Origin of the sequence: Marivita sp., from assembly GCF_020055635.1 — a bacterium.
GTDB lineage: Bacteria > Pseudomonadota > Alphaproteobacteria > Rhodobacterales > Rhodobacteraceae > Marivita.
Genome location: NZ_JAIPUT010000024.1, coordinates 1 through 52711, shown reverse-complemented (window position 1 = coordinate 52711; position 52711 = coordinate 1). Strand labels below are relative to the sequence as shown.

General features: G+C 63.6%; 66 protein-coding genes (1 of these 66 cut by a window edge). 29 read left to right on the top strand and 37 right to left on the bottom strand.

Annotation, left to right across the window (positions count from 1 at the left end):
* Positions 1-505 carry the 3' portion of an HTH-type transcriptional regulator BhcR gene (bhcR, locus tag LCF60_RS12850; RefSeq protein WP_292292248.1) on the top strand. 323 nt of this gene lie to the left of the window's left edge, so the window shows 505 of its 828 coding nt (coding positions 324-828); its start codon lies beyond the left edge, outside the window; its stop codon occupies positions 503-505.
* On the opposite strand, the gene metF is transcribed toward bhcR, so the two are convergent.
* A complete protein-coding gene (gene metF, locus LCF60_RS12845) occupies positions 502-1368 on the bottom strand; it encodes a methylenetetrahydrofolate reductase [NAD(P)H] (protein ID WP_292292246.1) in 867 nt (288 codons plus the stop codon). The genes bhcR and metF overlap by 4 nt on opposite strands.
* A gap of 105 nt (positions 1369-1473) precedes the next feature.
* Between metF and LCF60_RS12840 the strand changes: the two genes are divergently transcribed.
* On the top strand, positions 1474-2379 hold the full coding sequence (locus tag LCF60_RS12840; protein WP_292292245.1) for a LysR family transcriptional regulator: 906 nt from the start codon (positions 1474-1476) through the stop codon (positions 2377-2379).
* Positions 2380-2394: 15 nt separating this feature from the next.
* Here the strand turns inward: LCF60_RS12840 and LCF60_RS12835 are convergent, their stop codons facing one another.
* Positions 2395-2601, bottom strand: coding sequence for a cold-shock protein (locus LCF60_RS12835; RefSeq protein ID WP_292292243.1), 207 nt, complete (start codon positions 2599-2601; stop codon positions 2395-2397).
* A gap of 201 nt (positions 2602-2802) precedes the next feature.
* Between LCF60_RS12835 and LCF60_RS12830 the strand changes: the two genes are divergently transcribed.
* Positions 2803-3117: an ArsC/Spx/MgsR family protein gene (locus LCF60_RS12830; protein ID WP_292292241.1), complete on the top strand. Its 315-nt coding sequence runs from the start codon at positions 2803-2805 to the stop codon at positions 3115-3117.
* On the opposite strand, the gene LCF60_RS12825 is transcribed toward LCF60_RS12830, so the two are convergent.
* A complete protein-coding gene (locus LCF60_RS12825) occupies positions 3114-4859 on the bottom strand; it encodes an ABC transporter ATP-binding protein (RefSeq protein ID WP_292292240.1) in 1746 nt (581 codons plus the stop codon). The genes LCF60_RS12830 and LCF60_RS12825 overlap by 4 nt on opposite strands.
* On the bottom strand, positions 4856-5572 hold the full coding sequence (locus tag LCF60_RS12820; RefSeq protein WP_292292238.1) for a tyrosine-protein phosphatase: 717 nt from the start codon (positions 5570-5572) through the stop codon (positions 4856-4858). The genes LCF60_RS12825 and LCF60_RS12820 overlap by 4 nt, the downstream gene beginning before the upstream one ends.
* A gap of 146 nt (positions 5573-5718) precedes the next feature.
* On the opposite strand from LCF60_RS12820, the gene LCF60_RS12815 reads away from it, so the two are divergent.
* Positions 5719-6927, top strand: coding sequence for an aminotransferase class V-fold PLP-dependent enzyme (locus LCF60_RS12815; protein ID WP_292292259.1), 1209 nt, complete (start codon positions 5719-5721; stop codon positions 6925-6927).
* Here LCF60_RS12815 and LCF60_RS12810 read toward each other — a convergent pair.
* Positions 6916-7125, bottom strand: coding sequence for a histidinol phosphate aminotransferase (locus tag LCF60_RS12810; RefSeq protein WP_292292236.1), 210 nt, complete (start codon positions 7123-7125; stop codon positions 6916-6918). The two genes, LCF60_RS12815 and LCF60_RS12810, sit on opposite strands and share 12 nt — an antisense overlap.
* 117 nt (positions 7126-7242) lie before the next feature.
* Positions 7243-8349 carry a pyridoxal phosphate-dependent aminotransferase gene (locus LCF60_RS12805; protein WP_292292235.1) on the bottom strand — a complete coding sequence of 369 codons (1107 nt, stop codon included), beginning with the start codon at positions 8347-8349 and terminating at the stop codon, positions 7243-7245.
* Positions 8350-8670: 321 nt separating this feature from the next.
* Here LCF60_RS12805 and LCF60_RS12800 point away from each other — a divergent pair, with 321 nt between their 5' ends.
* The 3 genes from LCF60_RS12800 to LCF60_RS12790 all read left to right on the top strand — a co-directional run bounded on the left by LCF60_RS12800 (position 8671) and on the right by LCF60_RS12790 (position 11377).
* Positions 8671-9957 carry a lipoprotein-releasing ABC transporter permease subunit gene (locus LCF60_RS12800; protein WP_292292234.1) on the top strand — a complete coding sequence of 429 codons (1287 nt, stop codon included), beginning with the start codon at positions 8671-8673 and terminating at the stop codon, positions 9955-9957.
* The gene (locus tag LCF60_RS12795) at positions 9950-10633 is read left to right on the top strand and encodes an ABC transporter ATP-binding protein (RefSeq protein ID WP_292292233.1); all 684 of its coding nucleotides are present in this window, start codon (positions 9950-9952) and stop codon (positions 10631-10633) included. Before LCF60_RS12800 ends, LCF60_RS12795 begins: the two co-directional genes overlap by 8 nt.
* Before the next feature lie 105 nt (positions 10634-10738).
* Positions 10739-11377 carry a DUF3047 domain-containing protein gene (locus tag LCF60_RS12790; RefSeq protein ID WP_292292232.1) on the top strand — a complete coding sequence of 213 codons (639 nt, stop codon included), beginning with the start codon at positions 10739-10741 and terminating at the stop codon, positions 11375-11377.
* An 18-nt stretch (positions 11378-11395) separates the two neighbouring features.
* Here the strand turns inward: LCF60_RS12790 and LCF60_RS12785 are convergent, their stop codons facing one another.
* Positions 11396-11830, bottom strand: coding sequence for a DMT family transporter (locus LCF60_RS12785; protein WP_292292230.1), 435 nt, complete (start codon positions 11828-11830; stop codon positions 11396-11398).
* A gap of 160 nt (positions 11831-11990) precedes the next feature.
* Here LCF60_RS12785 and LCF60_RS12780 point away from each other — a divergent pair, with 160 nt between their 5' ends.
* On the top strand, positions 11991-12413 hold the full coding sequence (locus LCF60_RS12780; RefSeq protein WP_292292229.1) for a cytochrome c: 423 nt from the start codon (positions 11991-11993) through the stop codon (positions 12411-12413).
* 52 nt (positions 12414-12465) lie between these two features.
* Here the strand turns inward: LCF60_RS12780 and LCF60_RS12775 are convergent, their stop codons facing one another.
* From LCF60_RS12775 to LCF60_RS12760, 4 genes are read right to left on the bottom strand one after another with little or no spacing between them, the layout of a single operon-like run.
* Positions 12466-12660 carry a PLD nuclease N-terminal domain-containing protein gene (locus LCF60_RS12775; RefSeq protein ID WP_292292227.1) on the bottom strand — a complete coding sequence of 65 codons (195 nt, stop codon included), beginning with the start codon at positions 12658-12660 and terminating at the stop codon, positions 12466-12468.
* A 20-nt stretch (positions 12661-12680) separates the two neighbouring features.
* Complete coding sequence (locus tag LCF60_RS12770) at positions 12681-12893, bottom strand: DUF2945 domain-containing protein (protein ID WP_292292226.1); 213 nt, start codon at positions 12891-12893, stop codon at positions 12681-12683.
* Positions 12894-12895: 2 nt separating this feature from the next.
* Positions 12896-13159 carry a Rho termination factor gene (locus tag LCF60_RS12765; protein WP_292292224.1) on the bottom strand — a complete coding sequence of 88 codons (264 nt, stop codon included), beginning with the start codon at positions 13157-13159 and terminating at the stop codon, positions 12896-12898.
* 4 nt (positions 13160-13163) lie between these two features.
* Entirely contained in the window at positions 13164-13379 is a 216-nt protein-coding gene (locus LCF60_RS12760) for a hypothetical protein (RefSeq protein WP_292292222.1), read from the bottom strand.
* Here LCF60_RS12760 and LCF60_RS12755 point away from each other — a divergent pair.
* Positions 13378-14913: an MATE family efflux transporter gene (locus LCF60_RS12755; RefSeq protein ID WP_363318412.1), complete on the top strand. Its 1536-nt coding sequence runs from the start codon at positions 13378-13380 to the stop codon at positions 14911-14913. The genes LCF60_RS12760 and LCF60_RS12755 overlap by 2 nt on opposite strands.
* Here LCF60_RS12755 and LCF60_RS12750 read toward each other — a convergent pair.
* The 9 genes from LCF60_RS12750 to LCF60_RS12710 are packed head-to-tail and all read right to left on the bottom strand — an operon-like array spanning position 14910 to position 21754.
* A complete protein-coding gene (locus LCF60_RS12750; RefSeq protein ID WP_292292221.1) occupies positions 14910-15629 on the bottom strand; it encodes a gamma-glutamyl-gamma-aminobutyrate hydrolase family protein in 720 nt (239 codons plus the stop codon). The genes LCF60_RS12755 and LCF60_RS12750 overlap by 4 nt on opposite strands.
* Positions 15626-16597 (bottom strand): amidoligase family protein, encoded by a 972-nt coding sequence (locus LCF60_RS12745; RefSeq protein WP_292292220.1) that lies wholly within the window; start codon positions 16595-16597, stop codon positions 15626-15628. Before LCF60_RS12745 ends, LCF60_RS12750 begins: the two co-directional genes overlap by 4 nt.
* A gap of 1 nt (position 16598) precedes the next feature.
* On the bottom strand, positions 16599-17621 hold the full coding sequence (locus tag LCF60_RS12740) for an AI-2E family transporter (RefSeq protein ID WP_292292219.1): 1023 nt from the start codon (positions 17619-17621) through the stop codon (positions 16599-16601).
* Positions 17621-18394, bottom strand: coding sequence for a DUF3618 domain-containing protein (locus LCF60_RS12735; protein WP_292292218.1), 774 nt, complete (start codon positions 18392-18394; stop codon positions 17621-17623). Before LCF60_RS12735 ends, LCF60_RS12740 begins: the two co-directional genes overlap by 1 nt.
* Positions 18387-18788 carry a phage holin family protein gene (locus LCF60_RS12730; protein WP_292292217.1) on the bottom strand — a complete coding sequence of 134 codons (402 nt, stop codon included), beginning with the start codon at positions 18786-18788 and terminating at the stop codon, positions 18387-18389. The genes LCF60_RS12735 and LCF60_RS12730 overlap by 8 nt, the downstream gene beginning before the upstream one ends.
* A complete protein-coding gene (locus tag LCF60_RS12725; protein ID WP_292292216.1) occupies positions 18785-19237 on the bottom strand; it encodes a hypothetical protein in 453 nt (150 codons plus the stop codon). Before LCF60_RS12725 ends, LCF60_RS12730 begins: the two co-directional genes overlap by 4 nt.
* Positions 19238-19258: 21 nt before the next feature.
* Complete coding sequence (locus tag LCF60_RS12720) at positions 19259-19696, bottom strand: DUF2383 domain-containing protein (RefSeq protein WP_292292215.1); 438 nt, start codon at positions 19694-19696, stop codon at positions 19259-19261.
* A gap of 30 nt (positions 19697-19726) precedes the next feature.
* The gene (locus LCF60_RS12715; protein ID WP_292292214.1) at positions 19727-21055 is read right to left on the bottom strand and encodes an NAD(P)/FAD-dependent oxidoreductase; all 1329 of its coding nucleotides are present in this window, start codon (positions 21053-21055) and stop codon (positions 19727-19729) included.
* Positions 21056-21103: 48 nt separating this feature from the next.
* Positions 21104-21754, bottom strand: a complete 651-nt coding sequence (locus LCF60_RS12710) for a Crp/Fnr family transcriptional regulator (RefSeq protein ID WP_363318411.1) — start codon at positions 21752-21754, stop codon at positions 21104-21106.
* 156 nt (positions 21755-21910) lie between these two features.
* Here LCF60_RS12710 and LCF60_RS12705 point away from each other — a divergent pair, with 156 nt between their 5' ends.
* Complete coding sequence (locus LCF60_RS12705; protein WP_292292212.1) at positions 21911-22333, top strand: hypothetical protein; 423 nt, start codon at positions 21911-21913, stop codon at positions 22331-22333.
* Here LCF60_RS12705 and LCF60_RS12700 read toward each other — a convergent pair.
* Entirely contained in the window at positions 22275-22583 is a 309-nt protein-coding gene (locus tag LCF60_RS12700) for a hypothetical protein (RefSeq protein WP_292292210.1), read from the bottom strand. The two genes, LCF60_RS12705 and LCF60_RS12700, sit on opposite strands and share 59 nt — an antisense overlap.
* A gap of 117 nt (positions 22584-22700) precedes the next feature.
* On the opposite strand from LCF60_RS12700, the gene LCF60_RS12695 reads away from it, so the two are divergent.
* The gene (locus tag LCF60_RS12695; protein ID WP_292292209.1) at positions 22701-22862 is read left to right on the top strand and encodes a DUF1328 domain-containing protein; all 162 of its coding nucleotides are present in this window, start codon (positions 22701-22703) and stop codon (positions 22860-22862) included.
* A gap of 44 nt (positions 22863-22906) precedes the next feature.
* Here the strand turns inward: LCF60_RS12695 and LCF60_RS12690 are convergent, their stop codons facing one another.
* Complete coding sequence (locus LCF60_RS12690) at positions 22907-23719, bottom strand: response regulator (RefSeq protein ID WP_292292208.1); 813 nt, start codon at positions 23717-23719, stop codon at positions 22907-22909.
* A gap of 110 nt (positions 23720-23829) precedes the next feature.
* Between LCF60_RS12690 and LCF60_RS12685 the strand changes: the two genes are divergently transcribed.
* From LCF60_RS12685 to LCF60_RS12640, 10 genes are all read left to right on the top strand, one after another.
* Positions 23830-23997: a NepR family anti-sigma factor gene (locus LCF60_RS12685; protein ID WP_292292207.1), complete on the top strand. Its 168-nt coding sequence runs from the start codon at positions 23830-23832 to the stop codon at positions 23995-23997.
* Positions 23990-24547, top strand: a complete 558-nt coding sequence (locus tag LCF60_RS12680; protein ID WP_292292206.1) for an RNA polymerase sigma factor — start codon at positions 23990-23992, stop codon at positions 24545-24547. The genes LCF60_RS12685 and LCF60_RS12680 overlap by 8 nt, the downstream gene beginning before the upstream one ends.
* Positions 24548-24588: 41 nt before the next feature.
* Entirely contained in the window at positions 24589-26097 is a 1509-nt protein-coding gene (locus tag LCF60_RS12675) for a phospholipase D-like domain-containing protein (protein WP_292292205.1), read from the top strand.
* 58 nt (positions 26098-26155) lie between these two features.
* Positions 26156-27124, top strand: a complete 969-nt coding sequence (locus LCF60_RS12670) for a YihY/virulence factor BrkB family protein (RefSeq protein WP_292292204.1) — start codon at positions 26156-26158, stop codon at positions 27122-27124.
* A gap of 38 nt (positions 27125-27162) precedes the next feature.
* Positions 27163-27321: a YqaE/Pmp3 family membrane protein gene (locus tag LCF60_RS12665; RefSeq protein ID WP_292292203.1), complete on the top strand. Its 159-nt coding sequence runs from the start codon at positions 27163-27165 to the stop codon at positions 27319-27321.
* Entirely contained in the window at positions 27293-27691 is a 399-nt protein-coding gene (locus LCF60_RS12660) for a DUF4112 domain-containing protein (RefSeq protein ID WP_292292202.1), read from the top strand. Before LCF60_RS12665 ends, LCF60_RS12660 begins: the two co-directional genes overlap by 29 nt.
* Positions 27684-27896, top strand: coding sequence for a hypothetical protein (locus LCF60_RS12655; RefSeq protein WP_292292201.1), 213 nt, complete (start codon positions 27684-27686; stop codon positions 27894-27896). The genes LCF60_RS12660 and LCF60_RS12655 overlap by 8 nt, the downstream gene beginning before the upstream one ends.
* Positions 27883-28350 carry a host attachment family protein gene (locus LCF60_RS12650; protein ID WP_292292200.1) on the top strand — a complete coding sequence of 156 codons (468 nt, stop codon included), beginning with the start codon at positions 27883-27885 and terminating at the stop codon, positions 28348-28350. The genes LCF60_RS12655 and LCF60_RS12650 overlap by 14 nt, the downstream gene beginning before the upstream one ends.
* A gap of 62 nt (positions 28351-28412) precedes the next feature.
* On the top strand, positions 28413-28658 hold the full coding sequence (locus LCF60_RS12645) for a hypothetical protein (protein ID WP_292292199.1): 246 nt from the start codon (positions 28413-28415) through the stop codon (positions 28656-28658).
* Between the two features lie 21 nt (positions 28659-28679).
* On the top strand, positions 28680-28877 hold the full coding sequence (locus tag LCF60_RS12640; protein WP_292292198.1) for a CsbD family protein: 198 nt from the start codon (positions 28680-28682) through the stop codon (positions 28875-28877).
* Positions 28878-28974: 97 nt separating this feature from the next.
* Here LCF60_RS12640 and LCF60_RS12635 read toward each other — a convergent pair whose 3' ends face one another.
* The 9 genes from LCF60_RS12635 to LCF60_RS12595 form a co-directional block, all read right to left on the bottom strand.
* Positions 28975-29718 (bottom strand): SDR family oxidoreductase, encoded by a 744-nt coding sequence (locus tag LCF60_RS12635; protein WP_292292197.1) that lies wholly within the window; start codon positions 29716-29718, stop codon positions 28975-28977.
* A gap of 2 nt (positions 29719-29720) precedes the next feature.
* Positions 29721-30614: a 2-oxo acid dehydrogenase subunit E2 gene (locus LCF60_RS12630; RefSeq protein ID WP_292292196.1), complete on the bottom strand. Its 894-nt coding sequence runs from the start codon at positions 30612-30614 to the stop codon at positions 29721-29723.
* Between the two features lie 5 nt (positions 30615-30619).
* A complete protein-coding gene (locus LCF60_RS12625) occupies positions 30620-32050 on the bottom strand; it encodes an NAD-dependent succinate-semialdehyde dehydrogenase (RefSeq protein ID WP_292292195.1) in 1431 nt (476 codons plus the stop codon).
* Positions 32051-32065: 15 nt separating this feature from the next.
* Positions 32066-33385 (bottom strand): biotin/lipoyl-containing protein, encoded by a 1320-nt coding sequence (locus LCF60_RS12620; protein WP_292292194.1) that lies wholly within the window; start codon positions 33383-33385, stop codon positions 32066-32068.
* Positions 33375-34370, bottom strand: a complete 996-nt coding sequence (locus LCF60_RS12615; protein WP_292292193.1) for an alpha-ketoacid dehydrogenase subunit beta — start codon at positions 34368-34370, stop codon at positions 33375-33377. Before LCF60_RS12615 ends, LCF60_RS12620 begins: the two co-directional genes overlap by 11 nt.
* Positions 34371-34380: 10 nt before the next feature.
* Entirely contained in the window at positions 34381-35376 is a 996-nt protein-coding gene (locus LCF60_RS12610; protein WP_292292192.1) for a thiamine pyrophosphate-dependent dehydrogenase E1 component subunit alpha, read from the bottom strand.
* Positions 35377-35454: 78 nt separating this feature from the next.
* Positions 35455-36753, bottom strand: a complete 1299-nt coding sequence (locus LCF60_RS12605; RefSeq protein WP_292292191.1) for a Xaa-Pro peptidase family protein — start codon at positions 36751-36753, stop codon at positions 35455-35457.
* 84 nt (positions 36754-36837) lie between these two features.
* Positions 36838-37647, bottom strand: coding sequence for an SDR family oxidoreductase (locus LCF60_RS12600; RefSeq protein ID WP_292292190.1), 810 nt, complete (start codon positions 37645-37647; stop codon positions 36838-36840).
* Positions 37648-37665: 18 nt separating this feature from the next.
* The gene (locus tag LCF60_RS12595) at positions 37666-39414 is read right to left on the bottom strand and encodes an extracellular solute-binding protein (RefSeq protein WP_292292189.1); all 1749 of its coding nucleotides are present in this window, start codon (positions 39412-39414) and stop codon (positions 37666-37668) included.
* Positions 39415-39719: 305 nt separating this feature from the next.
* On the opposite strand from LCF60_RS12595, the gene LCF60_RS12590 reads away from it, so the two are divergent.
* From LCF60_RS12590 to LCF60_RS12560, 7 genes are all read left to right on the top strand, one after another.
* Complete coding sequence (locus tag LCF60_RS12590) at positions 39720-40682, top strand: sugar ABC transporter substrate-binding protein (RefSeq protein ID WP_292292188.1); 963 nt, start codon at positions 39720-39722, stop codon at positions 40680-40682.
* Between the two features lie 89 nt (positions 40683-40771).
* On the top strand, positions 40772-41560 hold the full coding sequence (locus LCF60_RS12585; protein WP_292292187.1) for an SDR family oxidoreductase: 789 nt from the start codon (positions 40772-40774) through the stop codon (positions 41558-41560).
* Positions 41561-41647: 87 nt separating this feature from the next.
* Positions 41648-42622 (top strand): ABC transporter permease, encoded by a 975-nt coding sequence (locus LCF60_RS12580; protein ID WP_292292186.1) that lies wholly within the window; start codon positions 41648-41650, stop codon positions 42620-42622.
* 9 nt (positions 42623-42631) lie between these two features.
* On the top strand, positions 42632-43633 hold the full coding sequence (locus tag LCF60_RS12575; RefSeq protein WP_292292184.1) for an ABC transporter permease: 1002 nt from the start codon (positions 42632-42634) through the stop codon (positions 43631-43633).
* Entirely contained in the window at positions 43630-45144 is a 1515-nt protein-coding gene (locus LCF60_RS12570; protein WP_292292182.1) for a sugar ABC transporter ATP-binding protein, read from the top strand. The genes LCF60_RS12575 and LCF60_RS12570 overlap by 4 nt, the downstream gene beginning before the upstream one ends.
* Positions 45145-45147: 3 nt before the next feature.
* Positions 45148-46014, top strand: a complete 867-nt coding sequence (locus LCF60_RS12565; RefSeq protein ID WP_292292181.1) for an NAD(P)-dependent oxidoreductase — start codon at positions 45148-45150, stop codon at positions 46012-46014.
* Positions 46011-46715 carry a ThuA domain-containing protein gene (locus LCF60_RS12560; RefSeq protein ID WP_292292179.1) on the top strand — a complete coding sequence of 235 codons (705 nt, stop codon included), beginning with the start codon at positions 46011-46013 and terminating at the stop codon, positions 46713-46715. The genes LCF60_RS12565 and LCF60_RS12560 overlap by 4 nt, the downstream gene beginning before the upstream one ends.
* A 46-nt stretch (positions 46716-46761) precedes the next feature.
* Here the strand turns inward: LCF60_RS12560 and LCF60_RS12555 are convergent, their stop codons facing one another.
* Together LCF60_RS12555 and LCF60_RS12550 are read right to left on the bottom strand one after the other, a co-directional pair.
* Positions 46762-47766 (bottom strand): aldo/keto reductase, encoded by a 1005-nt coding sequence (locus LCF60_RS12555; RefSeq protein ID WP_292292177.1) that lies wholly within the window; start codon positions 47764-47766, stop codon positions 46762-46764.
* The gene (locus LCF60_RS12550; RefSeq protein ID WP_292292176.1) at positions 47766-47921 is read right to left on the bottom strand and encodes a hypothetical protein; all 156 of its coding nucleotides are present in this window, start codon (positions 47919-47921) and stop codon (positions 47766-47768) included. The genes LCF60_RS12555 and LCF60_RS12550 overlap by 1 nt, the downstream gene beginning before the upstream one ends.
* Positions 47922-48219: 298 nt before the next feature.
* Here LCF60_RS12550 and LCF60_RS12545 point away from each other — a divergent pair, with 298 nt between their 5' ends.
* Positions 48220-48675, top strand: coding sequence for a papain-like cysteine protease family protein (locus LCF60_RS12545; protein WP_292292175.1), 456 nt, complete (start codon positions 48220-48222; stop codon positions 48673-48675).
* 42 nt (positions 48676-48717) lie between these two features.
* Here the strand turns inward: LCF60_RS12545 and LCF60_RS12540 are convergent, their stop codons facing one another.
* The 4 genes from LCF60_RS12540 to LCF60_RS12525 all read right to left on the bottom strand — a co-directional run.
* Positions 48718-50826, bottom strand: coding sequence for a molybdopterin cofactor-binding domain-containing protein (locus LCF60_RS12540; RefSeq protein WP_292292174.1), 2109 nt, complete (start codon positions 50824-50826; stop codon positions 48718-48720).
* Positions 50823-51278, bottom strand: coding sequence for a (2Fe-2S)-binding protein (locus LCF60_RS12535; protein ID WP_292292172.1), 456 nt, complete (start codon positions 51276-51278; stop codon positions 50823-50825). Before LCF60_RS12535 ends, LCF60_RS12540 begins: the two co-directional genes overlap by 4 nt.
* Positions 51275-51754, bottom strand: coding sequence for an OsmC family protein (locus LCF60_RS12530; RefSeq protein ID WP_292292171.1), 480 nt, complete (start codon positions 51752-51754; stop codon positions 51275-51277). The genes LCF60_RS12535 and LCF60_RS12530 overlap by 4 nt, the downstream gene beginning before the upstream one ends.
* Positions 51751-52711, bottom strand: a 961-nt coding sequence (locus LCF60_RS12525; protein WP_292292169.1) for a hypothetical protein, incomplete at its 5' end; no start/stop codon positions are given. The genes LCF60_RS12525 and LCF60_RS12530, both read right to left, overlap by 4 nt.

Below are 52711 nucleotides of genomic sequence, written 5' to 3'. Positions count from 1 at the left end.
GCCCTTCTTGCGCGAACTGATGCAGCAGACGCAGGAGACCGCAAATCTCGGCGTGTCCCGTGACGGGCAGGTGCTGTTCCTCAGCCAGGTCGAGACGCATCACAACATCCGCGCCTTCTTTCCGCCGGGCAGCATGTCGCCGATGCATTCCTCGGGCATCGGCAAGGCGCTTCTGGCGCAGATGTCCGACAAGGAGGTCGCGGCGGTTGTCCGCAAACACAAGCTGACCGCCTTCACCGAACACACGCTGGTCACGCCCGAGGCATTGGCAACCGATCTCGGCGCGACGCGCCAGCGCGGCTATGCGTTTGATGCCGAAGAGAAAAATGACGGCATGCGCTGCATCGCGGCGCCGGTCTTCGACATGCATGGAGAGCCGGTCGCGGGCGTGTCGATCTCTGGCCCGTCGGCCCGCATACCGGATGAGCGTATCGAAAGCCTTGCCGCCGCGGTCAAGGACACGGCGGCAAAGCTGACATCGGCTCTGGGCGGCCCCGTGGATTAAGCGACGTTCTTGAGGTCCAGCTTGGGTGTCACACCCAGCGCATGGCACACATCGCGAGTCAGTTCGGGACGGTTGAGCGTGTAGAAATGCAGCGTGTCGACCCCGCCATCGATCAGGTCGGAACACAGCTCGGCGCAGATTGCCGTGGCCAGCAGGTCTTCGCGGCCGTCGCGCTCGGCCTTGTCAAATGCGTCGGCAAGCCAGGTCGGAATCGGCGTGCCGCAGGCCTTGGCGAAGCGCGCGGCCCCCTTCCAGTTCTCGATCGGCAGGATGCCCGGCGTGATCGGCGCATCGATTCCGGCCTTTTCGCAGGCGTCGCGGAAGCGGAAGAAGGTCTCGGCCTCGAAGAAGAACTGGGTCAGGGCCTCGGAGGCCCCGGCCGCGATCTTGCGCTTGAGGTATTGCACATCGGCTTGCGAATCCGCGGCTTCGGGGTGTTTGTCGGGATAGGCGCCGACGCGAATGGTGAAATCGCCGGTCTCGTTCAGCGCCTCGATCAGATCGACGCTCGTCGCAAAGCCATCGGGATGCGCGGTAAATCCGCTCGACCCCTTTGGCGGATCGCCCCGCAGCGCGACGATGTCGGACACGCCGGCGTCGGCGAAATCGCGGGCGATGCCCAGGGTTTCCTCGCGCGAGGCGTTGACGCAGGTCAGGTGAGCCGCGACCGGCAGGCCCGACGACTTGTGCAGGGTGGCGACCGCCTCGCGGGTCAGGTCGCGGGTCGTGCCGCCCGCACCATAGGTCACCGACACGAAGCGCGGCTGCAACGGGGCAAGAACCTGTACGGTGTCCCAAAGCCGGAACGAGGCCTCCAGCGACTGTGGCGGGAAAAACTCGAAGGAAATCGACGGTGCTGTCATCTCTGCAATCCTTGATGGCCCTTGATGGCGTTAGGGCTCTTGTCGCATGTGCAGCATTGTGAGACAAACTCATAAAACTAAAGATCAACATGAGAAGAGTTGATAATGCACATCGAATTCCGCCATCTGCGCACGATCCGCGCCATCCATGATTGCGGCGGCGTGGCCAAGGCCGCGGACCAGCTCAACATCACGCAATCCGCGCTCAGCCACCAGATCAAGGCGCTCGAGGATCAGGCGGGAGTCGAGCTATTCGTGCGGCGCTCCAAGCCGATGCGGCTGTCGGCGGCGGGCATGCGGCTGTTGCGGCTGGCCAACCAGGTACTGCCGCAGGTCGAGGCGCTGGCCGCCGAGTTCGACGGGCTGCGGGCTGGATCGTCGGGCCGGATGCATATCGCCATCGAATGCCACGCCTGTTTCGAATGGCTGTTCCCGGTGCTCGAGGCGTTTCGCAAGTCCTGGCCTGACGTGGATGTGGACATCCGGCCCGGCCTTGCCTTCGACGCGCTGCCGGCGCTTCAGAAAGAGGATGTGGATCTGGTGGTGTCGTCGGACCCCGAGGAGATCCCGGGCGTAACCTTCACGGAACTCTTTGATTACAATGCGGTATTCGTGGCGTCTTCGGCGCATCCGCTGGCGCAGAAGCCCTATGTCGAGGCCGAGGATTTTCGCGGCGAGACCCTTATCACCTATCCGGTGGAACGGTCCCGGCTGGACGTGTTCAGCCAGTTGCTGATCCCGGCCAAGGTCGAACCCGCTGCCGTGCGACAGGTGGAACTGACGGCTGTGATCCTGCTTCTCGTGGCGTCGAACCGCGGCGTGTCTGTGCTGCCCGACTGGGTCGTGCGCGAAGTGAAATACAGCTCGGATTACGTCACCCGGCCGTTGACGGAAAAAGGCATCACGCGACGGCTTTATGCCGCCACACGCACAACGGACATCGAAAAGCCGTTTGTCTCGGAACTGATCCGGCTGGCCCGGCAAGAGGCGCAGCGGTTGCAGACGGCCTGATCTTTCTCCTGACCCTTACATCGCCGAGATGTTCGAGGCCATCATCCGGCCATCGCGGCCTTCGGCCATCTCGAAACTGACTTTCTGATTGTCGGCCAGACCTTCCATACCCGATTGCTGCACTGCGGAGATGTGAACGAACACATCCTTGCCGCCATCTTCGGGGGAAATGAAGCCGTAGCCCTTGGTCGAATTGAACCATTTCACGGTACCGTTCGGCATGTCTCCGTGTCTCCTCTTGTCGTCACCTTTGACTTCTCGTCACCTTTGACCCGAAAAGGTCGCTTTGCTTGCGACAGGGCAAACAATCTGCGACACCCCGTCACGGTTAAAAGATTGGCCGATGTCACGCGAAAACAAGTGCAGATCATGCATTTTGCATGTGCCTTTGATTCGCGGCGTTCCGAGGATGAGGGAAGACGGATGATTCTTTACGGGCTGAAAACCTGCGACACCTGCCGTAAGGCCTTGAAGGCCCTGCCTAATGCAGAGTTCGTGGATGTCTCGAAAACCCCGGTGCCCGAAGCCGTGCTGGATCGGGCGCTCGATCTTTACGGGGACAGGGTGCTGAACACGCGGTCCACGACATGGCGCGGTCTTGACGCGGCAGAGCGCGCGAAAGAGCCGAAGACCCTTCTTGCAGATCATCCCAAGCTGATGAAGCGCCCCCTGATCGTCGATGGAAGTTCGATCCATCTGGGCTGGGACAAGACCACGCAAACCGCGCTGGGCGTCTAGTCCCGCATCTGCATCTGGTGGAGGGAAGCGTAAGCGCCGCCTTGGCGCAGCAGATCGTCATGCGTGCCCTCTTCGATCACCCGGCCCTGATCCATCACGATGATCTTGTGCGCGTCCCGCACCGTCGACAGCCGGTGCGCGATGACCAGCGTCGTGCGGCCTTTCGACAGTTCGTCGAGCGCGGCCTGCACCTTGGCCTCGGACCCGGTGTCGAGCGCCGAGGTCGCTTCGTCCAGCAGCAGGATCGGGCGGTTGCGCAGAAGCGCGCGGGCGATGGCGACCCGTTGCCGCTGCCCACCCGACAGGGCCGATCCGCGCGGGCCCACGGGTGTGTTCAGGCCGTCGGACAGCTGCGGCAGGAAATCCGACACATGCGCTGCGTCGAGTGCCCGCTGAAGGTCTGCATCGGATACATCGGTCTGGCCAAGAAGGATGTTTTCCAGCACTGTGTCATCGAACAGGAGCGCCTCCTGCGACACGACCGAAAACAGCCCCCGCAGCGCGCCAAGCTCCATTTCCGCGACAGGCACGCCACCTATGCTGGCTTTTCCATGTGATGGATCAACAAGGCGGGTCAATATGTTGAAAATGGTTGATTTTCCGGCCCCGGACGGCCCGACCAGCGCGGTGGTGCATCCCGCTTCTGCCATAAGCGAACAGCCCTTGATTACGCTTGTATCCCCGTAGCTTAGGGAAACATCTTCAAGTCGAATCTCCGGAACGCCCTGCGGAGGCGGCTTGGGATGCGCCGGCGTGCGCAGGTCCGGCACCGTATCGAGGATCTGGCGAATCCGTTCGATCCCGGCGGCGGCGACCTGCCAGACACCGGCCACGTTGCCCAGGCGCCGCAGCGGTTCGAAGGCCAGGCCAATGGCGGTGAAGAAGGCCATGAAATCCCCGACCGTCTTTTCCCCTGACAGGATCTCGTTGCCGCCATAGAACAGGACGCCCATGAATCCCAGGCCGGCCATGATGTCGATCAGGCCGGGGATCGTCGCCTGCCCAAGCGCACTGCGGGTCTCGACCCTGACGCGCTCTTCCGTCAGCGTGCGGTAGCGGTCGGACTGGTAGCGTTCCAGTGCGTTGAGCTTGACCGGGGTGATGCCGTGAAACGCCTCGTTGAGGCGCACCGACAGCTTTGCCGCCACATCGCGCGCGCGCCGCGCCTTGCCGCGCACGTAGCGTTGCAGGACGATTGACGGCGCGATGAGCAGCGGCACCCCCAGCAGCGCCACCAGTGTCCATCGCCAGTCCACGGATATCGCCACGGCAAACAGCGACACCAGAGCGATCACGTCGCGCCCGGCGCCGGTGATGATCGTGCGCCAGACCTTGCTGATCGCGTCCACGTCGCCCTCGACCCGCTGCATCAGGTAGCCGGGGGAATGGGTCTGGTGGTAGGCGGTGTCCAGCACCATCAGATGCGCCAGAAGATCCTGCCGGATGTCGGCCACGGACAGCTGCGAAATCCGCGTCAGAAGCACTTTCTGCACGACGCTCGACACGGCGCGGATCACGAAGATCGCCAGGAACAGAAGGCCCACCCAGAAGATCGCGTCGGACTCGCCCCCGACGAACACGCGATCGAACATCGGCTTCATCATGTAGGACAGCGCGCCGAACATGCTGCCTTCCAGCGCCATGAACAGCAGCGCGACGATCAGCAGGGGCCAATGGCGCGCCAGGTATCCACGCCAGACCCAGAGCAGCAGCCCCCGCGGGTTGACGTCGGCGTCCGTCACGTCGCCAGCGCTGCCGGCAGGTTCAGCTTGTGCGCGGGGATCTTGCGGTCGAACCCGGCTTGGATCGCCTTGGCGTCATATTCGGTGCGGATCCACTGTTCGAACCCGATCGGGCTGCGGCCGTTGCGCGCGGCATAGACGTGAAGGATGTAATCCTGCACCCCGGTCGCCGTGAAATCGAGATGGATGTATTTCAGCGACAAGTGCTTGCGGGCGGTCTCGACGGTCTGGTTCTCGAACACCATCATGTACATCGCCGACACGAACCCCGCCCGGTCGGCGCCGGACTTGCAATGGAACACCAGCGGCTTTTCCGCCGCCCGCAGCGTGTCGATGACATGCACGATCCGCTGGCGGCTGGCGGCGTTGCGCGCCCAGAGCTTGGCGTTGACCAGGTTGAGCCCCAGCGCCTCGCAGGTTTCCCTTTCGAACAGGTAATGCGCGTACTTGTCTTCACCGCGCAGGTTCACCACGGTCTTGATGCCCATCGCCTTGTATTTCAGGAAGCGCGCATGGGTCGGCTGGTTCGACCGGTACACGCCCGGCGCGATTTCGAAGAAATTGGTCCAGAATGTGCGCAGGAAGGCGTGATCGAAGACATGGTAATGAAAGGTCGCCCAACGCCGCGCACGCGGGTCGGTGATGTCCTTGCCGAAGGACCGGCGCAGCCTGCGCTCCGCGTCTTCGATCCGTGTCCAAAGCTGTCCGAGCATCCGGTCCCTTTCACGTCAGGCGCGGATGTAGAGACTGCAAGCCGCGCTGGCAAGCGCTGCACGTTATTGACGGCGCGGCGGATCGGGGTAGGTTGCGCGTCATCCTGTTCGTGCAACAGGGTTTTCCCATCCTGTCGAGGTTGCTCATGTCGCTTGCCAATGGTCGCACATATCTTGCCATTCCCGGACCGTCCGTCGTGCCGGATGCCGTTCTGCGCGCCATGCACCGCGCCTCTCCGAACATCTATGAAGGCGAATTGCCCGACATGATGCCGGGCCTGACCCGCGACCTGAAGCGGGTCGCGCGCACCGACGGTCATGTCGCGATCTATATCAGCAATGGTCACGGCGCATGGGAAGCGGCGCTCGCGAACACCGTGGCACCGGGCGAAACGGTGCTGGTTCTTTCCACGGGGCATTTTGCCCTTGGCTGGAGCCGCGTCGCCGAGGCGCGCGGCATCGAGGTGGATCTGCTCGATTTCGGCAATGGCGGCCCGATCGACCTTGACCGCGTGGCAGAGCGGCTGAAGGCCGACGCCGGGCATCGCTACAAGGCTGTGATGGCGGTGCATGTGGACACGTCGAGTTCGAACCGCAACGACTTCGCGCCGCTGCGTGCGCTGCTGGACGATCTGGGCCACCCCGCGCTCTTGATGGCCGATTGCATCGCCGCGATGGGCTGCGACCGCTTCGAGATGGACGCCTGGGGCGTCGATGTGACGGTGACCGGGTCGCAAAAGGGGCTGATGTGCCCGCCGGGCCTGGGCTTCGTGTTCTTCAACGACCGGGCGGCGGATGCGCGCAAGGCGCTCGAGCGTGTCAGCAGCTATTGGGACTGGACGCAGCGTGCCGCACCCGAGGCGTTCTACCAGTATTTCGGCGGCACCGCGCCGACGCACCACATCTACGGCCTGCGCACCGCGCTCGACATGATCCACGACGAAGGGCTCGACGCGATCTGGGCGCGTCACGCCACGCTGGCTCGGGCGATCTGGACGGCCTGCGCGCATTGGGGCCAGGACGGCCCGCTGCGGCTCAACGTGGCCGATCCGGCGCGGCGCAGCCACGCGGTGACGGCGCTGGCCATCGGCAAGCCGCTCGGGCGGGACCTGCGCAGGTGGTGTTCCGACCAGGCCGGGGTGACCCTGGGCATCGGTCTTGGCATGGGCAACGAGGACGACCCCAAGGGCGACGGCTATTTCCGGTTCGGCCACATGGGCCATGTGAACACGCACATGATCCTCGGGCTTATGGGGTCGGTCGAGGCCGGGCTGGGCGCGCTGAAAATTCCGCACCGACCGGGCGGCGTCACCGAGGCGGCGAAGGTGATTTCAGGGGCAAGCTCAGGCGTCTGAGGGCCAGCGGATCTCGCGGCTGGCGCGGTATCGGGCGATCCAGGTGATGCCGTGGTTGAGCGCCCAGCCGGCCACGGCCACCGCGAGAAGCCCGAAATGCGCCCAGATCACACCCAGGATCCAAAGCAGGTTGACGAAAATCAGGACTAGGTTCGCCGTCGTGTAATCCTCGACCCGATTGGGATGGCGTTGATCCATGGGAGCCTCCGCGCTCTGATTTGCAGGCTTGATGCGACATGATAGCGCAGAAATCCCGCCCGTCAGGGGTAATCTGGCGGAATAACCCGAATTTTCCGTGAATGGCCCCGGTTTCGCCTATCGGCGCGCCATCTCAAGCGCCTTGGGCAGTGCCGTCTCGAGGATATCGAGGTCCGCGGGCCGCCCGGCGCTGATCCGGATCGCCCGATCTCCCGGGGACACGAAGGGCATGCGCACGAACACGCCCTGGTCGATCAGAGCGGCCAACACCGCCTTGGCAAAGGCGCCATCCCGTCCGCAATCCACGGTGACGAAATTGGTGGCCGAGGGCAGCGGCGTCAGCCCGTTGGCTCTGGCGATATCCCCGATCCGGTCGCGTGCGGCCGCGACCAGGGCGATCACTTCGGCCAGCCAGCCTTCGTCTTCGTAAGCGGCCAATGCGCCCGCCTGCGAAATTTTCGACATGCCGAAATGGTTGCGGACCTTGTCAAAGCTCTTGATCAGGTCAGGCGCGCCGATCCCGTAGCCGACCCGGGCACCCGCCATGCCGAAGGCTTTTGAAAAGGTCCGCAGGCGGATCACCCGCGGATCGTCCGGATCGATCCTGGGCGCGGTGCCCTCGGGCGCGAACTCGATATAGGCCTCGTCCAGCAGCAGCAGCGTCCCGTCCGGCAGCGCGTCCAGCGCCTTTTCAAGCCGTGCTCCGCTGTGCCAGCTGCCCATCGGGTTGTCGGGATTCGACAGGTAGACGATCTTGGCCTCGACCTCGGCGGCCTTGGCCATCAGCGCATCGATGTCCTCGTGATCGTTTCGGAACGGCACCTTGTGCAGCGTGCCACCAAACCCGACGACGTGATAGTTGAAGGTCGGATAGGCGCCGTCCGATGTGACCACCGGATCGCCGGGCGCCACCAGCAGGCGCACCAGGTACCCGAGCAGGCCGTCGATGCCCTCGCCGATGATGATGTTGTCGGGACGCGCGCCCAGCCGAATCGCGATCGCCCGGACCAGATCGTAATTCGTGGCGTCCGCGTATTGCCAGCACAGCCCGGCGGCATCCTGCATCGCCGCCACGGCAAAGGGCGAGGGGCCGAAGACGCTCTCATTCGCGCCAAGCCGCGCGCGGAAGGGCGCGCCGCGCTGGCGTTCCTGCACCTCGGGGCCGACAAAGGGCACGGTGGAGGGCAACTTGGCGATGAGGTCTGGGTATCTGGGTCCGGTCATGCCCGTGTCTATGCCAAGCGCACCGGGATTGGACAAGCACTGAAGAATCTTCGTACGAAGATTCTCGCTGCCGAGATTTTTCGTACGAAAAATCTTGAACCCCGTCGCGATCGTATTGAGACCAGGTCGAGATCGCGTTCATTTGGATCAGATAATGCAGGGCTGCTCAGGCCAAAACCCTTTGGCGGCGCTTCGAAAGGTCAGCACCGCTGACCGGTTGTTTCGCGCGCGAAACAATGGGTCCGGAACGGACCTTCCCCGCACGCCTTGACCCGCCCGACCCGAGCGGCCACTTATCGTCATGAGCAGCAAGAGACCGACATGTCCCAGACCCCACCCCCCTTTGCCCGGTTCGAATGGATGATCGCGTGGCGCTATCTGCGTGCGCGTCGGGCCGAGGGCGGGGTCAGCGTGATGACCTGGATCAGCCTGATCGGAATCACCCTGGCGGTGTTCGCGCTGATTGCGACGCTGGCCGTGCGGTCGGGCTTTCGCGCCGAATTCGTCGACACGATCCTGGGCTCCAACGCCCATGTCACGGTTTACTACACCGCCCAGACGGATGCGGCCGGGCGCGCCTCGCGCACGATCCCGGATTACGAGGCGCTGGCCCGTTCGGTCGCGTCGGTGCCGGGCGTGACCCGCGCGGCCCCTCTCGTCAAAGGGCAGGTCATGGCAACCGCCAACAGCCGCAACGCCGGGGTCGAGGTCTTCGGCATCGCACCCGGGGATCTGGCCACCATCCCCCGCATCGCTGATCCGGAAACGGCGCGCGGCGATCTGGGCCGCTTTGCCGAGGGCATCGCGATCGGCTCCGGCGTGGCGCGTGAGTTGGGCGTCGCGCTAGGCGACCACGTGAAACTGATCTCGCCGGACGGGGTACGCACCGCCTTCGGCACGAGCCCGCGCGTCAAGGCCTACGAGGTGGTCTACATCTTCACCGCCGGGCGCTACGACATCGACCGAACCCGCGTCTACATGCCCTTTGACGAGGCGCAGCTCTATTTCAACCGCGAGGGGGTCGCGGACGAGATCGAGGTGATGGTGGCCGATCCCGACCGGGTCGACCGGATGACCTTGCCCATCGTTCAGGCGGGCGGGTCGCGGGCGCTGGTCTGGACATGGCAGGATGCCAGTGGCGGGTTCCTGCGCGCGCTCGAGATCGAGGACAACGTGATGTTCATCATCCTGTCGATCCTCGTGCTGATCGCCGCGATGAACATCGTGTCGGGGCTGATCATGCTGGTCAAGAACAAGGGGCGCGACATCGGCATCCTGCGCACCATGGGCCTGACCGAGGGCGCGGTGCTGCGGGTCTTCTTCATCTGCGGCGCGTTCACCGGGATCATCGGCACAGTGGCCGGGGTCATTCTTGGCTGTCTCTTCGCGCTGTACATCGATCCGATCTTTTCCTTCGTGAACTATGTCGCGGGCGGCGGCGTGTGGGATCCGGCGGTGCGTGGGATCTACGAACTGCCCGCCCAGCTTCGGCTCGGGGACGTGCTGAGCGCCGTGGCGCTTTCGCTGGGGCTGAGTTTCATCGTGACGATCTTTCCGGCCCGCCGCGCGGCCCGGATGAACCCTGTCGAGGCCTTGCGCTATGAGTGATCCTGCCCTGTGCCTGACCGGGATCACCAAGACCTACAACACCGGCACAGCGGCCGCCGTCGAGGTGCTGCGCGGGGTCGACATCACGTTGACCAAGGGCGAAGTGGTGGCACTCGTGGCGCCGTCCGGTGCGGGCAAATCCACGTTGCTGCATATCGCCGGACTGCTGGACACGCCGGACCGCGGCAAGGTCGAGATCGCAGGCGCGGACGTGACCGGGGCATCCGATCGCACCCGTACGGTGATGCGGCGCGACGAGGTGGGCTTTGTCTACCAGTTCCATCACCTTCTGCCGGAATTCAGCGCGCAGGAGAATATCGTCCTGCCGCAACTGGCGGCGGGTGTCTCGCGGCGCGACGCCGACAGGCGGGCGCAGGAGTTGCTGGACATCGTCGGCATCGCACCCCGGGCGCATCATCGCCCGGCGGCGCTGTCGGGCGGCGAACAGCAGCGTGTGGCGTTCTGCCGGGCCCTGGCGAACCAGCCGTCGGTCCTGTTGGCGGACGAGCCGACGGGCAACCTCGATCCCGCGACCTCGGACACGGTGTTCGATGCGCTCATGACGCTGGTGCGCGAAACCGGGCTGTCGGCGCTGATCGCCACGCATAACATGGCGCTCGCGGCGCGGATGGACCGGCAATTGCGGCTGGACCAGGGGAGGCTCGCACCGGCATGAGGCCCGTGGCCCGCGCGACGGCGCGGTTGACGTCTCACAGGAACGTTTGATGCGGGTGACCCGTTCGGGCTGTTAACACGGGTCTGTCTCAGAAAGGGTTCCCGCATGTTTCGTGTTCTTGCCGCCGCCGTTCTTTCCCTCGCCGCATTGCCCGCCATCGCAGCACCCGTGCCGTTCGACGGGTCGTGGAAGACGCAGAGGTTCTCGCTTTTTTCGTCCAACGATTATGGCTTCAACGGCACCTCGGTAAGCGTGGTGTCGGACGGGTCTGTGTCGCTGGCCTATCGCGCCTTGCCGGAACCTTTTTGGGACGCGTCCTCGGCCAGCTGGTCCTGGAGCGTGCAGGAGGGCGTGCCGGCGACGGACCTGCGCCGCAAGGGGGGCGACGATCGCAACCTGGCGCTTTACTTCGTGTTCCTGCCACCGGGACAGGCGCAGGCGCTGCAAGGCGCGAGCGTCCGCAATCTGCTGACGAATGATGCCGCGCGGGTTCTGGTCTATGTCTGGGGTGGGGCGCATGAGCGCGGTGCGGTGCTTGACAGTCCGTACCTGGGCAGCCGGGGCAAGACAATCGTGCTGCGGGGGGCGGGCACCGGGAGCGCCAGCGAGACCGTGAACCTGTCGCGGGATTTTGCCGATGCCTTTGGCGGCGATGCGGCCCTGGTCGGCATCGCGTTGTCGGGGGACAGCGACGACACTGACAGCCGCATCCGCGCGTCGATCAGCGGATTGACCCTGAACTGATGCAGCAAGGCACGCCGGTCAGGCGCGCTGGGTGATCCAGACGCCAAGCGCCATCACCGCGATGCCGGTGGCACGGGTCAGGTCAAGCGGGCTGACGCGGGCGCCGAAGAGGCCGAAATGGTCGATCAGCGCGGCCGAGATCAACTGGCCCAGCAGGACGAAGAACACCGCGTTCCCGACGCCGAAATGCGGCGCGATATAGGTGACGGCCAGCACGTAGAACGCCACCAGAAGCCCGGCCAGAAGAAGATGCCGCGGCGCCAGTGGGATTCCCGACAAGGCCCGTGGGCCGGTGATCAGGGTGACGATCGTGGTCGCCAGCAAGGCCACGCAGAACAGCACCATCGCCGCCGCTGCCGGTGAGCCGATCCGCACGCCAAGCGCCGCGTTGAGCGCGGCCAGCAGTGGGATTCCGATCCCGGCGGCAAGCATGGTCAAGGCGTAAATCGGCATGGCGTCCCGTCCCGTGATATCTGCGCGCCGCGACCATGGCGCGACGCATCGGGATTGTCACGCGGCACGTCGCGGCCCCTGCCGCGCGCGACCGCGAGCGTGGTTGCGCGAGGGCGCAAACACAGGCACTCTCGCCCCATCGAGCAAGGAGGCCAAAAGAATGCGCGCAGAAAAATTCAGCCTGACCACCGCGGTCCTCGCCGCGGGTCTGGTCGCGGCCTGCGTTCCCAACGAGATGCCCGAGGCCAGTGATGGCCGGGCGCTTTTCATGGAGAATTGTGCGATCTGTCATGGTGCGGATGCCAAGGGCAACGGCGCGATGGCGCGGGCCATGCAACCGGCTCCGCCGGACCTGACGCGGATTGCGCTGCGCAATGACGGTGATTTTCCCCGGGTGAGAACCCTGTCGACCATCGACGGTTATGCAAAATCCGACATGGCCGGACCCGACATGCCGGAATTCGGTGCCCTGCTGGAAGGCGACCTGGTCCCGCTGGACACCGGTGATGGCGTGATGACGCCAACGCCGCGCAAGCTGGTGGCGCTTCTCGAATACATCGAGAGCATTCAGGTCTCACCATAAAATCTTGGGATGTATAGAAAAACCCGCTACAAAGCGGGGCTTTCTATGTATCTCAGACTTGGGCCGATGCGGATCTCGGACCGGCGATCAGCCAGATGATGAAGCCGACAAGCGGCAGGATCAGGACAAGCAGGCACCAGAGCACCTTCGATCCTGTCGAATTGTTCGACCCGACGATCGACACAAGCGCCCAGATGTTGAGAACAAGGAGGATCAGACCCCCGATCCCTGTGATCTCGATTCCCATCGCAGTCTCCTTTCACCGCGTCACGCGGCGCTGATTTCCGTTTCGCTTTTCAGGACCTCATCTCCGTCTTCCTGTCTGATCAGGTAGGCCGGGCAGTCCTTGCTGGCGTTGCGGGTGATGTCCGACCCATTGATCTTGACCGTGGTTTTCCGGGTATAGACCTTGGCCACCTTTCCAGTGCCCGTGCCGTTGCCCCAATTCCAAGCGACCCTGTCGCCTTCGGAGTGTGCCATGGTCAGCGGTTCCGCAATGCCGAGACGCGCTCGGCTTTGGTCATGTCGGACCGACCCTCGATGCCAAGCTCTTGTGCCCGGTCGTACAGATCTTCCTTGGTCCAGTCCTCGTAGGACGGGGATGTGCCACCCTTTTTCGACGGGTGCATGGACTCGTTTGCCTTGGCATTGGAGATGCGCGCGGCGGCCTCTTTGCTGTAGCCGTCGTCGCGCAGCGCCTGATAGGTCTTTTCGTCCTTGAGTGCCGGAGCGTCCTGCTGTGGCATGCGCCTACTCTTCGGCCTCGGTGCCGGGCTCGACCTCTTCAGCCTCGATGCCGGGCTCGACCGCGCTGGTATCTTCGCCGGGTTCGTTGCCGCGAACCGCCAGGTTCGCGAGATAGGCCAAAAAGATGATCGCCGCAAAGATGCCGCCGATCATCATTCCCCAGAGCGCGGGGCGGTGGCGTTTGCGTTGTTTTTCCACATTTGTTTCCGGAGCGGACATGAAGTGCCTCCTGTATTCGCAGTTCAATGTCAAAACGCGGTGCGGCGAGGGGAAGTTCCAGAAAATCCACGGAACCGCCGAAGTTGATGCTGCGTTGCACGCCGAAGGGGGGCCGTTTCTGGCCCTCGCGTTTTCTAGGGGGGAACTGCCGATGGCGCGCGCCGATTTGACGAAAGGACCGGTCTGGAGGGCGCTGGCGCAGGTTTCGACGCCGATGACCTTCGGGATCCTCGCCGTCCTGAGCGTCGGCCTGGCGGATGCGTATTTTCTCGGTCAGCTGGGGCAGGCGCCGCTGGCGGCGGTCGGGTTCATCTACCCGGTCACGACGGCGCTGACCTCGTTGTCGATCGGCCTGTCGGCCGGAACCAACGCCGTCGTGTCACAGGCCATTGGACGCGAGAACGAGGATCCGGATACCCCGGTGCGGCTGGCGCTGCATTCGCTGGCGCTGGGGGTTTTCCTGGCGGCGCTGGTCGCGCTGGGCTTCGTGGCGGTCGCACCAACCCTGTTCGGCTGGATGGGCGCGCAGGACGCGGCGCTTGCGGAGACACAGCTCTACGTGCCGTTCTGGTCGCTCTCGTTTCCGTTCCTGGTTGCGATGATGGTCGCAAACGCGGTGTTCCGGGCGCATGGTGACGGCGCCACATCGGCAGTGATCATGGTCTGGGCGGCGGCGATCAACATCGCCATCAATCCGGTGCTGATCTTCGGCTGGGGGCCTGTTCCGCAAATGGGCACCGAAGGCGCCGCCCTCGCCACCGCCATCGGACGCGGCATCGGTGCCGCGACCGCGCTGTGGTACGCGTGGTATTCGGGGCTTCTGACGACCTGCGGCAAACCGTTTTACGGGATCCTCTATTCGTTCCGCGACGTGATCGCCGTCGGGCTGCCGGCCTCGATGTCGAACGCGATCAACCCGGCGGGCATGGCGCTTGTCACCGCCGCGGTGGCGACGCTGGGAGAGGCGGCAGTTGCCGGGTTCGGGGCTGCGACCCGGGTCCAATCCGTGATGCTGGTGGCGCTCTTTGCACTGTCGGCGGGGATCGGTCCGGTTGTCGGGCAGAATTTCGGCGCCGCCCTGCAGGACCGCGCCCGGCTGGCGCTCAAGCAGGCGTGGTTCTTCTGCGTGGCCTACGGCCTGTTGCTTGCGACCGGTGTCACGATTTTCGCCGATCAGATCGCCGGGTTCTTCACCGACAGTCCAGAGGCGCTGGGCTATACCGCGCAATACCTGCGGATCGTGAGCTGGAGCATCATGGGCTACGGGATCGTCGTGATCACCAATGCCGCGATGAACGCACGCTCCAAGGCGGCCTATTCGCTTGGCCTGAGCCTGACGCGGATCTTCATCCTCTACGTGCCGCTTGCCTGGATCGGCATGTGGATGTTCGATTATCTCGGCATCCTGCTGGCCGCGGTCACGGCGAATATGCTTGCCATCGTCGGGTCGTTGTTATGTGCGCGGTCCACCGGGCTTGTGACCGGCATTCACGGGCAGGAGGTGCCGGACGTGCTGCCGAAGACCGCGGGCTAGGGTCGGGCCAGTTCGCTGCGCATTGCCGAGGTCTGGTTGCGTTCTGTTTGATAGGCGCCCGCGGCGGCGACCAGGGCGCGGAAGATGGCGCGTTGGCGGTGGGCATAGAACAGGTGCTCGGGATGCCATTGCACGCCAAGAGCGAACGGGTCGCGCACACGTTCCACGGCCTGGATCATGCCACCGGCATCGCGGGCCGAGACGCGAAGGCCCTTGCCCAGACGGTGCACGGCCTGGGTGTGCAGCGCATTGACCTTCATCGGGGCTTGGCCGCTGATGAGCGAAAGATGCGTGGCTTCCTCGACACGGATTTCGCGTTTCGGCAGGATCGTCTTGATCTTGCGGTCGCGCCCGTAGGTGCCCCAGGCGTCCTGATCGAGCGTGCCGCCCAAGGCGACGTTGAGCATCTGCGACCCACGGCAGATCCCCAGGACCGGGATGTTCCGCTCGAGCGCTGCTTCGGCAAGGCTGCGTTCCAGCTCGTCCCGCTCGGGATCGAGCCGCGCCGAGATGCCCAGTGTCCCGCCATAGAGTTCCGGCCCGATATCGTCGCCGCCGCCGATGATCAGCCCGTCGACGTCTTGCAGGTCGGCAATCCTGCCGACCCCCCAGCGCACGCCGCGGCCGCCGGTGATCCAGATGTTGAGGTTGATCAGCGGATAGACCCGCCAGCCGGTGCGGGCCGAGGTCGTGACGGCGATGCGTGGACGGCTCATGGCGTGACCTTTGCGTCGTGCATGTCAAGGACGGTGTCTATCGTGTCGACCCAATCCGACTTCAGTTCCAGCCACGCCGCCGCGTGAATGTTCCAGGCGTCGCGCAGGGCATCCAGCACGCGCGGATGCGCCGCCACCAGTTCAACCTGCCGCCAGAGCTCCCAGGGTTGCAGCAAGGACCAGCCTGCTTCGTCGATGCGGCTGTCGGGCAGGCGGAAATGAAAGGTCGGCCGGGCCGCGGTCTTGTCGCGGATGTCGAACAGGTCGTCGAAAAGCTTCGGCTCCGCATGTTTGAACAGTGGCAACAGGTCAAGGCTCTGGTTGCGGCTGTGGATGTGGCGCGCGGCGATATGCATCACGTCGGCCAGCGTGGTGTAGCGCGCGTTGACGAGGTCGGAAATCAGGCCGCGGGGCCATGCCCCGACAAACGGCATCATGCGGCGGGTGGTGTCGATCCGCTCTTTGCGGCGCAACCACGGTTCAAGCAGGGCATACGCGGTGATCGTGTCGAGCGTGAACGGGTCATCCGGCGCGACCACCTCGGGGTTGAGATGGACGCCGAAGCCAAGAAGAACCCCGGTGCGCGACCCCAGTGCCCCGATGTGGCGCAGGTCGGCACAGATCGTGTTGAAGTCCTCGACCTGGGCACGGCTGAGCGGCGGTGTCACGACCTCGACCGGGATCAGGCCCCGAAACGCGTCCAGGCCCTCCTTGAGGAAGGGCAGATCGTGGCGCTTGCGCAGCCCGATATCAAGCTCGACCTCGATGTCGCCGAACCTGGTGCCGCTGACCGTCACGCAATGATGGCCGTCATCTGTCGCGGTGCCGCCGAACCTTTGCGCAATCAGGGTGCCTGTCTCCAGTTCGGTCGGGCCCGCGAATTCGATCTCGATCCCGGTGAGGCGTTCGTGACCCGCCGCGTTGTCCGTGACGGGCAACGGAGGAAAGCAAAAAGTGATGTCTGTCATGTCAGGCCTGTGTCAGCGCGGGGTCCTGATCGCGATCAGACTCGAAGAGCGGCGCATGTGCAAGGTACGCGGCGATCCAGACAAGGATCGGCAATGCGACGATCCCGCCGATTGGCCCCCAAAGCCATAACCCGAAAATGATCGACAGAAAGACCACCAGCGGATTCAGTTCGAGCTGCTGACCGACCAGCGTGGGCGTCACGAACTGCGCCTCGGTCATGTTCAGCGCGATATAGGCGAGCGGCGGCACCAGGGCGTAAGCTCCGTTGAATTCCGTGAATCCCACCACCGCGAAGGCCACGATCAGCATGACCGGGCCGAGATAGAGGATGAAATTCAGCACGAAGGCCGCAGCGCCCCAGAGCACGGCATTGGGCACGCCAATGGCCGTCATCGCGGCAAAGACGGCCACGCCGAGCACGGCATTGATCGCGGTGACCGTCAGGAAATAATGCGACACGGCGCGGTCGGCCTGGCGCAGCGAATTGGCGTGGCTCTTGAAGGCGGCGTATATCTCGTTCTGCGTCAACGAGAAGAAAAAGAACGTGCCGGCGAAGGTGAGCAATTGCGCGGCAAAATTCGGCGCCGCCCAGAGCGCATCGAGCACGTTCGGCATCGCCTCTTCGACCGCCTCGCCTTCCTCGGCCAGCGTACGCTGGATTTCGAACTGGACGCCCTCGAGCCCCCGGACAGCGCGGCTCAATTCGGTGGCGAACCTGCGCACCTCGTCTTCGATCCGGGGAACCTGGCCGACCAGGTCCATGGCGATGGGGCCGAGCCCGGCAATCAGCAGGATCGTGAACCCCGCCACGAAAAGCAGGCTGATGCTGGCGCTGACCGCACGCGGAATGCCCAGGCGCGCCAGAAGGCGCATGCCCGGTGCGGCGACGATGCCGACAACCAGCGCAAGCGTGACCGGCGCAAGGATTCCCTTGCCGAGCTTGAGCGCGACAGCGACGGCGACCAACGCCAAAAGCCCAAGGCAGAATGTCTGCACTTGGGCCAAATTGGTTCTGTTGTGCATCAGGCGGACTGACGGGCTTCAGAGAATTCGGATCGTGCTTCCTCGAGACCGCTTTCCACGGCTGCCTTGCCCTGGCGCTCGAGCTTGCCAAGCTCCTCGCGCATCACGGCTTCGGCGTCGCGCATCATCTTGTCCCGCGTGGCGCCCATCATCTCGGCTTCGGCCCTGGTCGAGGGAAGCAACGCGCCAACCAGCGCGCCCAGCCCGGCGACGATGGCACCGGTCACGAACGGCTGCGACTGGTGCGCGTCCTGCGCCTGTGCCGACGCCTTGCGGGCGTGCCGTTCGGCCGCTTCCTGGGCTTCGATCACCTTGAGGCGGGCTTCGGTCACCCGCGCGCGGGCTTCGGGCGGAAGCCGGTCAAGCCCCTTGTCCAGCGACTTGCGCAGGCTCGAGGCGGATTCGGTCTGGGCAAAGCGCCCGGTCATGGCCCGGCTGCGCGCCTGCATCCTGGCATCCGCGCGGGCGATGCGGTCGTCGTGACCGCCCATATTGTCATACGAGGTCAATGTTGCCTCCTTTTCTGTATCTTTGTGATTTGCGCTCAGCGCGATGAGGGCCGCGCCCATGCCGATCATGGCCAGCCCGGACGGATTTCGCTTGGCCCCGTCAAGCGCGGCCTTGGCGATCGTCTGTGTCAGGTCGGATGTCTGGCCGACGGCGTTCTTGGCGCGCGCCTCGGGGTTGATGGCCGCAGCCAGCGCGCTGAGGTGGTCCGTCAGGTGGGCCCGGTGCGACTCTGCACTGCGTTCCAGTTGGTCGGCATTAGGCACGTGTCATCTCCTTTACGGCATTAACGTCGGACTTGATCTGGTTGATCGTGCGGTTGGGCGTCAGCCCCTTGGCCGACAGGCGCGACTTGCCGATCAGCAGGAAGACGAGCGCCACGACAAGGAAACCCGCCGCCACGATCAGCGCCGCCCAGTGCGACGCCACGCCAAGCGCCATCACGCCAAGCACGGCGGCGACGGCCAAGGCATTGAAACCGGCAAAGCCCAGAAGCGCTGCGATCACGAAAAGCACCACGCCACCACCGGCGCGGGCTGCGTTTTCCGACAGCTCTTGCTTGGCAAGCTGGATTTCAGCGCGCACCAGGGCGCGCGCCTCGTCGATCGTATCGCCGATAAGCCGGCGCCAATCGGTACTCTGGTCGGTTGGTTGTGTCACTGGTACCGCTCCGCGTCTGAAAGATGGCCGGCCCAGGGGTCGTCGGACACGCTATGCGACCGGCCACTTGACCCATTGCCGGATTTCAGGAACCGGGCGGCGGCAAAGCCGGCGATGGCGGCACCCCCCAGAAACAGCAGCGGGTTGCGGCGGGCAAAGAGGGCGACATCGTCGACCATCGCATCCACGGGCTTGTCCCGCAGTTGATCGGCGATGCCGCTGATCTGCGCCCCGATCTGCCGCAGCGCGGCAGCCTGAAGCGAATCGTCGTCGAATTCGCGCTCCGCCGCGTGGGCGGCGCTGGCGGCGTCATCGGCCTCGTCGACGGCCTGAGCACGCGCCTTCTCGGCTTCTTCCTTTGCAGATGCGGTCGCGGTATCGCGCGCATCGGCGGCCATTTCGCTGGCCCGCTCCTTGGCGGTTTCGAGTGTGTTATCGGTATTGGCCATGTTGCCCTCCGTTGGTTCTGGTTAAGCCGCTTCGAACAGGGCCGTGACCTTGCCGCGCAATTCCTGCCGCTGGGTCCTCAGGACGCCATGCAGATCGTGCGAGTCCGGCACCTGTTCGAGCGCGCTGTCATAGGTGGACAGGACGCTTTTCTCGCCGTCGCCGACGGCCTTGAGCACATCCTGATCGAGATCGGAAAACAGGTCGCGCATCTTGACCGCTGCCTTGTGCACCTCGCTCATGAGCGTGCCGGAGCGGTCAAGGTCGGTCCCGTTGGACCGTGCGACGGTTTCGATTTCGGCGATATCCTTGGTGTGCTGGTCGGCCACGTCCTTGATGAGCGTCCGAATGGACGGCTCGGCGCGGTCGATCAGCACCTCGTATCCTTCACACACGTCGACCAGCGTATCAAACAGGGTTTGAACGCGATCCTGTGCCGAGTGATTCAGGGTCTCTGACATTGTGAACTCCTTGCTTGACGGATGAACGCGTCATCGCCCCAGGAGTTCCTCGGCAAAGCTTGGATGAATGCCTGTCGCAGCGGTCAGCAACGGTTGGCTGCCGGGGGTGTGGATCAGGCCGCCGAACACGGCGATGATCTCGGGGGCGCTTTCATGCACAAGCGCCACGCCGCTCAGCGCGCCGTCCTCGTCGTAATGCAGGGAATGTCCGGCACAGATGCGGTCCCGTGGAAAGGTCACGTCGCCGCCAAGGTTCCGGCCCTGGATCAGATCGGCATCCGCCGGAACCGTTCCGACCTGTGCCACGGGCGGATAGACAAAGGCGGTCGATGCGACCTTGGTCAGGTCGATCGGGTCTGCACCGGAGCCGAAATGCTGCTCTGCAAAGGTTTCGCCGTCGCGTGTCGCCACGGGGGTGAGCGGGATGCGATCGGCGGAATCGCCTATGGAATGAATGTTCGGGACCGAGGTCCGAAACTTCGAATCGACCGTCAGCGCGCCGCTCTTGGCGGTCTCGAAACGGGCGCAGACCGGACCGAGCTTGTCGACATTGGGCTGACGTCCGGTGGCCAAGAGCACCTTTTCGGCCTCTAGCACCGCGCCGTCGGACAGGTGAACGGCAAGGCCATGATCCTGCTGCACGATCCGTTCCGGCCGAATCCCGAGGACCGTGTTCACATTCTGCGATTCGAGATGGGTCTGCGCCATCGCGCCGGCACAATGCGCGAACTGAGCCAAAAGGCGGTCGGTGTTGTTCAGCAGCGTGACCTCGACCCCGAAGGCATTGAAAATCGTGGCGAATTCGCACCCGATATAGCCGCCGCCGATGACCACGAGGCTTTTTGGCAGCGTGTTCCAGTGAAACACGTCATCGCTCACACAGGCGAGCTCGACACCCTCGATAGGCAGCCGTTTTGGCCGCGCTCCGGTCGCCAGAAGCAGCTTTCCGGCGGACAGTTTCGCGTCACCGACGCGGATGTCGTCCGGTCCGTACACCTCGGCGGTGCCCCGAAACAGGTGGATGCCTGCATCCGACAGTTGCTTTTCGTACATCGTCTTGAGCAACGCCACATGGTCCGTCACCCGCTTGTGCAGCATCCCGTAGTCGAGAGGGGTGAATTGTGTCGCTTCCATTTCATGCAGATGGGCAGACTGGATCTGATGCCGCGCCGCGAGCCACATCAGCTTTTTCGGCACACATCCGCGGTTGACGCAGGTTCCGCCGAGCGCATCGCGCTCGATCAGCGCCACCCGCGCGCCATGCGATGCGGCGCGCTTCGCGGCAGCCAACCCACCCGAGCCGCCGCCGATCACGACAAGGTCGAAGGTGTCGGAGGTCGAAATTGAATGCTGTGTCATTGCGGGCCAACGTCCCGTGAAACGGAAGGTTTCGCGACATGGCCGAATTCAGATCAGCGGGCGGCTCGGAATCTCTTTCCCCACCGACACCGCATGTTCGGCCAGTTGGTCGGGGCGGTGCACGGTCAGGCCATCATCGGCCCATGTGACGATTCCCGCCCGGCGCAATTTCGCGAGCGTCTTGTTCGTGTGCACGAGGGACAGGCCCATCGCATCGGCGATATCCTGCTGACGGTAGGGCAGCGGCACACGGTCGTTTTCGTTCAGGCCCAGTGCGGTCAGCCGGGTGAAGAACCGGTTCAGCAGCCACGCCACCTTTGTCAGCCCTTCCATCCGTCCCACCGCCGCCAGCATTTCGCCCAGCACAAATTCCTCGCTGGCGGCGATATGTGTGAGACCAAAGGCCCTTTGCGGCTGATTTCTGAACAGGTCCCACAGTTCCGAGCGGTTGAACACGCACAGCGTCATGCGGGTTGTCGCTTCGACGGAATGCTTCATTTCCCCCATGACGCCGTTCTGCAAGCCTATGAAATCGCCCGGAAGTATGAAGCCCACGACCTGCCGGCTGCCGTCCTGGAGAAGCTTGTAGCGAAGGCCCATGCCATGCAGCGCGGTGAAGAGTTGCGACGCCGACGCGCCTTCGGCCAGGATTTCGGTGCCGGGCTGGGCAATGAGCTCTCCGGTCTTGAAACCGGTCATGAAATGCACCTCTTCCTTTGACATGTCGTCAAAGAGAGGGAGCCGTCGGAGAGGGCAGTTTTCGCAGTCGGTTGTCATGTCACCCAGCTATGTCACAGTTAAATGCGGACCAGTGGATATTATGACATCTCTGCCGACATGCCAAAGGACATATACATGCCAGACTTGATGTCGACAGGTCCCAAAACGCTCATCGTGTCCCGCAACATGGTCGAAGCGGACGACCTGACGGAGATGTTGATGGGGTACGGGCTTGGCCCGGTGGCCCATGCGCGAAATCTTGATGCGGCCAGACGCGTTCTGGCCTCGGCGACGGAGTCGCTTGAACTCTTGATGTTCGGCCTGTCGTTGCACGTGCCCGAAACGGCAAGGTTCCTGTCCACGCTGGACACGTCCGAAAGGTCGTTGCTGGTGATCGACGGTCCCCGTGACTTCACCGAATCAAAAGGGGCGGGAGTGATCTCGCGCCCCTTTACGACCAATGATGTGATGGCCGCCCTGAAAGGGCTGGGCCTTCAGGTCAGCCGCGCTTGTTCATCGCCAGCCCAAGAGCGATGCCAAGCCCCAGAGCGCCGATGACGGCCAAGGTGGGATTGCGGCGCACCGCGTCGTCGAATTCGCTCTGGACGGCATAGGCCTGATCGCTGCCGCGCCCGACAGCATTCGCAGTTGACGCCCGGACCTTTTCCGCAGTCTGCTTCACGCTTTCCTGCGCGGAGGCCGCCGTGTCCCGCATCTTGTCGCTCTGGGTCTTCTTGTCGGACTGCTCGGTTCCGGTTGCACCGTCTCCACCCTGCGGGGTTGATACGTAATTCTCTGCATAAGCCATGATTGAGACTCCTTTCGTTTGCCTGTCAACGATCGGTGAGCGGCAAAGTTCCTCGGAACAATGGTTTGAAAAGGGGGTTGACACGGCAGAAGCGAAACGACCGAAAAGGAACACCACATGCTCTATTGGGCAGCCATATTTCTCGTCATCGCCCTGATCGCGGCAGTCTTCGGCTTTGGCGGTATCGCATCGGCCTCGGCCGGTGTCGCACAGATCCTCTTCGTGATCTTCCTGGTGCTGTTCATCGGCACGCTGATCGTGCGGGCGGTGCGATCGTAATCGTGAAAACCGAAGCGATGCCGCTTCGGTTTTCTTGCTTTGAGTCAGGCCTTGAGCGTCTCGGTCGACGAAAAGAACATGGCCTGGCTGACCGCAGAGCGAACCTGCTCTTCGGTATAGGGTTTGGCGATCAGGAAGGCCGGTTCCGGCCCTTCGCCGGTCAGGAGCCGCTCGGGGAAGGCGGTGATGAAGATCACCGGAACATCGGGATCGTTCTCGACGATGTCGTTTACCGCGTCGATGCCGCTCGATCCGTCTGCAAGCTGGATGTCGGACATGATCAGATGCGGAGTGTCGCTGTTGTAGAGATGCACCGCGGCGTCGGCGGTGCGGGCAATGCCGGTGACAGCATGGCCCATATCCGCCACGATTGCTTCGAGATCCATCGCGATGATGGCCTCGTCCTCGATGATCATCACGCGTCCCGCGAGGAATTTCGCCATCTCGGTATAGGCGATGTCCACCAGCTTTTCGGCTTCGGGAGGGCTGATGTCGAGCACGGTCCCGACCTCGTCGAAAGTCAGTTCCTCGATCGTGTGCAGAAGCAGCGCCTCGCGCGTGTCGGACGTCAGTCGCGACAGATGTTCCTGCGCCTTGGCGGCGACACCCGTTTCGCCATCGCTGAGCGCACCGCCAGAGGTGGACCAGATCGTGTGAAACACCTTGAAAAGCGCCACCTTGTCAGAGGAGGCTTGCCGATCAAAGATGGACGTATCGCTCAGAATGGCCTCAAGGGTTGCAACCGCGTATTTGTCTCCCTCGACCTGCGAACCGGTAAGAGCCCGCGCGTACCGGCGCAAAAATGGAAGATTTGCCCCGATCTTGGACGTAAGATCTTGGGTTTGTTCGGTCGGCATATGAAGTTAGCTCCCACTTTTTTCATGTTTTGTTGGAACCGAACGCCGAAGATGGCGTTAGGTTCCATCTGATGTGCGTGTATCGGCAAAAATCTGACCTGAAGGGTGACATGAAACAGGATCGAAAAATAACAAGCCTTGAGCAGGCGATCGAGGCGAATCTGAAGCGCGTCTATGACGACGTGGCGGGGCAGGAAGTGCCCGACCGTTTTACCGAATTGCTCGAAAAATTGCGCGAGGCTGAAAAAAAGTCCTCGTCGGAGACGCAAGATGGCTGAACATCCCGATCCCAGAGACGAGATTGTCGAACATCTGAGCGCGATGCGCGCCTTTGCGATGAGTCTCACCCGAAATTCCGCGCTGGCCGATGACATGGTTCAAGACGCGCTGGTGAAGGCATGGTCGAAGATCGACACCTATCAGCCCGGCACCAACATGCGGGCCTGGCTCTTCACGATCCTGCGCAACACCTACTATTCGCATCACCGCAAGGCGCGGCGCGAAGTGTCGGACGTGGATGGCGAAATGGCGGCGTCGCTGGCGCAGAAGCCGGATCACGACGGCCGTCTGCAAATGCGCGACTTCAACCACGCCTTCGATCAACTGAACGCCGAACAGCGCGAGGCGCTGGTGCTTGTCGGCGCGGGCGGATTTTCCTACGAGGAAGCCGCCGAAACCTGCGGCGTCGCCGTCGGCACGATCAAGAGCCGCGTGAACCGCGCGCGCAAGCAGCTTATCGAACTGATGCAGATGAGCGACGACGAGGTGATGGAAGCCACCGATATCGTCACCACGAGCATCGTGACCAATCAAAAGAACGTCGCCTGAACCCGCTGCGGAACAGGCCTCGGAAAAGCGAGACAACTTTTGTGGAGAAAGCACAGGCGTCCTTTGTCGACGACCGTCCGGATTTCGACGTCCTGATCACGGCGGAAGAAGCGTGGCCCGCTTTCGAGCGGGCCGTTTTCCATGCGCGGTCGGAGGTTCATGGATCGTTTCGCGTGTTCGACCTGGCCACGAAGCTGCGCAGCGACGAGGGCCGGTCGGTCGGGGAAGACTGGTTCGACCTGTTGGCGCATGTGATCGGACGGGGCGTCAGCATTACCCTGATCGTCAGCGATTTCGATCCGATCATGGCGACAGATCTGCACGAACTGACTTGGAAAACGGTCCGCCAGACTGCGGCGCTCTGCGAGGTCGCCAAGGCCCGACCGGGGCAGGTCTCGATCAAGGCCGAACTGCATCCGGCGCGGGCCGGGGCCTTGCCCCGCGGGATGCTTCTGCCTGCCGCGCTGATGGAGAAATGGAAAAAGATCAGGGCGCGCGACGAGGACAAGCTTGATCGCGAGGCGGTTCTTCTGAGCCGCAGGATGTTGCCCGAACTGCGCACCGTGTCGCATCATCAGAAACTCGCCGTGGTGGATGATGACACGCTCTTCATCGGGGGGCTGGACCTCAATGAACGCCGTTTCGACACGCTTGACCACGAACGTCCTGCTGGCGAGACCTGGTCGGACGTGCACCTGGTTCTGCGCCACGGCCCCGAAGTGGCCGAAGCCAAGATCCACCTGGAAAGCTTTCTCGACATCGTGGCCGGGACCGCGGAGCCGCTCGCGCTCAAGCATATCAAGCGCACCATTTCCGCGCCAAGGCGGCTGCAATTTCCGTACCTGTCGCCGCGCACGCTGCTGAACGAGATCGAAACCGCGCATCTCGAGGCGTTCCGGTCCGCCAGGCACCTGATCCATCTCGAAACGCAGTTCCTCCGGTCCAGCGTGATCGCAGACGGACTGGCCGAAGCGGCGACGCAGAACCCGGACCTGCACCTGCTGGCGATCCTGCCCGCCTTGCCCGAGACATTGGCGTTCTACCGCGACGATGGCGTCGATACGCGCTTCGGAATGGGCTTGCAGAATGATGCGATCGGCACGATCCAGGAGGCATTCGGCAAGCGGGCGACAATCGCGTCGCCGGTGCGGCCAGTCTTCGCAGCGCGGGAGGATCTGCCGGTCTTGTCGGGGTCGCCGATCATCTATGTGCACAACAAGGTTCTGGTGCGCGACGATGATTATGCGCTGATCGGGTCTGCAAACCTGAACGGACGCTCGATGCAGTGGGATACCGAGGCGGCGGTGGACATCACCGCGCCCGAGCGCCTGACCCTGCTGCGCCGCAGATTGCTGAACCACTGGTGGTTCGATGACCTTTCCGACGCCGAACTGCGGCCGGAGACGCTTCAGCAATCCTGGACCGATGCAATCGCCCGCAACGGTGTCTGTCTGCCCGAAAACCGGACCGGATTCCTTGTTCCCTACGATCCCGACAACAAGGCCGAGCTTGCGCTGTCGCTACCGGGCATCACCGAGAACCTCGTCTGACGGAACTTGACATCGACGCTGTCTGTTCTCTCTGTATGGTATTGCAAGGAGTTCTTTCATGAGCCGTGGACGCTCTGCCGATCGCCCGAGGCACATTCCTCTCAAGGGTCTTTTCGATGTCGCGATGCGCATGTGGACCAAGCAGGCATCCCAGAACCTGAGCCTGATCGCAGCGGGGATCGCGTTTTTCGGCCTGCTGTCGCTTTTTCCAGGCATCACGGCGGCTGCTGCATTCGCGGGTGTCTTTCTCCAGTCCGAAATGCTTGTCGAGAACAGTGCCGAAATCACCGAGATGCTGCCCGAGGCGGCTGCGCAGATCATCATGGGCCAGTTGCGCGACGTGGCCGGGGCTGATGCCTCGACCCTCAGCTTTGCCGCGCTTCTGGGTCTGGCCATCGCGCTGTATTCCGCCTCCAAGGCGGTGGCGAATTTCATCGCCGGGCTGAACGTGATCTATGCCGAAACCGAGACGCGCAACTTCTTCAAGCTGAAGGCGCTGACCATTGTTCTGACATTCCTGATGATCATCGGCCTGATCCTGGCGATCACAGTGGTCGCAATCATTCCCGTTGTGGCCGCCTTCGTGGGCGATATCGGCTGGGTCGACGATCTGGTGCTGCTTCTGCGCTGGCCGGTGCTGTTCCTTCTGGGCGCGGCAGGCATCGCGCTTTTGTACCGCCTGGGTCCCGACCGCCGGGCCGCCAAGTGGCGCTGGCTGACACCGGGAGCGTTGGTGGCCTGTGCGCTTTGGGTGGCGGGCAGCTATGGGTTCAGCCTCTATGTGCAATCCTTCGGGTCGTATAATGAAACCTTCGGTGCGCTTGGCGGTGTCATCGTGCTTTTGACATGGCTCTGGCTGTCGGCCTTCATCGTGCTTCTTGGCGCGCTGCTCGATGCCGAACTCGAGGCGCAGTCACGCCGCGACAGCACCGTCGGCAAGGACCGCCCGATGGGCGACCGCGGTGCGGTCAAGGCCGACAATCTCGGCGCCGCCCGAGGGGAAGAAATGACGGAACCCGCCAGTTGATGGAACGTTGACCCTCCAAGCACTTACGGAGGGAAAATATGGACCTGGTCCGCATCATCGTCGCCGTCTTGCTGCCACCTCTGGGAGTGTTTCTGGAGGTCGGGCTCGGCAAGCATTTCTGGCTCAACATCCTGCTGACCATTCTTGGCTACATTCCGGGGATCGTACATGCCGTCTACATCATTGCCCGCCGCTGACACGTCCGAGCGCATGGCGCGCATGGAACACGTGGCACGGCTTCTCGATTCCAAGTACCGCATTCCCGGCATCGGCATACCCGTCGGCTGGGACTCGATCCTCGGGCTGATCCCGGGCGTCGGCGACTTCGTCACGGCGGTGCCGGCGGGCTGGATGATCTGGGAAGGTTACAATCTGGGCGCACGCAAGAGGACGCTGGGCCGGATGGGGGTGAATGCGGGCATCGACATGTTCGTCGGCAGCATTCCCCTGATCGGCGACCTGTTCGACGTGGCCTTCAAGTCACACCAGAAAAACCTTGCCCTGTTGCAAGCCGAAATGCAGCGCAAGGTTGAAAACGCACGCAGAAAGGAGGGCTCACATGCCTGAACGTCACAAGTCCAAAGACGGACGCCGTGAAACTGAAGAGGTACTGGGCGACCAGACAGAGGTTTCCCAGCAGGGACGGGCCGGTGGCAGCCCGGCCAAGCAGGTCGGCACCAAGGACGAAATGAAACGCGCCAAGGAACGCCCGGCCGGGGCAACCCGGGTGACGGACGACCTCAAGAAAGAGGACGAAGATGATGGATCATAAACCGGGGCTGCCGCAGGACACCTGGGTCGTAATCGTCGATGGCGAAAAGGCCCTCTACCTCGTGAACAAGGGCGATGACATGGACATGAACCTGGTCGTCCGGGACAAGGACGAACAGGACAACCCGAAAGCGCAGGATTGGGCCGCAAACCGGCCCGGACGGTTCAATGACGGCCCGAGCGTCCAGCGGTCCAAGGTCGAGGACACCGACTGGCATCAGCTCGAGAAAGAGCGTTTCGCCAAGGACGTGGCCGAGCAGCTTTACAAGGACGCGCACCAGGGCAAGTTCGACCGCCTGGTGATCGTCGCAAGCCGCCCGGTTCTGAGCGAATTGCGCAACGAGATGCACAAGGAAGTGGCCGACAAGGTCATCCTCGATGTCGCCAAGGTGCTGACCAATCATCCGATCGACGAGATCGAGACGCTGCTCAGCCGGGAACTGGAAGAAAGCTGAGACGCACTGGAACCATCCGGCGCGGTCATCGTTACCTTCCTGACTGAAAAGGAGTGTGCACGATGAAAACCGGAGCGATCATCGGGGCCATCGTTCTCGTAATCGCCGTGGCGTTCGGGGTCTACATGGTCGATGTCGACCAGACAGAAGAGGGCGTGCTGCCCGAAGTGTCTGTCGATAGCGGCAACATGCCCGAATACGACACCGAGGTCGGGGATGTCGAGGTGGATGAAGAGGACGTCGAAGTGAGCGTTCCCACCGTCGATGTCGAGGCTCCCGAGGACGACGCCGACGTCGAATCGAATTGAACAGACTGAAAGGAGAGCCGAATGGATCGCGACCAGATCGAAGGTAAATGGACCGAAATCAAAGGCCAATTGCGTGAAACCTATGGCGAATTGTCCGATGACGACATCGAACAGGCCAAGGGCGATCGCGAACAGATGGAAGGTGTGCTTCAGCAGAAGCTCGGCCGTTCCAAGGAGGATGTGCGCTCTACCGTGGACCGCATCCTGAACAACGTCTGACCCTCGGTCAGAAGGCACGTACCAAGCGCGTGGTTGGTTTCCCTCCAGCCACGCGTTTTCTTTTTGTGACCACCGAAACGAGACCCGGCCGTGCTGTTCAGCGCGACAGCCATCCCCCGTCCACCGGCAGGACAACTCCGTGAATGAACGCCGCCGCGTCGCTGGCCAGGAACGCGACCGGCCAAGCGATGTCGTCGGGCGTGCCCCAGCGCCCCGCCGGAACGCGCACCATCAGGTCGGCAGAGCGCTCCGCGTCCGCTTGCAGGGCCGACGTATTGTCGGTCGCGACATAGCCCGGCGCAATGGCGTTCACGTTCACACCCTTGGCGGCCCATTCATTGGCAAAGGCCTTGGTCAGCTGCGCAACGGCCCCTTTGGACGCGGCATATCCCGGCACGAGGATACCGCCCTGGAAGGACAGCACCGAGGCCACGTTGACGATCTTGCCGGACCCGCGATCCACCATCCGCCGGCCCAGTTCGCGGCACAGCAGGAAGACCGCGTCGAGGTTCACCGCCATCACCGCGTCCCAGTCGTCGGTGTCGTGAACCGCGGCCTCGGCCCGGCGGATGATCCCGGCATTGTTGACCAGGATGTCGATCTCATGCCCATCGCCGTCGAGACGGGCCAGCAGGGCGTCAATCTGCGCACGGTCCGACAGGTCGCAATTCATCGGGAGGATGCCATCCCCCGTGCCATCGGCCTCGATGCCCGTGCCGATCCCGATCACTCTTGCGCCGCACGCGGCCAGGCATTTGGCAATGGCGGCGCCGATGCCACGGCTTGCACCGGTCACCAGCGCGGTCTTGCCGGTCAGGTCGATATGCAGGTCGGTCGCCATGATCAGATCATGATCCGGCGCGGCTCTGCGATCAACCCGGCAAGGTGACTCACGAACCGTGCGGCGTCGGCACCGTTGATCACCCGGTGGTCGTAGCTCAGATCAAGCGGCACCATCGGCACGGGGCGTGGCGTGTCGCCGTCCCAGACGGTCACTGTTTCGGTCCGCGTCAGGCCCAGGATCGCCACCTCGGGCGGGTTGACGATGGGGGTGAACCCGATGCCGCCAATACCGCCGAGGTTCGAGATCGACATGGACGCGCCACCCATCTCGTCCGGCGCCACCTTGCGGGCCTGCGCGCGGCTGGCAAGATCGGTGATTTCGGCGGCGATCTGCCAGAGACCCTTCTTGTCGACATCCCGCAGCACCGGCACCATCAGCCCGTGGGCGGTGTCGACGGCAATCCCGATATGCACGTAGTCCTTGAGGATCAACGTCTTGCCATCCGCAGACAGCGACGCGTTGAAGCGGGGAAACTCCCGCAGCGCGCGGGCCAGCGCCTTGGCATGAAAGGCCAGCGCGGTCAGCTTGACGCCGCGCGCCTGCGCCTCGGGCCTCAGCGATCTGCGCAAAGCCTCGATCGCGCTGACATCGGCGCGGTCATGATGGGTCACCTGCGGGATCAGGCTGTTCGCGGCGGCCAGGTTTTTCGCGGCCACCTGTGCGAACCGGCTCATCGGTTCTTCACTCACCGGGCCGTATTGGCCGTGATCGACGTCCCAGTAAGACGTGTCTCCGGCGGGCCCCGGCGCGGCTGCCGCTGCTGCGGGCTTTCGGGCCTCCAAATCCTCGCGCGCAATGGTGGTGCGGCCCAGATCGCGGGCCAGCGCGTCGATGTCGATGCCTTTCTTGAGCGCAAGGGCGCGTACGGAGGGGGCTGCTATGACATCACTCATACCGCTCACCAGCTTGCCGAGATGTATTGTGTTTCCATGAATTCGAGCATGCCTTCATGCCCGCCCTCGCGCCCGAGCCCCGATTGCTTGGTGCCGCCGAACGGTGCCGCCGGGTCGGAGACAAGCCCGCGGTTCAGCCCGACCATGCCGTAATCGAGCCGTTCACAAACCTGCAGGGCGCGTTTCATGTCGCCGGAAAACACATAGGCGACAAGACCGTACTCGGTGGCGTTCGCGCGCCGGATGACCTCTTCCTGATCGGCGAAGGTCTGGATCGCGGCGACCGGTCCGAAAATCTCGTCATGCACGCAGTCGGCGGTTTCCGGCACGTTCGACAGGACGGTTGGCGGGTAATAGTACCCTGTGCCTTCGGGCGTGGTGCCGCCACATTCGATCCTGGCGCCCTTGGCGACCGCGTCGGCGACAAATTCCGCCACCTTCTCGCGGGTTTGAGCGTTCACCAGCGGGCCGACATCGACGGACGGGTCGGTGCCGTCGCCAACCTTGAGCGCGGACATCTTTTCGGTCAGCCGCTGCGTGAAGGCTTCGGCGATGTCTTCATGCACGTAGATGCGGTTCGCCGCCGTGCAGGCCTCGCCCAGGTTGCGCATCTTGGCCAGCATCGTGCCTTCGATCGCGGTGTCCATGTCGGCATCCTCGAATACCACCACAGGCGCGTTGCCGCCCAGTTCCATCGCCGGTTTCAGCACCTGGTCGGCGGCGGATTTCAAGAGCTTGCGCCCGACACCCGTGGAGCCGGTAAAGCTGACCACGCGAACACGCGGATCATGCAGCATGTGGTCCACCAGCGCGCCGGTCTTCTTCGAGGGCAGCACGTTGACCAGACCGGGCGGCACTCCGGCTTCTTCCAGCAGCGGCATCAGCGCCAGCATGGTCAGCGGCGTTTCGGAGGCGGGTTTGATGATCACGCCGCAGCCAGCCGCCAGCGCCGGGGCGATCTTGCGGGTGCCCATCGCGGCGGGGTAGTTCCAGGGCGTGACCAGAACAGCCAGCCCGGCCGGTTTGTGCTGCACCATGATGCGCGCGCCGGAGGCCGGGGCATGTGTGATCAGCCCGTCGGCGCGTACCGCTTCCTCGGCGAACCAGCGGAAGAATTCGGCGGCATAGGTCGCCTCGCCCTTGGCATCGGTGCCCGCCTTGCCGTTTTCCAGCGTGATCATGTGCGCAAACTCATCCAGCCGCGCGGTCATCAGTTCCCACGCCTTGCGCAGGACTTCGGACCTTTGGCGGGGCGTGCGCGCGGCCCAGTCGGCCATCGCCTTTTCCGCCGCATCGAGCGCGGCATCGGCATCGGCGATCCCGGCTGATGCGACCGAGGCCAGAACCTGTTCGGTGGCAGGGTTGATGACGTCGAAGCGCTCCTTGTCGGCCCCCGGAACCCAAGTTCCGTTGATGTAGAGATCGGTGAATTCCATGCGGGTCTCCATGGCCTAGAGCAGGTGGCGGAGCGGTTGCTCCATCCGGCCTGCGAATTCGGAAAGCAGGGTGAGGGCGTCGGATGCGGTCAGGTGATCTCCTGCGCATTCCAGCGTGATCGCCAAGGCGTCGCCGTTGCGAGCCAGGGTCAGGACAGGCGCGGGCTCGGCCCCGAGGTGGACAGACGTGATCCGGCTGAAACGCAGATCGCGCAGGATCAGGTCGGCGGGCCTGTCCGGTTCGGCAGGCTGGATGGTGGATAGCGGGCCGGGCATCACGGCATAGCTATGTGACTGCCCCAACGCCTCGACGCGCACCGTGCCGGTTCCCGTGGGCAGGCAGGCTGCCGCCAGACCGGCCAGAAGGGCGTTTTGATCGGACAATCCGGCGGTGTCTGCGGCCCAGCGGGCGAAATCGGCAAACCCATCGGCGGGGATCTCGGCTGTCAGATGCCGGGTCTGGACCGCGTTCGTCTGGGCGGACTTGGTGGGCAGGGATTTCAGCACCTCGAGATCGGCCACGTGATAGGGCTGCGGGTGTCCGGCCTCGACCAGGCGGTTCAGGTCAAGCCCTTGGTCCAGCGCCATCTTGCGCGCCTTCGGCGACGCGAGGATGCGCCCGTTGGCAGAATTCGCGGGCGCCGTTTTCGGTGCGGGTTTGCTGGCGGGCTTTTGTCTTGTTTCACGCTCTGTCGGTTTCTCAGCCTGCTCAGGCTCGGCCTTGGGGGCAGGGGCCTTGGCCGCCGCGGCAGACCGGGTCACCGGGTTGGACGGCGCTTCGGCGGAAATGACGGCGACCGCGTTGCCGACCGGCACATCCTCGCCCGCCTCGGCAAGGGTGGCGGCCAGGTAACCATCGGCCCCGGCGGGCACTTCCATCGTGCTCTTGTCGGTTTCCACCTCGAACAGGACATCGTCGGCCTGAACCGCGTCACCGGGGGACTTGTGCCACGCCACGAGCAGGCCACTGTCCTGCGCCATGCCCAGTTGCGGCATGGTCACCTCTATGCCCTCGGGCAGATCGTCACCGCCGCTGGACTGAGGCGCAGAGGGCGCAGAGGGCGCAGAGGGCTCGGGCGGAGCGGAGTCGTCCTCGGCCTCTTCGGTGATCCGGGCAATCACCTGCCCGACGGGCACATCCTCGCCCGCCGCAGCCGTCACGCCGGACAAAAAGCCCGCCGCCTGCGCCTCGACCTCCATCGTGGCCTTGTCGGTTTCCACCTCGAAAAGCGCATCGCCCTCGGCCACCGGATCACCCGGCGCCTTGAGCCAGGACACGATCTTGCCCGCATCCTGCGCCATGCCCAGCTGAGGCATCGTGACGTCATGCGGCATGTATCATCTCCCCTGACATGAGCCGCCGCGCGTTTTCGGCCACACCCTCGGGTGTCGGCACGGTGACGTCTTCCAGCGCGGGCGAGAACGGCACCGGGACGTCCATCGCCCCCATGCGCAGTACCGGCGCGTCAAGATGGTAGAACGCCTTTTCGTTGATCCGGCTGGCGATCTCGGCGGTGACACCGTAGCTTTGATGCCCCTCATCGATGACGATGGCGCGCGAGGTCTTGCGGACGCTTTTCAGCAGCGTCGCCTCGTCCAGCGGCACGATGGTGCGGGGGTCGATCACCTCGGCCTCGATGCCTTCGCGGGCCAGGATCTCGGCGGCCTTCTCGGCGACCTGCACCATCGACGAGGTGCCGATCAGCGTGATGTCCGTGCCTTCGCGCTTGATATTGGCCTCGCCGAAGGGGATCAGGTATTCCTCTTCCGGCACCGGGGCCTTGTCCTGGTACATCAGCTTGTCTTCGAAGATCACCACCGGGTTGTCGTCGCGGATGGCGGTCTTCATCAGGCCCTTGGCTTCGTAGGCCGAGGACGGCATCGCCACCTTCAGGCCGGGAATATGCGCCACCAGCGCCTGCAGGGACTGGCTGTGCTGCGCCGCCGACCGGCGGGTCGCGCCCAGGTTGGTGCGCAGGACCAGCGGCACGTTGAGCTTGCCCCCCGACATGTAATGCGTCTTGGCCGCCTGGTTGCAAAGCTGGTCCATGATCAGGTAGATGAAATCGCCGAACATCAGGTCGACGACAGGCCGGGTGCCGGTCATGGCAGCCCCCACGGCGATCCCCATGAAGCCGGGTTCGGCGATCGGCGTGTCCACCACGCGACCGGTGCCGAACTCCTCGACCAGACCGGCCAGCACCTTGAAGGGGGTGCCCGCTTCGGCCACGTCTTCACCGATGATGAACACCCGCTCGTCGCGGCGCATTTCTTCGGCCAGCGCTTCGTTGACGGCCTGGGACAGGGTAATTTCTCGCATCGTTCTCTCCTCAGGCCAGCGCGTGCTTGATGTCGCTGTAGACATGCATGTCCACTTCGGACACATCCGGGTACTTGGCGTTCAGGGCGTAATCGACGGCCTGTTCCGCGTCCTGCCTGACCTCGGCGTTCATCGCCTCGATCTCGTCTTCCGAGGCGATGCCTTCGGACACGAGCCAGCCCCGGAAGCGGATGATCGGGTCGCGGTTTTCCTTCCAGTCCTTCTCTTCGTCCTTGGTCCGGTAGTATTCGCGGTTGATGTCGCCGACATGGTGGCCATGGTAGCGATAGGTCATCAATTCGAGAAAGAACGGCCCTTCGCCCTTGCGCGCACGTGCCACCAGCTTTTGCGTCAGCGTGTTGACGGCCAGAACATCCTGCCCGTCGACCTGGTGCGCCTCGATGCCGAACGCCTCGGCGCGGGCGGTGATCGACCCGGCGGCGATTTCCTCGGTCCTGGTATATTCCGAATAGCCGTTGTTTTCGCAGGCATAGATCACCGGCAGCTTCCAGAGCGCCGCCATGTTCATGACCTCGTAGAGAAGGCCCTGCGCGGTGGCGCCATCGCCGAAAAAGCACACCGTCACGTCATCCGTGCCCAGCATCTTGGCGGTAAAGGCCGACCCGGTGGCGATGCCCATGGACCCGCCGACGATGGCGTTTGCGCCCAGGTTGCCGTTCGACTGGTCGGCGATGTGCATCGACCCGCCCTTGCCACGGCAATAGCCTTCTTCCTTGCCAAGCAATTCGCAGAACATTTCCTTGAAGGCCGCGCCCTTGGCGACGCAATGCCCGTGCCCGCGATGGGTCGAGGTGATCTTGTCGGTCACCTTCAACGCTTCGCAGATGCCCACGGCGACGGCTTCCTCGCCGGAATACATGTGCGTCAGCCCCGGCATCTTGGCGTCGAGATACAGCTTGTTGGCATTGTCCTCGAAGGTGCGGATGCGCACCATCTGGCGGTACATCTGCAGGTAATCTTCGGTGTTTGTTTTTGTCTTGGCCATTTTGATCCTCGTGGAGCGTACAGGCGAACAACCCTGCCCGGCGGAGGGAGCGCCGCAGGGCAGGGCGGCGAACCGCTGCTAGTAACGGTTCGCGATGGGCAGTTCCTCGGCGGGGAAAAGGCTGATCACCTCGCATCCCGTCTCGGTCACCACCACCTCTTCCTCGATCCGCGCCGCCGAGTAGCCGTCGGCGGCCGGACAGTAGGTTTCGAGCGCGAAGACCATGCCGGTCTGGATCTCCATCGGGTGATCGAGGCTGACCGCGCGGCTGATGATCGGGCGTTCATGCAGGGCAAGGCCCAGACCGTGGCCGAATTGCAGACCGAAGGCCGCGTCTTCGTTGGGGAAGCCAAGGCTTTCGGCGGTTGGCCAGACCTCGGCCACCTTGTCGGTGGACACTCCGGGTTTGATCATCGCGATGGACGCGTCGATCCATTCGCGCGCCTTGACGTAGGCGTCGTTCTGCGCCGGGGTGGCGCGGCCCACATTGAAGGTGCGGTAATAGCAGGTCCGATAGCCCTGGTAGCTTTGCAGGATGTCGAAGAACGCCTGGTCGCCCGGGCGGATCAACCTGTCCGTGAAATTATGCGGATGCGGGTTGCAGCGTTCGCCGGAGATGGCGTTGATCGCCTCGACGTCATCCGACCCCATCTCATAGAGCAGCTTGTTGGACATTGCGACGATGTCATTCTCGCGCACACCCGGTTTCAGTTCCTCGTAGATCATGTGGTAGACGCCATCGACCATCGCGGCGGCCTGGGTGAGCAACTGGATTTCGTCCCAGTTCTTGATCTCGCGGGCCGCCAGCATGATCTGCTGACCGTCAACGACGTTGATGCCTTCTTCCTTGAGCGCGTGGAACATCGCCGTTTCGGCATAGTCCACACCCACCGGCATGTCGGCCATGCCCGCATCCTTGATCAGCTGGGCGATCATCTTGGCGTATTTGCGCATCAGGCCAAACTCGGGCGGAATGGTCCCGCGCATGCCGACGACGCCGGCAAGGCAATGATCCGGCTCAAGCCAGTCGGAATGGCGCTTGTGATGCACCGCGGCCGAACCGAAATCCCAGACGTAAGGAGAATCGTCGCCCGTCAGCAGGCAGAAGCGGCACATCTTGTCCCGCTCCCATTCGCCGATCTTGGTGGCGGTGACATAGCGGATGTTGTTCACGTCAAAGAGCAGCAGCGACCCGGCCTGCGAGTTCTGCAACGACTGACGCGTGCGCGCCAGGCGGTAGCGGCGCAGGCGATCATGGTCGATCCGGCGTTCGAAATCGACCGAGGTGTGGCCCCAGGCGGGCAGGCGTTCCCGCCATTCCCAGTTGGGTTCGAGATCCTGCGGCGTGAGCAGGTTGGGCATGAGTGCGCGAGACATGGCATTACTCCGTAGGGTGCGTGCTGGCACGCACCGCTTGTTCAGGGTTCGAGAATTCCGGGCGGGGACGTGGCATCACGCGCCCTACTGGATGCACCAGCCGCCATCGATGTGGATCATCTGGCCGGTCATGTAGTCGCTGTCATCCGAGGCAAGGAACGACGCGGTGCCGGTGATGTCCTCGGGGTAGGACACGCGCTTGATCTGGAGCGCATCGCGGACGATGTCCTCGTAGGCCTGGCCTTCGCGATCCTTGAAGCCGATATCCACGAGGTCCTTGTCCAGCTGTTCCCAGAGCGGCGTCACCACGACCCCCGGCGCATAGCCGTTGACGGTGATGTTGTGCTCGGACAGACCGATCGCGCCGCAATGGGTCAGCGCCAGGCAGCCGTATTTCGACGTACAATAGACGGTCACGTCGACCAGCGGCTTGCGCGACGCGATGCTGCCCACGTTGATCAGCTTGTAGGGATGATCCTCCATCGGGCCCTGCTTGATCATCTGGCGGGCGGTTTCCTGCATCCCGAGCCACATCGCCTTGGTGTTGACGTTCATGATCATGTCCCAGTTGTCTTCATCGATATCCATGAAGAACCGGGGCTTGTTCAAACCCGCGTTGAAGAGACCCACATTGATCGACCCGAACGCCTCGACCGTGGCTGCAACAGCGGCGGCGTTGTCTTCGCGCTTGGTGACGTCCATCCTGACCGCGATGGCGGTGCCGTTGCCCGCGCCGTTGATCCGGTCGGCCATGCTCTTGGCTTCACCTTCGTCAAGATCGCCGATACACACGTTGGCGCCCTGCGCGGCAAAGCTTTCCGCATTCGCGGCCCCCATGCCGCGCGCGGCACCGGTGATCAGGATGTTCTTACCTTTCAGGCGGTTGGGGTCCATGTGTTTCTCCTCCCAAAGTCATTGTCTTGGCCCGTTCTGTGTGATGACCGCGTCCGCCCGAGCCTGGGCCTGACGCAGCGCGTCGCGCGGGGAAACGATCCCGCGCAGCATGTCGTGAAATTCCTCGCCGCAGATCTGGATGATGTCGGTGATCTCGGGCACCGGCGGGCGCGGCCAGAATTGCAACTCGTCGCGCCACGACATCGTGTCGATGGCCTCGAAAATATCCGAGGCCCGGCGCACCTCGGGATCGGCCCCGACCGAATAGCGCGGGTTCGTGCGGCTGCCGTTCTGGACATAGAGCTTTTGCGCTTCGGGCGACGTGAAAACGATCAGCGCCTCGACAGCGGCGCGAACCCGCTCTGGCGGCAGGTTGGCCGGAATGCCCATCACGTAGCCGCCGACCGGCGCCACCGGCGATGCATCGGGCCCCGGCGGATGTGGCAAATAGGCGGTGTTCCCGTAGGCGGGCGAGCTCTCGTCGAGTTCGAAATACGGCGCGAGCAGCGTGTAACCATAGGCCATGGCGATCCTGCCGGCGGCGTAGGGGCGCACCCGCTCGTACCATGACATCGACAGGATATCCGGCGGCGAGAACTGCATGAGCTGCATCAGGTATTCAGCGGCGCGCAGGCCCGCCTCGGTGTCGATGGTGGCGCGATAGCCGCGCTCGGACAGGTGATCGGTCTCGAAACCGCCGGCGATCTGCGGCAGGTCGAGGATCGGTTGACCAAAATCCGCCATTGTCATCAGGACCGTGTGGCCAAGCGCCGTGCCCCGTGCGGCATTCCAGGCGATCCCGAACCGGTCGCGCAGGGGTTCGTGAAAGGCAGCGGCCGCTTCCAGCAGGCGATCGGTGGTCGTCGGCGGCTCGAGCCCGGCCTCCGCGAACAGGTCCTTGCGATAGAACAGAAGCTCCGGCGTCGTCTGTGCCGGCACGCCATAGCAGCGCCCCCCCCAATGCGCGGCTTTCCATCCTGCGGTGTGGAAATCGGCGGGGTCGAGCCGCGAAATGTCCATCGCCTCGTCAAGCGGCATCAGCACGTTTTCCGACGCGAACGCTCCGAGCCAGGGCAGATCGACGGCGATGATGTCGTAGCGGCTGGACTTGCGTTCGGCGTTGCGCATCGCCTCTTCGCGCAGCCGGTCGATCGAGAAGGCCCGTTGGTTTATCGGTGAACCAATCACGTGCTCGAACTGACGCTTGAGCCCGTCCATGACCATGAAGGTCGGATCGCCATGCACCAGAACGCGCACGCCCCCCGGAACCTTGATCGGTTCGGCCAGCACCTGAAGCGGTGGGATCGACTGCGCGGCCAGGTAGGATCCGCCGAAAAAGTAGTCGCGGTTCTCGCGGGTTGCACCGCCTGCGAACTGGTCTTCGCCAAGCCGCTTGATCCGGCCCGACAGCTGGAGCCACTGGTCCAGAAGCTTTTCGCTTGGATGCAGAGAGTAGCTCTTGCCGCTTGTCGTGCGCGGGCGCTGTTCGATCAGACCGGCATCGACCATTTCCTTGAGACGGCGATTGGCCGTTGCATAGGGCACCCGGCTGGCGGCGATGAGCGATGTCGGCGTCACGATCTTGGCGTCGAGATGCCCGCGCATCAGATGCAGGGCCATGCGGAAATACGGGTTGGGCGTAAACAGCTCGATCGTATCCTCGAGCTCGTCCGCGAAATTGTCCAGATAGGACACGATCTCGATCAGTTCGGTTTTCGCCTGGGGCGGAACCGCGGGTCGTGCTGTGTGTCCCTGCATGACATTCATCAGTCCGGCTTTGGCCTTTGCTGGTTTCGGCGCCGGGTGACGGCGTCCTTTGTCCATATTGGACGAATCCGAGGCGGGCATTTTGCTCCCTCCGCTAAAATGTTCAGATTGATTGCGTCAGCGTATCGCAAATAAATCCATATTGGATTCAGAATTGTTCATATTGGATATATATGAAGACCCGCGGACCGGCTTGTCGCGTCACCCTGACCAGAGTTGTCAGCATTGCTGGACGGTGATTCCCCGAAGGAGGTGTCGGGGGATCGGGAATTGACTAAAAAGTTCAACCCGGGAGGAAAACGAACATGAAACTACGGACTCTAATGGCAGTTACCACGGCAGCGACCGCCTTCGCAGGCACGGCTTTCGCCGCAGGTCACGAAACCATGAAGATCGGCATCACCCAGAACAACGTGGGCGTCGACAGCTATCAGACCACCTACGAGAAATCCTTTATCGCCGCCGCCGAAGCCAATGACGCAGTCGAGACCGTCGTCCTGGACGCGGGTGGCGACGTGGCGCGACAGATCGCGCAGATGGAAGACCTGATCCAGCAGGAAGTCGACGCGATCATCATCTGGCCGACCAACGGCGAAGCGGTGATCCCGGCGGTCCGCAAGGCGCATAGCGCGGGTATCCCGGTGATCGTCACCAACTCCAACATCGCCGAGCAGGGCTTCGATTTCGTGGCAAGCTTTTCGGGTCCCGACAACATCACGCAGGGGTCGCGTTCGGCCGAGATCATGTGTGACAAGTTCAAGGAAATGGGAACCGAAAACGAGGCCCGCGTGGTGCAAATCTCCGGACAGCCGGGCTACACGACCGCGATCGAGCGCGCCAAGGGCTTCGAGGATCGCCTGCCCGAGGTCTGCCCGAACGTCACGCTTGTCGAAACCCAGCCTGGCGACTGGAACCGCGAGAAGTCGCAGCAGGTCATGGAGGCCTTCCTCGTCAAGTATGATGACATCGACGGCGTCTATTCGGGGGATGACAACATGGGTGTCGGCGCCCTGAACGCGGCCAAGGCGGCGGACCGTGCCGATGGCATCATCTTCGTCGGAGCCACCAACTTTTCCGTGGGTTACGAGGCGATGGAGAACGGCGAATACTGGGGGTCGATCTACCAGTCGCCGGTGGATGACGCCGAAGCGGCGCTCCAGACCGCCATCGACGTGCTCAACGGCGAGGACGTTCCGTTCCTGAACTACTTCGACACCCCGAAGATCACGCAGGACAACATGACCGAGTTCACCAAGCCGGTCTTCTGATCGCTGAAGACACGTCCCCGGCGCAGCGCAACCCTGCTGCGCCGGGACACCCGCAGCGACGTTCAATCGAGATAATCAGGGAGGGCGTGATGGCACGTGTGTCTGGCCGCTCGTGCATCGTCACCGGTGCGGCGCGTGGCATTGGCCGCGCGATCGGCGAAGCGCTACTCGACGAAGGGGCGGATGTCCTGTTCGCGGACATCAACGGCGCACAGGCCAGGCAGGTCGCGGACGCGAATGCGGGCCGTGGTGCGGGCAAGGTCGCATGGGCCGAAGTGGACGTGACGAACCGGTCGCAGGTCATCGCGATGATCGACAAGGCGGTCGCCGCCTTCGGCAAGCTCGACGTCAAGTTCAACAATGCCGGCGTCAACAAGCCGATGAACTTTCTCGACGTGACCGAGGACAACTGGAATTTCATCATGGGCGTCAACGGGCTGGGATGCCTGATCGGGATGCAGGAAGCCGCCCGCCAGTTCATCCGGCAGGGCACGCCCGGCAAGATCGTCAACACGGCCTCCATCGCCAGCCGGCAGGGCTTCGACAACGTGGCCCCCTATTGCGCGAGCAAGTGGAGCGTGGTGTCCCTGACGCAGTCGGCGGCGCGCGACCTCGCAAAACATGATATAACCGTCACGAGCTTCGCTCCGGGCGTGGTGGCGACCGAGATGTGGGAAGAGGTCGATCGCGACCTGATGGAGATCGGCGCCGCAGACCGGCCCGGACAGGCGATGGAAGAATTCTCTTCCGAGATCCTGAAGGGCCGTGTGGCGACCCCGGCCGACATCACCGGCACCACGACGTTCCTTGCCTCGCACGAGAGCGATTACATGACGGGGCAGGTGGTGATGATCGATGGAGGAATGACGCTTGTGTGACCGGCACACGCGGTCCGGAGGAGGATCGCCGTGCCGGTCGGGAATTGACCGCCGCCGCACATGCGCGGCACGCGGAGGGAGGGATACATGGCTACAATGTCAAAAGGACGGATCGGCGAATTCATGGCCCGACAGGGCATCCTGGTCGCCTTTGTCCTGTTCATCATCGGGTTCACGCTGGCAAACCAGCGCTTTGTCGATCCCGACAACATCCTTGGTGTCATCCGGTCATCCGCCATTCTTGGCGTGATGGCGCTGGGCGTGACCTTCGTGGTGATCAGCGGCAATCTCGACCTGTCGGTCGGGTCGATGATGTCGTTCTCGACCATCGTGGTGCTTGATCTTCACGACACGCTTGGACCGCTGTTGGCGATCGTGGCGATGTTTGCGCTGACGCTGTGCCTTGGCGCGATCATCGGGTTTCTGGTCGGGTATCTCAAGCTCAACTCGCTTATCGTGACGCTCGGGATGCTGTCGGCGATCCACGGTCTGACGCTGACCTGGTCGGGCGGGCAGAACATGGATATCGCGGACAAGGAAGGCACGTGGTTCTCTGTGTTCGGGCAGGGCTCGGCGCTCGGGATTCCGGTGCCGATCCTGTTGTTCCTTGGACTCGCAGCCTTGCTGGGCATCGTGCTGGCCAAGACGCCGTTCGGCCGCAAGGTCTATGCCGTCGGCGGCAACGGAACCGCGGCCACCTTCTCGGGCATTCACCGGGCGCGGGTGGTGTTCCTGTGTTACCTCATGTCGTCCTTCTGCGTCGCAACCGCGGGGCTCATTCAGGCCAGCCGGTCCCTGGGGTCGCAGAACACGGTGGGCCAGGGGCTCGAACTCGAGGTGCTGGCCGCCATCATCCTTGGCGGTGCCTCATTGCTCGGCGGCTCCGGCACGATCTTCAAGACGGTGATCGGGGTGCTGATCCTCGGCTTCATCCAGAACGGCCTGCTGCTCGTCGGGTTGCAGTTCTACGTTCAGTACGTGGTGACCTGGGTCATCATCATCCTTGCTGTCTGGCTCGATATCGCAGCCAAGCGCGGCAAGCTCTGGTCCCCCATAGCTTAGGAGAGTGACATGAAACCGGGCACGCTTTCCACCTTCCTCAAGCGCGGGGCCATCTGGGGCTTCATCGTTCTTGAACTGATCTTCTTCTCGGTTGCGGGCGAATTCCTCAGCCTGAGCGAAAAGGCCTTCATGGATGTCGACAACATGCTTCTGCTGTTCAAGCAGTCGGCGCCCATCGGCATCATCGCCATGGGCATGACCATCGTCATGATCAACGGCAATATCGACCTCTCCGTCGGGGCTACCTATGCGCTCTGCGCCGTGGTCCTGCTGGACAGCATGACCTGGCCGATCTTCGCGGGCCTCGGAGACATGGTGATCCCGGTGTCATGGGTTCTGGCGTTGGCGGTGGGCACGGCCCTGGGCGCGCTGAATGGGCTGATCGTCTGGAAGACCGGCGTCGATGCCTTCATCGTGACCCTGGGCGCCATGCTTGGCTATCGCGGGCTGGTCTTCATGTATAACGGGGAACAGCCGACCAGCCATCTGAACTGGACGCTGGTGGATTTCGCCGAGGCGCAGTTTCTCGGCGTGCACACCGCCACCTGGTTCCTGCTGATCGTGACCGCCGCGATCTGGTTCCTGATGAACAAGACCGTGCATGGCCGTAATGCCTATGCCATTGGCGACAACCGCGAAGCGGCGGTGAACGCGGGCATCCGGGTCGGGCCGCACATGATGATCAACTTCATGATCATCGGCTTTCTCGCCGCGCTGTCGGCCGTGGTCTTCTACTCGGAAAGCGGGTCGGTGAACCCCAATGACGGCGCCCTGTACGAACTGTGGGTCATCACCGCTGTCGTGCTGGGCGGAACCAAGCTCACCGGCGGGGCCGGGTCGATCCTATCGACCTTCGGCGGCGTGATCGCGATCCAGCTCCTGCGCAAGGGGCTGTCGCATATCGGGGCGGATACCGAGACCGTCAACCTGGTCATCGGCCTGATCCTGATCGCGGTGCTGTTCCTTGACCGACAGCTGAACCTCAAGGGCAAAGAGGAGTTGAAACTATGAACGCGGAAGTTCCGGCCCTGCGGCTTGAAGGCATCGTCAAGACCTTCCCCGGCGTGCGGGCGCTCGATGGTGTGTCCTTTTCGGTGATGCCCGGCGAGGTCCATGCCCTGATGGGGGAAAACGGCGCCGGGAAATCGACCCTGATGAAGGTTCTGGGCGGTATCCACCAACCCGACGAGGGCAAGATCATCGTCTCCGAACAGCCGGTTGTGATGCGCTCTCCGCTCGAGGCCAAGGCCAAGGGCATCGTCTTCATCCACCAGGAACTCAGCCTGGCCGAGGAATTGACGGTGGCCGAGAATATCTACCTCGGAGAATTGCCGAAAAAGCGGTTCGGACTTGTCGATTGGGCGACGCTGGAAGACCGCACGAACACCATCCTTGCGCGGCTTAAGGTCGGGTTCGACGCGACGGCGCGTGTCGGTGACCTGTCCATCGCCAATCAACAGATGGTCGAGATCGCCCGCGCCCTGACCGTCGACGCCAAGGCGGTGATCTTCGACGAACCGACGGCGTCGCTCACCGATGCCGAAAAGGTGGTGCTGTTCGAGGTCATCTCGAGCCTTCAGGAGCAGGGCGTCGGGATCATCTACATTTCGCACCGGATGGAAGAGATCTTCAAGATCACCGACCGCATCAGCGTGCTGCGCGACGGATCGTATCGCGGAACGCTCAACACCGCCGAAACCACCGAGGAAGAGGTCACGCAGCTGATGATCGGCCGGTCGCTCGACCTGTCGCGCAACGCGTCGCATCACGAATTGGGCGACGTGGCGCTGGAAGTGCGCAACCTGTCCTGCGGCAAGCTGTTCAAGGATATCAGCTTCGAGGTCCGGGCCGGCGAAGTGGTCGGGTTTTACGGGCTTGTCGGCGCTGGCCGGACCGAGATCGCGGAAACGCTGTTCGGTTTGCGCGACCCCTCTGCCGGGACCATCCACCTGGGCGGTGAGGAGGTGCGCATCCATTCGCCCGCCGATGCCATCGCCCGCGGCATTTCACTCGTGCCGGAAGACCGCAAGGGACAGGGGCTGATCCTTGGCATGAACTGCCGGGACAACATGACCCTGCCGCAGGTCGGCGACCTGACCGCCGGGCCGTTCGTGGCCGAGGGGGCCGAGGTGTCGATCTTCGATCAGTACCGGGATCGGCTGGATATCCGCACGCCCGGCTGGAAACAGCTTGTCGGAAACCTGTCCGGCGGCAACCAGCAGAAGATCGTCATCGGCAAGTGGCTGTCGATGCATCCAAGCGTGCTGATCGTCGACGAACCGACACGCGGCATCGACGTCGGCTCGAAATCCGAAATCCACAACCTGATCCGCGAACTGGCGGCGCAGGGCTATGCGGTGATCGTGATCAGCTCGGAAATGCCGGAAGTCCTGCACGTGTCGGACCGGATCATTGCCATGTATTCTGGACGGATCACCCGCACCTTCACCTCGGAAGAAGTGACCGAAGACAAGCTGATCCAGGCGATTTCGGGCATCGGCGGCACGGACAAGGCGGCCTGAGCGATGCGGATCGGATTTGTCGGTCTGGGCCGGATGGGCAGCCACATGGCCCGCAACCTGCACCGCGCCGGGTTCGAACTCGTTCTGTGGAACCGCTCGCGGGACAAGGCGCAGGCGCTGTCGACCGAACTTGGCTGCGCGGTCGCGGACACGCCGCACGCCCTCTCCGATGCGTCGGACATCGTGATCAGCATGCTGGCCGACGATCCCTCGTCCTGGGAGGTACATGCCGGTGCGGACGGGCTGTTTGCCGGTCCCGCCCAGGTCTACCTGGTGATGGGCACCCACAGCCCCGATCACATCGAGGCGCTGGCCGAACGCGCTCCGGCATCGGCGCAGGTCATAGACGCGCCGGTTTCGGGCGCGACACAGGCCGCCGAGGCGGGCCAGTTGATGATCATGGCCGGGTGCGCGCTCGAGGCGGCGACGGCCTTCATGCCGGTGCTGGATGCGATGGGCAAGGAGACGATCTGCCTTGGCCGGCGGGGCGCGGGCACGGTGATGAAACTCGCCGTCAATTCGCTGATCCACGGCATCAACCAGACGCTGGCCGAAGCGATGACCCTGGCCGAGGCTGCCGGAATCGCGCCCGAAAACGCCTTCGACGTGATCGAGGCCAGCGCGGCCTGCGCGCCGATGCTGAAATACCGCCGCCCGCTTTACCTCGACGAGGCGGCGCATGACGTCACCTTCACCGTGGCGCTGGCACGCAAGGACATGGAAACCACCGCCGACCTGGCACGGCGCCTTGGCACCGCCATGCCGCAGGGACAGGTGACACTGGACACGCTCAGGACAGCCGAGGCCCAGGGTTATGCCGCGCGCGACATGGCCTCGATCCTGAATTTCATGCGAAAGGATTCAAGATGAAAGCCGCGCTTTTCGTCGGCGGATGGGAAGGCCACACCCCCACAGCCTTTGCCGACTGGTACCGGGATCTCTTGCAGCAGATCGGCTTCGATGTCGATGTGCATGACAGCCTCGCACCGCTGGAAACGCCCGAAGCCTTGCGGGATGTCGACCTGATCACGCCGATCTGGTCCTCGGCCCGGTCCGGCCATCAGGAAGAGTTCGGCAACATGACAAAGTTGCAGGAGGACGGGTTGCTTCAGCTGATCGGCAATGGCTGCGGTCTTGCCGGGTGGCACGGTCACATGGGGGATGCGTTCCGCGACCGGCCAACCTACCATTTCCTGATCGGCGGCCAGTTCGTCGCGCATCCGCCGGGATGGCCGGACAATCTGCAACCGGCCGAGGATTACATCGACTACGATGTCACCATCTGCAAACCCGACGACCCCATCGTCGCGGGCATCCGCAGCTTTCGCCTGCGGTCAGAGCAATATTACATGCTGGTCGATCCCTCGAACGAGGTTCTGGCGACGACCACCTTCTCGGGTGATCACCTGTGGTGGATCGAGGGCACGGTCATCCCCGTGGTCTGGAAGCGCCGCTGGGACAAGGGCCGGGTCTTCTACTGTTCCATCGGTCACGAGCTTGACGACCTCAAGGTGCCGCAGGTGACGGAGATCATCCGGCGCGGCGCGCTCTGGGCCGCGCGGGACCGGTGACTCTCGGCTGACGGGGCACGCCACGCGCCCCGTCGAGCAGGCGTTCTCAGCAATATTGCTCGGGGCCGTTGTTCTGCGCCGCCGAGTAGCGATCTCCATGCGCCCAGCCGATCGGCAGGCGAGTGTCGATCTCGGCAAGGATGTCGGGCGTCAGGGCAAGTTCGGTTCCCGCCGCGAGGTCGCGCAGGTGCTGGGGGCTGTGCGTGCCGGGAATCGGGATCACGTGCTTGCCCTGGTGCAGCAGCCAGGCGATGGCAAGCGCCGCCGTCGGCTTGCCCATGTCGCCCGCGAGGTTGCGCAGCGCGTCGCTGGCGCGTCGGTTGCGCATCAGGTTGTCCCCGGTGAAACGCGGATTGTCCGACAGGAAGGTGGAACGCGCGATGCTCTCGGGCGTGGGGGGGCGGTCGGTCAGAAGCCCGCGCCCGACGGGCGAGAACGCCACCAGCGCGGTGCCCAGTTCGGCGCAGGCCTGCACGAGGCCCAGCTCGGGCTGGCGGGTCTGCAACGAATATTCCGATTGCACCGCGGCCACCGGGTGGACCTCGGCGGCCCGGCGCAGCGATGTCGGGGCGATCTCGGAAAACCCGAACCGCGCGATCTTGCCCTTCTGCACAAGCCGCACAAGGCTGTCGGTCACGTCCTCGATCTCGATGTCGTGGTCACGCCGATGCACGTAGAACAGCTCGACCTGTTCGAGGCCAAGGCGCTTGAGGCTCTTGTCCAGTTCCTGTTCCAGATAGGCCGCGCTGTTGTCGAACTTGCGCGGGCCGCTGCCGGGGCCGCGCACGATCCCGGCCTTGGTGGCGATCCGGAACGGCAGCGCGCCCTTGCCGCGATAGCGGTCCAGATGCGCGCCGATGATCTCTTCCGAGCGGCCCAGGCCATAGACATTCGACGTGTCCAGATGCGTGATCCCGCACTCCAATGCTGCGTCCAGCGTGGCGTGGCAATCGTCTTCGGCCACCTCGCCATAGAAGGCGGTAAAGGACATCGCACCCACACCGATCGCCGAGACATCGGGTCCATCGGCCCCCAGCTTGCGCATCTCCATCACAGACCCTCCCCGGTCCGGAAAACCCCGTCGGTCGGCATCGCCAGGCTGTGTGCGGTGCTGTCCGGGTCCTGCGCCAAGAAAGTCTCGATCCTGACCGATGCGCCCGCGCGCGCAGAGCTGCCGAGCGGTTTAAGGTTGGTTTCGTCGGGCATGGAGCCTCCTGTTTCAGCCGATGGTCTTTTTCGGGTCCTCTATGCGCATGTGCGACCGGTTCTTCAACGCATATGCGTGTCTGCGCGCCAAGCCCGCCCGCGCCAAGGCGTCCGCGGTGAATGGCAGTGGCCGCAGTCCGGACCCGCTGCACGGATGGACCTCGCTTGCGACCGACAGGCGTCGAGGTGCGGTTCCCGCGCCTGAACCAGGTTTTTCTTGGTCCCTGGGTGACGTTGGAGGAACATCGTCCACACTTTCTTACGCCGGAATTGAATTTATTAACGCAGGATTTGCGCGATGGCTGAATTGAAACTGACTGTTCCCCTTATTCCGCAACGAAAAGGCATGAGCTGCTGGTACGCGTCGCTTTGCATGGTGGCTTACTACTATGCGCAGGGCCCGATCTTGGGTCTGCCTGACAAGTGGGCGGCCGACAAGGGAATCCAGAAGACCGACTTCGTGACGCTGGCGCGAAAAGAAGGGTTGGTTTTCCTGCCGTCCAAAGATCATGATTTCACAGCCTTGTCATTGATGGCGACGATCGGTCTTCGCGGACCGATATGGTGCGCAAGCCACTGGAAGGGGTACGGGCACATCGTGGTGCTGACCGGCTGCAGCACGGATGGGGATGACGGTGGCACGGTCTTCATCAATGATCCCGAACCCGTTGATGAAGCAACGAAAACAACCGTCAGCCTGAAGACCTTCAACACCCAGCGCGAACGCGGCGGACTCCTGGTGGCGTCGACCTGAGCCAAATCCCCCGCAGGGCCGAGAGCGTATCGGCATGGCTGTTCAAACCGCCAGTGCGGCTTGTGTGATCGCATCCGGCGCGAAGGGCATCCGGCGCAGACGCAAACCGGTCGCGGCGTGGATCGCGTTGGCAATCGCGGCGACCGTCGGGCCGGGCGATGCCTCGCCCGCACCGACGGACGGGGTCCCGGAGGTCTCAAGCACAACCACGTCGAGATCGGGCACGTTGTCGAAGCGGATCACCGGATAACTGTCCCAGTCGCGCGACGTGATGCCATCGCGGTCCCATGTCACTTCTTCGCACAGCGCCCAGCTTGCGGCCTGCATGAACCCGCCTTCAAGCTGTGCAATCAGCCCGTCAGGGTCGATCACGCGTCCAGCGTCGGCAACGATCGTGGCGTGGTCAAGCCGGGTCTCGGCTGTGTCGGTGACGGTCAGTTCCACCGCGATGCCGACACGGGTCATGGCGTTCTTGTACTGCGCATAGGCGATGCCGCGTCCGGCGCCATCGGGCAGGGCGGGCCGCGCGGAAATGCGGCGGTCAAGCTCGGACAGAACGGCCTTGGCGCGCGGGTCGCTCAGATGTGACTGGCGAAACGCGATCGGGTCGCTTTCAGCGCTGCGCGCCAGGTCGTCCATCATGCTTTCCAGCGCGAAGATGTTGGTCACCGCCCCAAGACAGCGCATGGCAGAGGTGCGGTGCGGCAGGCCCCGGACAAGGTTCTTGACCAGCCGGGTTTCCGGAATGTCGTAGATCGGATCAAGATTCCGGTGCATCCCGGCATGTTTGCCCATGTTCGCGGGTGACACGTAAGGATCCATGGCTTCGGTGCGAAACCGGTTGGCCAGCAGTTTCGCGGGCCCTGCGCGATTGGGGCCGGGGCGGGGACGTCCGCGATGGGTGTCGCTATGCGCTTCGGCCGACAGGGCGGCGATCCTGCCACCCGCGAGTTTCACGTCGATCTGCACCGCCATCGGAGGCGCGTAGGGTTCCCACGCGTGTTCATCTTCGCGCGACCATTTCAGCAGGATCGGCGTGTTCGGATGCGCCATCGCGATCAGCGCCGCCTCGAACGCCGCATCGTCGGCGCCATTGTGGCCGTAGCAGCCGGAACCCGGCACATGGGTGATCTCGACTTGGTCGGGCATCAGGCCAAGGCTGTCGGCAATCGCCTCGCGCAAGGGATAGATGCCCTGGCTGTGGCTGTGCAGGATCAGCCGGTCGCCCGTCCATTCGGCCAGCGCGGCAGAGGGGGCCAAGGCGCCATGCATCTGGTAGGGGCGTTCGTAGCGGGCGCTCAGGTCTGCGGCGTCAAACGGCGCGGGAACGGGCGCGTCCTGCGGTGTGGCGTTCACGACCGGGAAGCGTTGTGCGTTCTCCGGGACGAGATGCGCGAAGATATCGGTTTCGGGAAGTCCTCCGCCCTTGTCCCATGTGCAGGCAAGTCCAAGGCTGGTCGCCGCCTTGACCACGTCCCATTCGCGCGGTCCCGCGACGGCGATGAAACTGCCGTCGCGGAGGAGGTGCAGACCCTTGGCGTCGATCTTGTCGATCGCGGTCTGGTCGATCTCGCGCAAGGTGGCGCGGGCGTGGGGCGGGCTGACGCGGCGGGCGTGCCACATTCCGGGCAGGTCGAGGTCGTGCAGAAAACTGTAGCGTCCTTGCACCATGGCCGAAATGCCACGCATGTCCGGGGCCGGGGTGACGCTGGGCACATGGCGGGGCAGGTCGGGATCGACAGGCAGGTCGGGCGGCAGATCGTTGGCCAGTTCGATCAGGCCAAGGCGCAGGTTCGTGCCCGCGCGCTGCACATGGCCATCCTCCAGCACCCAGTCGGCACGGTCGCCACCATGTTGCGCGATTGCCATGTCGAGGGCATGCTTGCGCAGGGTCGCGGCGGCAGAGGCGACGGCGCGGCCTGATTGTTCGATCGAATTGCTGCCCGAGGTGATGCCTTCATCCGGCGCATGGCCGGTGCGGACGGGGGCGATGCCGATCTGCAACAGCGGCAGCGCCAGTTCCTCCTGCACGATCCGAACCAGCGCGGTCGAGATGCGTTGCCCGATATCGACCTTGCCGGTGTGGATCAGCAGGCTGTCGCCGTCGGTGGTCAGCCAGTCGGCGACACGCGGATAGTCCTTGAGGCTCATGCCCTGGCCGCCTTCTCAATCGCCCTGAGCACGCGCGGGTGTGATCCGCAGCGGCACAGATGTGGGGTCAGGGCGGCCTTTGTGGTCGTGCGGTCCGGTGTCGGGTTAGCCGCCAGCAAGGCGGTCGCCGCCACCACGAGACCTGATGTGCAATAGCCACATTGTGCGGCGGTCTCTTGGACAAAGGCCTGCTGCACGCGCTGGCCGATCTCGGTGTCGGCGATGCCTTCGATGGTCGTGACATTCTTGCCGTCGAACGCCTCGACCGGGGTGACGCAGGACAGCACCGGTTTGCCGTCCACCATGACCGCGCAGGCGCCGCATTGCTCCAGCCCGCAACCCAGCTTGGTGCCTTTCAGCTTCAGCTCGTCGCGCAGCACATAGACCAGCGGCGTGTCCGGGTCGGATGTGATGTCACGCGTGGTTCCGTTGATGGTCAGTCTCAGGCTCACGGGGTGACGCGCTCCCATGTGATCTGCACATCCACATCCGCCGATTTGAACAGGTTCATCACCGGGCAGCGCGCTTCGACGTTGCGGATCAGCCGGTCGAACCTCTCCTGCGTTTCGTCGGTATGAACACGGATGCGCAGCTTGACCCAGTTGAAATAGGGGCGCACGCCCTGCACGCCGCGGCTGCCGCGTTGGTCGACCTCGCCATCGGCCTCCATGTCGACGGCGGTGTAGGCGAATTGCATCGCCTCGGCACAGCGGTTGATGATGACGCCTTCGCAGCCCAGGAGCGACGACAGCGTCATTTCCAGCGGTGTCGGCCCGGTGTTGCTTTCCTTCTCGTCGGTGATGACGACGTGATCGCGGACCATTATCACCGACCGGGTCGAGGCCTCGTTGCGGGCGCTCACGCGGCGGATGCCCAGCGCCTTGGTGTTGGGATCGACGCTGGGGGGCAGGAGGTCGGGATCGGTCACAATGTCATCTCCAGAATGTCGAGGCCACGGTTGCGGTCGAGCACGTAGATCAGGCCGTTGTCATCCACATCCACATCGTTGGATTGGGGTGGCGCGCCGGTGGGTCCGGGCTCCATGAAATGCGCCACTTCGACAGGCAGGGTGGGATCGGCCACATCGAGCACGCGCAGACCGCCGGCGAACCACGTGGCGTAGATCAGCGTGCTGTCCAGCTTTTCGCGGAACTGGTGCCCGCCGAACCGGACGCCGTCTTCGCCGACCCACGGGCAGAACCGTTCCGACAGGTCCCATGCCGCAACGGGTTCCATGTTGTTCAGGTCGGTGACGTCCATGATCCAGATGAAGCCGTGCAGGCGACCGGGCTTGTGGTCATGTTCCTCGTCGATGACGACGGCATAGCGTTTGCCGTTGATCGTCTGTTCGAGCGGCATGACGGTGTGGGTCGGTTCGGGGATCGCCTTGGGAAAGCGGTAGCTGCCCTTGACCTTGGGATTGGTGATGTCGCTGGCATCCAGCACCCGGAACCCGGCATGCCAGACCGCCGCCCAAAGCTCATCGCCGCAGCGCATCGCGTGGTGCAGGCGGTGGCTGTAGCCGACACCGGTGGGGGTTTCGCCATTGGCCACGTGCTGACCCGGCATGTGCCAGCGCGACACCTCTGTCGGATTGGTGGGGTCCGACAGGTCGTAGATGACAAGGATGTTGCCGACATAGCCCTCCATCTCGGTCGAGATATAGGCGTAATTGGCGTCCATGTCGAAGCGGTGCACGCCAAAACCAAAGGTCTTGACGTAGGACAGCAGTTTCGGCGCGGTCTTGTCCGAGATGTCCCAAACGCGGAAGCCGCCGCTGTGATAGCCGCGCTCCAGCGCCTCTTCCAGAACCGCGATGTCGGACGGCTTGACCGACAGGCGCTCGGCGATCTGGTCATCCGACAAACCTTCGGTGCGCAGGCCC

Excerpts from the sequence above, each read along its gene's own strand:
- metF (WP_292292246.1), bottom strand. The coding sequence starts at position 1,368 with ATGACAGCACCGTCGATTTCCTTCGAGTTTTTCCCGCCACAGTCGCTG.
- LCF60_RS12840 (WP_292292245.1), top strand. The coding sequence starts at position 1,474 with ATGCACATCGAATTCCGCCATCTGCGCACGATCCGCGCCATCCATGAT.
- LCF60_RS12835 (WP_292292243.1), bottom strand. The coding sequence starts at position 2,601 with ATGCCGAACGGTACCGTGAAATGGTTCAATTCGACCAAGGGCTACGGC.
- LCF60_RS12830 (WP_292292241.1), top strand. The coding sequence starts at position 2,803 with ATGATTCTTTACGGGCTGAAAACCTGCGACACCTGCCGTAAGGCCTTG.
- LCF60_RS12820 (WP_292292238.1), bottom strand. The coding sequence starts at position 5,572 with ATGCTCGGACAGCTTTGGACACGGATCGAAGACGCGGAGCGCAGGCTG.
- LCF60_RS12815 (WP_292292259.1), top strand. The coding sequence starts at position 5,719 with ATGTCGCTTGCCAATGGTCGCACATATCTTGCCATTCCCGGACCGTCC.
- LCF60_RS12810 (WP_292292236.1), bottom strand. The coding sequence starts at position 7,125 with ATGGATCAACGCCATCCCAATCGGGTCGAGGATTACACGACGGCGAAC.
- LCF60_RS12805 (WP_292292235.1), bottom strand. The coding sequence starts at position 8,349 with ATGACCGGACCCAGATACCCAGACCTCATCGCCAAGTTGCCCTCCACC.
- LCF60_RS12800 (WP_292292234.1), top strand. The coding sequence starts at position 8,671 with ATGTCCCAGACCCCACCCCCCTTTGCCCGGTTCGAATGGATGATCGCG.
- LCF60_RS12795 (WP_292292233.1), top strand. The coding sequence starts at position 9,950 with ATGAGTGATCCTGCCCTGTGCCTGACCGGGATCACCAAGACCTACAAC.
- LCF60_RS12790 (WP_292292232.1), top strand. The coding sequence starts at position 10,739 with ATGTTTCGTGTTCTTGCCGCCGCCGTTCTTTCCCTCGCCGCATTGCCC.
- LCF60_RS12785 (WP_292292230.1), bottom strand. The coding sequence starts at position 11,830 with ATGCCGATTTACGCCTTGACCATGCTTGCCGCCGGGATCGGAATCCCA.
- LCF60_RS12780 (WP_292292229.1), top strand. The coding sequence starts at position 11,991 with ATGCGCGCAGAAAAATTCAGCCTGACCACCGCGGTCCTCGCCGCGGGT.
- LCF60_RS12775 (WP_292292227.1), bottom strand. The coding sequence starts at position 12,660 with ATGGGAATCGAGATCACAGGGATCGGGGGTCTGATCCTCCTTGTTCTC.
- LCF60_RS12770 (WP_292292226.1), bottom strand. The coding sequence starts at position 12,893 with ATGGCACACTCCGAAGGCGACAGGGTCGCTTGGAATTGGGGCAACGGC.
- LCF60_RS12765 (WP_292292224.1), bottom strand. The coding sequence starts at position 13,159 with ATGCCACAGCAGGACGCTCCGGCACTCAAGGACGAAAAGACCTATCAG.
- LCF60_RS12755 (WP_363318412.1), top strand. The coding sequence starts at position 13,378 with ATGAAGTGCCTCCTGTATTCGCAGTTCAATGTCAAAACGCGGTGCGGC.
- LCF60_RS12760 (WP_292292222.1), bottom strand. The coding sequence starts at position 13,379 with ATGTCCGCTCCGGAAACAAATGTGGAAAAACAACGCAAACGCCACCGC.
- LCF60_RS12750 (WP_292292221.1), bottom strand. The coding sequence starts at position 15,629 with ATGAGCCGTCCACGCATCGCCGTCACGACCTCGGCCCGCACCGGCTGG.
- LCF60_RS12745 (WP_292292220.1), bottom strand. The coding sequence starts at position 16,597 with ATGACAGACATCACTTTTTGCTTTCCTCCGTTGCCCGTCACGGACAAC.
- LCF60_RS12740 (WP_292292219.1), bottom strand. The coding sequence starts at position 17,621 with ATGCACAACAGAACCAATTTGGCCCAAGTGCAGACATTCTGCCTTGGG.
- LCF60_RS12725 (WP_292292216.1), bottom strand. The coding sequence starts at position 19,237 with ATGGCCAATACCGATAACACACTCGAAACCGCCAAGGAGCGGGCCAGC.
- LCF60_RS12720 (WP_292292215.1), bottom strand. The coding sequence starts at position 19,696 with ATGTCAGAGACCCTGAATCACTCGGCACAGGATCGCGTTCAAACCCTG.
- LCF60_RS12715 (WP_292292214.1), bottom strand. The coding sequence starts at position 21,055 with ATGACACAGCATTCAATTTCGACCTCCGACACCTTCGACCTTGTCGTG.
- LCF60_RS12710 (WP_363318411.1), bottom strand. The coding sequence starts at position 21,754 with ATGACCGGTTTCAAGACCGGAGAGCTCATTGCCCAGCCCGGCACCGAA.
- LCF60_RS12705 (WP_292292212.1), top strand. The coding sequence starts at position 21,911 with ATGCCAGACTTGATGTCGACAGGTCCCAAAACGCTCATCGTGTCCCGC.
- LCF60_RS12700 (WP_292292210.1), bottom strand. The coding sequence starts at position 22,583 with ATGGCTTATGCAGAGAATTACGTATCAACCCCGCAGGGTGGAGACGGT.
- LCF60_RS12695 (WP_292292209.1), top strand. The coding sequence starts at position 22,701 with ATGCTCTATTGGGCAGCCATATTTCTCGTCATCGCCCTGATCGCGGCA.
- LCF60_RS12690 (WP_292292208.1), bottom strand. The coding sequence starts at position 23,719 with ATGCCGACCGAACAAACCCAAGATCTTACGTCCAAGATCGGGGCAAAT.
- LCF60_RS12685 (WP_292292207.1), top strand. The coding sequence starts at position 23,830 with ATGAAACAGGATCGAAAAATAACAAGCCTTGAGCAGGCGATCGAGGCG.
- LCF60_RS12680 (WP_292292206.1), top strand. The coding sequence starts at position 23,990 with ATGGCTGAACATCCCGATCCCAGAGACGAGATTGTCGAACATCTGAGC.
- LCF60_RS12670 (WP_292292204.1), top strand. The coding sequence starts at position 26,156 with ATGAGCCGTGGACGCTCTGCCGATCGCCCGAGGCACATTCCTCTCAAG.
- LCF60_RS12665 (WP_292292203.1), top strand. The coding sequence starts at position 27,163 with ATGGACCTGGTCCGCATCATCGTCGCCGTCTTGCTGCCACCTCTGGGA.
- LCF60_RS12660 (WP_292292202.1), top strand. The coding sequence starts at position 27,293 with ATGCCGTCTACATCATTGCCCGCCGCTGACACGTCCGAGCGCATGGCG.
- LCF60_RS12655 (WP_292292201.1), top strand. The coding sequence starts at position 27,684 with ATGCCTGAACGTCACAAGTCCAAAGACGGACGCCGTGAAACTGAAGAG.
- LCF60_RS12650 (WP_292292200.1), top strand. The coding sequence starts at position 27,883 with ATGATGGATCATAAACCGGGGCTGCCGCAGGACACCTGGGTCGTAATC.
- LCF60_RS12645 (WP_292292199.1), top strand. The coding sequence starts at position 28,413 with ATGAAAACCGGAGCGATCATCGGGGCCATCGTTCTCGTAATCGCCGTG.
- LCF60_RS12640 (WP_292292198.1), top strand. The coding sequence starts at position 28,680 with ATGGATCGCGACCAGATCGAAGGTAAATGGACCGAAATCAAAGGCCAA.
- LCF60_RS12635 (WP_292292197.1), bottom strand. The coding sequence starts at position 29,718 with ATGGCGACCGACCTGCATATCGACCTGACCGGCAAGACCGCGCTGGTG.
- LCF60_RS12630 (WP_292292196.1), bottom strand. The coding sequence starts at position 30,614 with ATGAGTGATGTCATAGCAGCCCCCTCCGTACGCGCCCTTGCGCTCAAG.
- LCF60_RS12625 (WP_292292195.1), bottom strand. The coding sequence starts at position 32,050 with ATGGAATTCACCGATCTCTACATCAACGGAACTTGGGTTCCGGGGGCC.
- LCF60_RS12620 (WP_292292194.1), bottom strand. The coding sequence starts at position 33,385 with ATGCCGCATGACGTCACGATGCCTCAGCTGGGCATGGCGCAGGATGCG.
- LCF60_RS12615 (WP_292292193.1), bottom strand. The coding sequence starts at position 34,370 with ATGCGAGAAATTACCCTGTCCCAGGCCGTCAACGAAGCGCTGGCCGAA.
- LCF60_RS12610 (WP_292292192.1), bottom strand. The coding sequence starts at position 35,376 with ATGGCCAAGACAAAAACAAACACCGAAGATTACCTGCAGATGTACCGC.
- LCF60_RS12605 (WP_292292191.1), bottom strand. The coding sequence starts at position 36,753 with ATGTCTCGCGCACTCATGCCCAACCTGCTCACGCCGCAGGATCTCGAA.
- LCF60_RS12600 (WP_292292190.1), bottom strand. The coding sequence starts at position 37,647 with ATGGACCCCAACCGCCTGAAAGGTAAGAACATCCTGATCACCGGTGCC.
- LCF60_RS12595 (WP_292292189.1), bottom strand. The coding sequence starts at position 39,414 with ATGAATGTCATGCAGGGACACACAGCACGACCCGCGGTTCCGCCCCAG.
- LCF60_RS12590 (WP_292292188.1), top strand. The coding sequence starts at position 39,720 with ATGAAACTACGGACTCTAATGGCAGTTACCACGGCAGCGACCGCCTTC.
- LCF60_RS12585 (WP_292292187.1), top strand. The coding sequence starts at position 40,772 with ATGGCACGTGTGTCTGGCCGCTCGTGCATCGTCACCGGTGCGGCGCGT.
- LCF60_RS12580 (WP_292292186.1), top strand. The coding sequence starts at position 41,648 with ATGGCTACAATGTCAAAAGGACGGATCGGCGAATTCATGGCCCGACAG.
- LCF60_RS12575 (WP_292292184.1), top strand. The coding sequence starts at position 42,632 with ATGAAACCGGGCACGCTTTCCACCTTCCTCAAGCGCGGGGCCATCTGG.
- LCF60_RS12570 (WP_292292182.1), top strand. The coding sequence starts at position 43,630 with ATGAACGCGGAAGTTCCGGCCCTGCGGCTTGAAGGCATCGTCAAGACC.
- LCF60_RS12565 (WP_292292181.1), top strand. The coding sequence starts at position 45,148 with ATGCGGATCGGATTTGTCGGTCTGGGCCGGATGGGCAGCCACATGGCC.
- LCF60_RS12560 (WP_292292179.1), top strand. The coding sequence starts at position 46,011 with ATGAAAGCCGCGCTTTTCGTCGGCGGATGGGAAGGCCACACCCCCACA.
- LCF60_RS12555 (WP_292292177.1), bottom strand. The coding sequence starts at position 47,766 with ATGGAGATGCGCAAGCTGGGGGCCGATGGACCCGATGTCTCGGCGATC.
- LCF60_RS12550 (WP_292292176.1), bottom strand. The coding sequence starts at position 47,921 with ATGCCCGACGAAACCAACCTTAAACCGCTCGGCAGCTCTGCGCGCGCG.
- LCF60_RS12545 (WP_292292175.1), top strand. The coding sequence starts at position 48,220 with ATGGCTGAATTGAAACTGACTGTTCCCCTTATTCCGCAACGAAAAGGC.
- LCF60_RS12540 (WP_292292174.1), bottom strand. The coding sequence starts at position 50,826 with ATGAGCCTCAAGGACTATCCGCGTGTCGCCGACTGGCTGACCACCGAC.